General features: G+C 71.3%; 55 protein-coding genes and 2 tRNA genes (1 of these 57 only partly in view). 41 read left to right on the top strand and 16 right to left on the bottom strand.

The window, feature by feature from the left end:
* Nucleotides 1–538, top strand: partial view of a molecular chaperone DnaJ gene (gene dnaJ, locus ACYVJ3_RS15140; RefSeq protein ID WP_460853892.1) — the 3' end only. 632 nt of this gene lie to the left of the window's left edge; the window shows 538 of its 1170 coding nt (coding positions 633–1170); the start codon falls outside the window, past its left edge; the stop codon is at nucleotides 536–538.
* A 10-nt stretch (nucleotides 539–548) separates the two neighbouring features.
* Nucleotides 549–1289 (top strand): 16S rRNA (uracil(1498)-N(3))-methyltransferase, encoded by a 741-nt coding sequence (locus ACYVJ3_RS15135; protein ID WP_460853891.1) that lies wholly within the window; start codon nucleotides 549–551, stop codon nucleotides 1287–1289.
* Between the two features lie 99 nt (nucleotides 1290–1388).
* Here ACYVJ3_RS15135 and ACYVJ3_RS15130 read toward each other — a convergent pair whose 3' ends face one another.
* Nucleotides 1389–2306, bottom strand: coding sequence for a Gmad2 immunoglobulin-like domain-containing protein (locus tag ACYVJ3_RS15130; RefSeq protein WP_460853890.1), 918 nt, complete (start codon nucleotides 2304–2306; stop codon nucleotides 1389–1391).
* A 28-nt stretch (nucleotides 2307–2334) separates the two neighbouring features.
* A complete protein-coding gene (locus ACYVJ3_RS15125; protein WP_460853889.1) occupies nucleotides 2335–3201 on the bottom strand; it encodes a hypothetical protein in 867 nt (288 codons plus the stop codon).
* A 76-nt stretch (nucleotides 3202–3277) separates the two neighbouring features.
* Between ACYVJ3_RS15125 and ACYVJ3_RS15120 the strand changes: the two genes are divergently transcribed.
* The 3 genes from ACYVJ3_RS15120 (at nucleotide 3278) to ACYVJ3_RS15110 (ending at nucleotide 5404) form a co-directional block, all read left to right on the top strand.
* Nucleotides 3278–3622, top strand: coding sequence for a histidine triad nucleotide-binding protein (locus ACYVJ3_RS15120; RefSeq protein ID WP_460853888.1), 345 nt, complete (start codon nucleotides 3278–3280; stop codon nucleotides 3620–3622).
* Between the two features lie 67 nt (nucleotides 3623–3689).
* Nucleotides 3690–4790 (top strand): S-(hydroxymethyl)mycothiol dehydrogenase, encoded by a 1101-nt coding sequence (locus tag ACYVJ3_RS15115; RefSeq protein ID WP_460853887.1) that lies wholly within the window; start codon nucleotides 3690–3692, stop codon nucleotides 4788–4790.
* On the top strand, nucleotides 4787–5404 hold the full coding sequence (locus ACYVJ3_RS15110) for an MBL fold metallo-hydrolase (protein WP_460853886.1): 618 nt from the start codon (nucleotides 4787–4789) through the stop codon (nucleotides 5402–5404). The genes ACYVJ3_RS15115 and ACYVJ3_RS15110 overlap by 4 nt, the downstream gene beginning before the upstream one ends.
* A 139-nt stretch (nucleotides 5405–5543) precedes the next feature.
* Here ACYVJ3_RS15110 and ACYVJ3_RS15105 read toward each other — a convergent pair whose 3' ends face one another.
* Together ACYVJ3_RS15105 and ACYVJ3_RS15100 are read right to left on the bottom strand one after the other, a co-directional pair.
* Nucleotides 5544–6587 (bottom strand): carboxypeptidase-like regulatory domain-containing protein, encoded by a 1044-nt coding sequence (locus tag ACYVJ3_RS15105; RefSeq protein ID WP_460853885.1) that lies wholly within the window; start codon nucleotides 6585–6587, stop codon nucleotides 5544–5546.
* Complete coding sequence (locus tag ACYVJ3_RS15100) at nucleotides 6584–7087, bottom strand: SigE family RNA polymerase sigma factor (protein WP_460853884.1); 504 nt, start codon at nucleotides 7085–7087, stop codon at nucleotides 6584–6586. Before ACYVJ3_RS15100 ends, ACYVJ3_RS15105 begins: the two co-directional genes overlap by 4 nt.
* Nucleotides 7088–7200: 113 nt before the next feature.
* Here ACYVJ3_RS15100 and ACYVJ3_RS15095 point away from each other — a divergent pair, with 113 nt between their 5' ends.
* From ACYVJ3_RS15095 to ACYVJ3_RS15050, 10 genes are all read left to right on the top strand, one after another.
* Complete coding sequence (locus tag ACYVJ3_RS15095) at nucleotides 7201–8241, top strand: PhoH family protein (protein ID WP_460853883.1); 1041 nt, start codon at nucleotides 7201–7203, stop codon at nucleotides 8239–8241.
* A 12-nt stretch (nucleotides 8242–8253) separates the two neighbouring features.
* Nucleotides 8254–8706: an rRNA maturation RNase YbeY gene (ybeY, locus tag ACYVJ3_RS15090; protein WP_460853882.1), complete on the top strand. Its 453-nt coding sequence runs from the start codon at nucleotides 8254–8256 to the stop codon at nucleotides 8704–8706.
* Entirely contained in the window at nucleotides 8706–9998 is a 1293-nt protein-coding gene (locus ACYVJ3_RS15085; protein ID WP_460853881.1) for a hemolysin family protein, read from the top strand. The genes ybeY and ACYVJ3_RS15085 overlap by 1 nt, the downstream gene beginning before the upstream one ends.
* A 3-nt stretch (nucleotides 9999–10001) precedes the next feature.
* Complete coding sequence (locus ACYVJ3_RS15080) at nucleotides 10002–10346, top strand: cytidine deaminase (RefSeq protein ID WP_460853880.1); 345 nt, start codon at nucleotides 10002–10004, stop codon at nucleotides 10344–10346.
* A gap of 177 nt (nucleotides 10347–10523) precedes the next feature.
* Complete coding sequence (locus ACYVJ3_RS15075) at nucleotides 10524–11450, top strand: ABC transporter ATP-binding protein (protein WP_460853879.1); 927 nt, start codon at nucleotides 10524–10526, stop codon at nucleotides 11448–11450.
* Complete coding sequence (locus ACYVJ3_RS15070; protein ID WP_460853878.1) at nucleotides 11447–12226, top strand: ABC transporter permease; 780 nt, start codon at nucleotides 11447–11449, stop codon at nucleotides 12224–12226. The genes ACYVJ3_RS15075 and ACYVJ3_RS15070 overlap by 4 nt, the downstream gene beginning before the upstream one ends.
* Before the next feature lie 11 nt (nucleotides 12227–12237).
* Nucleotides 12238–13341: a sensor histidine kinase gene (locus ACYVJ3_RS15065; RefSeq protein WP_460853877.1), complete on the top strand. Its 1104-nt coding sequence runs from the start codon at nucleotides 12238–12240 to the stop codon at nucleotides 13339–13341.
* Nucleotides 13338–13946 (top strand): response regulator, encoded by a 609-nt coding sequence (locus ACYVJ3_RS15060; RefSeq protein WP_460853876.1) that lies wholly within the window; start codon nucleotides 13338–13340, stop codon nucleotides 13944–13946. Before ACYVJ3_RS15065 ends, ACYVJ3_RS15060 begins: the two co-directional genes overlap by 4 nt.
* A gap of 43 nt (nucleotides 13947–13989) precedes the next feature.
* On the top strand, nucleotides 13990–15366 hold the full coding sequence (locus ACYVJ3_RS15055; protein ID WP_460853875.1) for an FAD-binding oxidoreductase: 1377 nt from the start codon (nucleotides 13990–13992) through the stop codon (nucleotides 15364–15366).
* Nucleotides 15363–16658: a class I SAM-dependent methyltransferase gene (locus ACYVJ3_RS15050; protein ID WP_460853873.1), complete on the top strand. Its 1296-nt coding sequence runs from the start codon at nucleotides 15363–15365 to the stop codon at nucleotides 16656–16658. The genes ACYVJ3_RS15055 and ACYVJ3_RS15050 overlap by 4 nt, the downstream gene beginning before the upstream one ends.
* Before the next feature lie 76 nt (nucleotides 16659–16734).
* Here the strand turns inward: ACYVJ3_RS15050 and ACYVJ3_RS15045 are convergent, their stop codons facing one another.
* A complete protein-coding gene (locus tag ACYVJ3_RS15045) occupies nucleotides 16735–17352 on the bottom strand; it encodes a DUF4333 domain-containing protein (RefSeq protein ID WP_460853872.1) in 618 nt (205 codons plus the stop codon).
* 22 nt (nucleotides 17353–17374) lie between these two features.
* Between ACYVJ3_RS15045 and ACYVJ3_RS15040 the strand changes: the two genes are divergently transcribed.
* Together ACYVJ3_RS15040 and era are read left to right on the top strand one after the other, a co-directional pair.
* Nucleotides 17375–18157 carry a siderophore-interacting protein gene (locus tag ACYVJ3_RS15040; RefSeq protein WP_460853871.1) on the top strand — a complete coding sequence of 261 codons (783 nt, stop codon included), beginning with the start codon at nucleotides 17375–17377 and terminating at the stop codon, nucleotides 18155–18157.
* Nucleotides 18154–19185 (top strand): GTPase Era, encoded by a 1032-nt coding sequence (gene era, locus ACYVJ3_RS15035; RefSeq protein WP_460853870.1) that lies wholly within the window; start codon nucleotides 18154–18156, stop codon nucleotides 19183–19185. The genes ACYVJ3_RS15040 and era overlap by 4 nt, the downstream gene beginning before the upstream one ends.
* Before the next feature lie 121 nt (nucleotides 19186–19306).
* Here era and ACYVJ3_RS15030 read toward each other — a convergent pair whose 3' ends face one another.
* The 3 genes from ACYVJ3_RS15030 to ACYVJ3_RS15020 are packed head-to-tail and all read right to left on the bottom strand — an operon-like array spanning nucleotide 19307 to nucleotide 21421.
* Nucleotides 19307–20119 carry a septum formation family protein gene (locus ACYVJ3_RS15030; protein WP_460853869.1) on the bottom strand — a complete coding sequence of 271 codons (813 nt, stop codon included), beginning with the start codon at nucleotides 20117–20119 and terminating at the stop codon, nucleotides 19307–19309.
* The gene (locus ACYVJ3_RS15025; RefSeq protein WP_460853868.1) at nucleotides 20112–20915 is read right to left on the bottom strand and encodes a septum formation family protein; all 804 of its coding nucleotides are present in this window, start codon (nucleotides 20913–20915) and stop codon (nucleotides 20112–20114) included. Before ACYVJ3_RS15025 ends, ACYVJ3_RS15030 begins: the two co-directional genes overlap by 8 nt.
* An 11-nt stretch (nucleotides 20916–20926) precedes the next feature.
* On the bottom strand, nucleotides 20927–21421 hold the full coding sequence (locus ACYVJ3_RS15020) for a flavodoxin family protein (RefSeq protein WP_460853867.1): 495 nt from the start codon (nucleotides 21419–21421) through the stop codon (nucleotides 20927–20929).
* Nucleotides 21422–21450: 29 nt separating this feature from the next.
* Here ACYVJ3_RS15020 and ACYVJ3_RS15015 point away from each other — a divergent pair, with 29 nt between their 5' ends.
* Together ACYVJ3_RS15015 and leuA are read left to right on the top strand one after the other, a co-directional pair.
* Nucleotides 21451–21873, top strand: coding sequence for a DUF1003 domain-containing protein (locus tag ACYVJ3_RS15015; RefSeq protein ID WP_460853866.1), 423 nt, complete (start codon nucleotides 21451–21453; stop codon nucleotides 21871–21873).
* A gap of 139 nt (nucleotides 21874–22012) precedes the next feature.
* Nucleotides 22013–23761, top strand: a complete 1749-nt coding sequence (gene leuA, locus ACYVJ3_RS15010; RefSeq protein WP_460853865.1) for a 2-isopropylmalate synthase — start codon at nucleotides 22013–22015, stop codon at nucleotides 23759–23761.
* A gap of 17 nt (nucleotides 23762–23778) precedes the next feature.
* Here leuA and ACYVJ3_RS15005 read toward each other — a convergent pair whose 3' ends face one another.
* Both ACYVJ3_RS15005 and ACYVJ3_RS15000 read right to left on the bottom strand, forming a co-directional pair.
* The gene (locus ACYVJ3_RS15005) at nucleotides 23779–24813 is read right to left on the bottom strand and encodes a lipase family alpha/beta hydrolase (RefSeq protein WP_460853864.1); all 1035 of its coding nucleotides are present in this window, start codon (nucleotides 24811–24813) and stop codon (nucleotides 23779–23781) included.
* Nucleotides 24814–24843: 30 nt separating this feature from the next.
* The gene (locus tag ACYVJ3_RS15000) at nucleotides 24844–25587 is read right to left on the bottom strand and encodes a hypothetical protein (protein ID WP_460853863.1); all 744 of its coding nucleotides are present in this window, start codon (nucleotides 25585–25587) and stop codon (nucleotides 24844–24846) included.
* An 18-nt stretch (nucleotides 25588–25605) separates the two neighbouring features.
* On the opposite strand from ACYVJ3_RS15000, the gene recO reads away from it, so the two are divergent.
* Nucleotides 25606–26358 carry a DNA repair protein RecO gene (gene recO, locus ACYVJ3_RS14995; RefSeq protein ID WP_460853862.1) on the top strand — a complete coding sequence of 251 codons (753 nt, stop codon included), beginning with the start codon at nucleotides 25606–25608 and terminating at the stop codon, nucleotides 26356–26358.
* A gap of 132 nt (nucleotides 26359–26490) precedes the next feature.
* On the opposite strand, the gene ACYVJ3_RS14990 is transcribed toward recO, so the two are convergent.
* Entirely contained in the window at nucleotides 26491–27432 is a 942-nt protein-coding gene (locus ACYVJ3_RS14990; RefSeq protein ID WP_460853861.1) for a type IV toxin-antitoxin system AbiEi family antitoxin domain-containing protein, read from the bottom strand.
* Between the two features lie 263 nt (nucleotides 27433–27695).
* Between ACYVJ3_RS14990 and ACYVJ3_RS14985 the strand changes: the two genes are divergently transcribed.
* On the top strand, nucleotides 27696–28481 hold the full coding sequence (locus tag ACYVJ3_RS14985) for an isoprenyl transferase (protein WP_460853860.1): 786 nt from the start codon (nucleotides 27696–27698) through the stop codon (nucleotides 28479–28481).
* On the opposite strand, the gene ACYVJ3_RS14980 is transcribed toward ACYVJ3_RS14985, so the two are convergent.
* On the bottom strand, nucleotides 28482–28760 hold the full coding sequence (locus ACYVJ3_RS14980; RefSeq protein WP_460853859.1) for a hypothetical protein: 279 nt from the start codon (nucleotides 28758–28760) through the stop codon (nucleotides 28482–28484). It lies immediately after the preceding gene.
* Here ACYVJ3_RS14980 and ACYVJ3_RS14975 point away from each other — a divergent pair.
* The 6 genes from ACYVJ3_RS14975 to ACYVJ3_RS14950 all read left to right on the top strand — a co-directional run bounded on the left by ACYVJ3_RS14975 (nucleotide 28759) and on the right by ACYVJ3_RS14950 (nucleotide 34962).
* Nucleotides 28759–29145 (top strand): antibiotic biosynthesis monooxygenase family protein, encoded by a 387-nt coding sequence (locus ACYVJ3_RS14975; protein WP_460853858.1) that lies wholly within the window; start codon nucleotides 28759–28761, stop codon nucleotides 29143–29145. The two genes, ACYVJ3_RS14980 and ACYVJ3_RS14975, sit on opposite strands and share 2 nt — an antisense overlap.
* Before the next feature lie 60 nt (nucleotides 29146–29205).
* Complete coding sequence (locus ACYVJ3_RS14970; protein WP_460853857.1) at nucleotides 29206–30615, top strand: glycine--tRNA ligase; 1410 nt, start codon at nucleotides 29206–29208, stop codon at nucleotides 30613–30615.
* Nucleotides 30616–30619: 4 nt separating this feature from the next.
* Nucleotides 30620–31339: a hypothetical protein gene (locus ACYVJ3_RS14965; protein WP_460853856.1), complete on the top strand. Its 720-nt coding sequence runs from the start codon at nucleotides 30620–30622 to the stop codon at nucleotides 31337–31339.
* Nucleotides 31336–32460, top strand: a complete 1125-nt coding sequence (dusB, locus tag ACYVJ3_RS14960; RefSeq protein ID WP_460853855.1) for a tRNA dihydrouridine synthase DusB — start codon at nucleotides 31336–31338, stop codon at nucleotides 32458–32460. The genes ACYVJ3_RS14965 and dusB overlap by 4 nt, the downstream gene beginning before the upstream one ends.
* A gap of 187 nt (nucleotides 32461–32647) precedes the next feature.
* A complete protein-coding gene (locus ACYVJ3_RS14955; protein ID WP_460853854.1) occupies nucleotides 32648–33460 on the top strand; it encodes a hypothetical protein in 813 nt (270 codons plus the stop codon).
* 281 nt (nucleotides 33461–33741) lie between these two features.
* Nucleotides 33742–34962: a deoxyguanosinetriphosphate triphosphohydrolase gene (locus ACYVJ3_RS14950; RefSeq protein ID WP_460853853.1), complete on the top strand. Its 1221-nt coding sequence runs from the start codon at nucleotides 33742–33744 to the stop codon at nucleotides 34960–34962.
* Nucleotides 34963–35038: 76 nt separating this feature from the next.
* Here ACYVJ3_RS14950 and ACYVJ3_RS14945 read toward each other — a convergent pair whose 3' ends face one another.
* Together ACYVJ3_RS14945 and ACYVJ3_RS14940 are read right to left on the bottom strand one after the other, a co-directional pair.
* Nucleotides 35039–35959 carry a choice-of-anchor P family protein gene (locus ACYVJ3_RS14945; RefSeq protein ID WP_460853852.1) on the bottom strand — a complete coding sequence of 307 codons (921 nt, stop codon included), beginning with the start codon at nucleotides 35957–35959 and terminating at the stop codon, nucleotides 35039–35041.
* 88 nt (nucleotides 35960–36047) lie between these two features.
* The gene (locus ACYVJ3_RS14940) at nucleotides 36048–36845 is read right to left on the bottom strand and encodes a L,D-transpeptidase (protein ID WP_460853851.1); all 798 of its coding nucleotides are present in this window, start codon (nucleotides 36843–36845) and stop codon (nucleotides 36048–36050) included.
* Between the two features lie 184 nt (nucleotides 36846–37029).
* Here ACYVJ3_RS14940 and dnaG point away from each other — a divergent pair, with 184 nt between their 5' ends.
* Both dnaG and ACYVJ3_RS14930 read left to right on the top strand, forming a co-directional pair.
* The gene (gene dnaG, locus ACYVJ3_RS14935) at nucleotides 37030–38928 is read left to right on the top strand and encodes a DNA primase (protein ID WP_460853850.1); all 1899 of its coding nucleotides are present in this window, start codon (nucleotides 37030–37032) and stop codon (nucleotides 38926–38928) included.
* An 83-nt stretch (nucleotides 38929–39011) separates the two neighbouring features.
* A tRNA-Asn gene (locus ACYVJ3_RS14930) sits at nucleotides 39012–39087 on the top strand.
* A 42-nt stretch (nucleotides 39088–39129) separates the two neighbouring features.
* On the opposite strand, the gene ACYVJ3_RS14925 is transcribed toward ACYVJ3_RS14930, so the two are convergent.
* A complete protein-coding gene (locus tag ACYVJ3_RS14925; RefSeq protein WP_460853849.1) occupies nucleotides 39130–39465 on the bottom strand; it encodes a hypothetical protein in 336 nt (111 codons plus the stop codon).
* Between the two features lie 120 nt (nucleotides 39466–39585).
* On the opposite strand from ACYVJ3_RS14925, the gene ACYVJ3_RS14920 reads away from it, so the two are divergent.
* The 10 genes from ACYVJ3_RS14920 (at nucleotide 39586) to ACYVJ3_RS14875 (ending at nucleotide 51600) form a co-directional block, all read left to right on the top strand.
* Nucleotides 39586–40296 (top strand): response regulator transcription factor, encoded by a 711-nt coding sequence (locus ACYVJ3_RS14920; protein ID WP_460853848.1) that lies wholly within the window; start codon nucleotides 39586–39588, stop codon nucleotides 40294–40296.
* The gene (locus tag ACYVJ3_RS14915; RefSeq protein ID WP_460853847.1) at nucleotides 40293–41720 is read left to right on the top strand and encodes a sensor histidine kinase; all 1428 of its coding nucleotides are present in this window, start codon (nucleotides 40293–40295) and stop codon (nucleotides 41718–41720) included. Before ACYVJ3_RS14920 ends, ACYVJ3_RS14915 begins: the two co-directional genes overlap by 4 nt.
* 48 nt (nucleotides 41721–41768) lie before the next feature.
* Nucleotides 41769–42932 carry an efflux RND transporter periplasmic adaptor subunit gene (locus ACYVJ3_RS14910; RefSeq protein WP_460853846.1) on the top strand — a complete coding sequence of 388 codons (1164 nt, stop codon included), beginning with the start codon at nucleotides 41769–41771 and terminating at the stop codon, nucleotides 42930–42932.
* A complete protein-coding gene (locus tag ACYVJ3_RS14905) occupies nucleotides 42929–43624 on the top strand; it encodes an ABC transporter ATP-binding protein (RefSeq protein ID WP_460853845.1) in 696 nt (231 codons plus the stop codon). Before ACYVJ3_RS14910 ends, ACYVJ3_RS14905 begins: the two co-directional genes overlap by 4 nt.
* Nucleotides 43621–44844 carry an ABC transporter permease gene (locus tag ACYVJ3_RS14900; protein ID WP_460853844.1) on the top strand — a complete coding sequence of 408 codons (1224 nt, stop codon included), beginning with the start codon at nucleotides 43621–43623 and terminating at the stop codon, nucleotides 44842–44844. Before ACYVJ3_RS14905 ends, ACYVJ3_RS14900 begins: the two co-directional genes overlap by 4 nt.
* A 46-nt stretch (nucleotides 44845–44890) precedes the next feature.
* Nucleotides 44891–45700 (top strand): hypothetical protein, encoded by an 810-nt coding sequence (locus tag ACYVJ3_RS14895; RefSeq protein WP_460853843.1) that lies wholly within the window; start codon nucleotides 44891–44893, stop codon nucleotides 45698–45700.
* Nucleotides 45697–47328, top strand: coding sequence for an efflux RND transporter periplasmic adaptor subunit (locus ACYVJ3_RS14890; RefSeq protein ID WP_460853842.1), 1632 nt, complete (start codon nucleotides 45697–45699; stop codon nucleotides 47326–47328). Before ACYVJ3_RS14895 ends, ACYVJ3_RS14890 begins: the two co-directional genes overlap by 4 nt.
* 48 nt (nucleotides 47329–47376) lie before the next feature.
* Nucleotides 47377–49005 carry an LCP family protein gene (locus ACYVJ3_RS14885; protein WP_460853841.1) on the top strand — a complete coding sequence of 543 codons (1629 nt, stop codon included), beginning with the start codon at nucleotides 47377–47379 and terminating at the stop codon, nucleotides 49003–49005.
* A 34-nt stretch (nucleotides 49006–49039) separates the two neighbouring features.
* Nucleotides 49040–49113: transfer RNA gene (locus tag ACYVJ3_RS14880), tRNA-Ile, on the top strand.
* 90 nt (nucleotides 49114–49203) lie between these two features.
* Nucleotides 49204–51600: a hypothetical protein gene (locus tag ACYVJ3_RS14875; protein WP_460853840.1), complete on the top strand. Its 2397-nt coding sequence runs from the start codon at nucleotides 49204–49206 to the stop codon at nucleotides 51598–51600.
* A 6-nt stretch (nucleotides 51601–51606) separates the two neighbouring features.
* On the opposite strand, the gene ACYVJ3_RS14870 is transcribed toward ACYVJ3_RS14875, so the two are convergent.
* On the bottom strand, nucleotides 51607–52599 hold the full coding sequence (locus tag ACYVJ3_RS14870; protein WP_460853838.1) for a protein kinase domain-containing protein: 993 nt from the start codon (nucleotides 52597–52599) through the stop codon (nucleotides 51607–51609).
* Between the two features lie 80 nt (nucleotides 52600–52679).
* Here ACYVJ3_RS14870 and tyrS point away from each other — a divergent pair, with 80 nt between their 5' ends.
* Nucleotides 52680–53945: a tyrosine--tRNA ligase gene (gene tyrS, locus ACYVJ3_RS14865; protein WP_460853837.1), complete on the top strand. Its 1266-nt coding sequence runs from the start codon at nucleotides 52680–52682 to the stop codon at nucleotides 53943–53945.
* Nucleotides 53945–54982, top strand: coding sequence for an alpha-hydroxy acid oxidase (locus tag ACYVJ3_RS14860; RefSeq protein WP_460853835.1), 1038 nt, complete (start codon nucleotides 53945–53947; stop codon nucleotides 54980–54982). The genes tyrS and ACYVJ3_RS14860 overlap by 1 nt, the downstream gene beginning before the upstream one ends.
* The last annotated feature ends 395 nt before the right edge of the window (nucleotides 54983–55377 follow it).

Below are 55377 nucleotides of genomic sequence, written 5' to 3'. Positions count from 1 at the left end.
CCGCTCGCGTCGTACCCTCACCGTCAAGATCCCGGCCGGCGTCGACACCGGCACCCGCGTCCAGCTGGCCGAGCAGGGCGAGGTCGGTCCCGGCGGCGGCCCCGCCGGTGACCTGTACGTCGAGATCCAGGTCGCGCCCCACAAGACCTTCACCCGCCACGGCGGCGACCTGCACTGCACGGTCGCGCTGCCGATGACGGCTGCGGCGCTCGGCACCCAGGTCCGCCTGCCCACGCTCGAGGCCGACCTCGGCGACGAGGCGAGCGAGACCTCCTTCGAGCTCGCGGTGCCGGCCGGCACGCAGTCCGGCTGGGACACGCTGGTCAAGGGCCGCGGCGTGCCCGGTCTGCGCGGCGGTCGCGGCGACCTGGTCGTCACCGTCGTCGTGGAGACCCCGACCAAGCTCGACGCCCGCCAGGAGGAGCTGCTCCGTGCGCTCGCCACGGCGCGCAACGAGGAGCAGCCGACGGGCGACGTACGCCCTGCCCACAAGGGCATGTTCGGCCGCCTCCGCGACGCCTTCGGCCAGCAGCACTGAGCCCGGCCCGATGACGCTGCCCCAGCACCTCGTGCCGACCCTCGACGGGGTCGGCCCGGGGTCGACGGTGGTCGTCGAGGGCGACGAGGCCCACCACGCCGTCGTCGTACGTCGCCTCCGCGTGGGGGAGGACCTCCTGCTCGGCGATGGCGCGGGGCGGCTCGCGACGGGCACCGTCGCTGCCACCTCGAAGCGATCGTTCGACGTCACGGTGAGGTCCGTCGAGGACGTCCCCGAGCCGTGGCCGCGGGTGAGCGTCGTGCAGGCGCTGCCCAAGGGCGAGCGCGGCGAGCTCGCCGTCGAGGTGCTCACCGAGATCGGCGTGGCCCGGATCGTCCCGTGGGCGGCGACGCGCAGCGTCGCGGTCTGGAAGGGTGAGCGCGCCGCCAAGTCGCACGCCAAGTGGGCGGCCACCGCGCGCGAGGCCGCCAAGCAGTCGCGCCGTGCCTGGCATCCCGAGGTCCTCGAGCTGGCGTCCACGAAGGACGTCGCCGACATGGTCGCGCGCGCGGACCTCGCGGTCGTGCTGCACGAGGCTGCCAGCGAACCGATGGCCGACCTGGCCGTCCCCGATGCGGGCGAGATCCTGCTCGTCGTCGGCCCCGAGGGCGGGCTCACCGAGGACGAGGTCGCCCTGTTCGTGCGTGCGGGCGCCGTCTCGAGTCGCCTGGGTGCCGAGGTGCTGCGCACCTCCACCGCAGGCGTCGTCGCCGTCGCCGCGCTGCTCGCGCGCACCCCGCGCTGGGCGTGAGGCCCTACCCCGACGTTTGCGTCGGGTGTCTTCCGGACACTGACTCCCAGCGACGGTCGGCGAGGTGGGGCCCGCCGACCGTCGTGCGGAGCGCTTCGCTCAGCTGATCGTGAAGGTCTTGTCGTCCTTGAACGGGCCGCCGCCCTCGCCGCCCGACGGGTCGTCGGTCATCGCCACGAACGTGTAGCTGCCGGGTGCGAGCTTGCTGAGGTCGAGCGTGGCCTTCCACGGGTAGAGCTTGTCCATCCAGCCGTCGGACTGCGAGCTGCCCCTCAGGACGACCTTGTCGGAGGAGTCGCGGACCTCCCAGGCGACGGTGCCCTCGAACGAGCTGCCGACGCCGCTGAACACCGTGCGACCCGACAGCGTGGAGCCGTCGGCCGGTGAGAGCACGCTCATCATCGACAGGACGCGCAGCTGCGGCGCGGCCTTGGCGCGGGTGGGCTGGCCGAGGTACGTCGAGTCCTGGCCGCCGAGCGTGAAGTGCACCGGCAGCGGCTTGTCGGCCGTGCCGTTCGCCGAGTTCAGGGAGTAGATGAGCTGCTGGATCGCGAGCTTGTTGCCGCCGGGGGCGGTGTCCTCGGACGCGTCGGCGTACGCCGGGTTGGCGACCTCGAGGGTGATCTCCTTGCCGGGCACGACGCTCGCCGAGGTGAGCGAGTCCTTCGGGACCAGTGCGGCGTAGTCGGGGTCGGTGGGGTCGCCAGCGAGCAGCGCCTGAAGGGCGCCCTGGACCGGTTCGCCGCTGACGGCGGTGCTCTCGCCGGCGAGGCGCAGGTTCATCGGGGTGTCCACGCCCCAGTAGAGGGTCACGTCCGTCGAGCCGGCGGCCGTGCTGCTCTCGGTGGCCGCGGCGCTCGAGGTCTGCGTGGTCGTCGACGCGCTCGTGGGTGTGCCGGTGGTGCTCGGGTCGGTGGCTTCCTTCTCGTTCGACCCACACCCGGCCAGCAGGCCGAGGGAGAGCAGGGCGGCGACCGCCGCAGGAGCGGTACGTCGGATCGTGGTCGAGCTGGTCATGCGGGAACCTCCGGGGAAGGGTTGCGTCTTACGACACTTGGACGTTGCGGGAGTCGGAATAGTTGCGGGACGCTCCGGACGTCTGGCCGGTCGCTCGTCCTCGGACGGTCAGGACGTAGGTGCCGGCCGGCAGGCCCTTGAGGTCGGCCTCGAGGGTGAACGAGCCGCCCATGATCTTGGCGCTGCCGTGGCGGACCGGCTGGTGGCGGTGGTCCGACAGCGTCCACCTGATGCGGTGGACGTCCTGGGTGAGCGTGCCGCCCGTCGTCAGGGTGCCGCTCACGCGCGCGCCGTCGGCCAGGTGGGACAGGTTGACCGGCGCGAACAGCCCGAGCGACTGGTCGCGGACGATCGGGCCGGTCGAGATGCCGAGAGGGGAGCTCGTCGTGGAGCCGGGCGAGACGATCTCGACCGGGAGGTTGGTGTCGGACGCCGCGTCCGCGGTGAAGGCGAGCTGCTGCAGGCCGATGGTCGCCTCCGCCGCCGTCACCCCGCGCGGTCGCTTCGTCGCCTTCGCGGTCAGTCCGATCACGATCCGGTCCTTCTCGACCGAGGCCGCGGAGAACGAGTGAGCCGGCCAGACGGTGCGGTAGTCGGGGTCGTCGGGTCCGTGCCGGGCGGTCAGCGCACGCACCGCCGCCAGCACCCTGTCGTCGCCGGTTCCCGCGACATCGTGCGGCTCGGCGTACAGCCTGACCCCGGTGGGGCTCGCGGCCTGGAAGTAGACCTGGACCGGGCTGGTCGGGCCGCTCGGCCGGTGTCGGTGATGGTGACGTGGGCCGTCGCCGAGCAGCGCGGAGATGATCAGCGCAAGGGCGATCACGCCGACACACGCGACCGCTCCGGCCACCCACACGCCGCGCGGTGTCAGCTTGGTGGGGGCGGTCTGGCTCACCTCCACCACGCTAGTGGGCCGTACGTCGAACCCGGGGGCTTGACGTCGGCGTGCCGGGACCTGCAAGGCTCGACCTGTGACCGACGAGTGCCTCTTCTGCAAGATCGTCGCCGGGGACATCCCCGCCGAGATCGTCCACGAGTCCCCGACCACGATCGCGTTCCGCGACCTCCACCCGCAGGCGCCCACGCACGTGCTGGTGATCCCGCGCAGCCACTACCCGAACGCGGCCGCGCTCGCCGAGGGGGAGCCGGCGACGTCGGCGCACCTCTTCGACGCCGCCCGCGAGATCGCGGCGAAGGAGGGACTGGAGGGCGGGTACCGCCTGGTGCTCAACACCGGCGCGGACGCGCACCAGACCGTCTTCCACGTGCACATGCACCTGCTCGGCGGCCGCGCGATGACCTGGCCCCCGGGCTGAGTCGGCCTCGCCGTTCGGCCTCCTCCGGCCCCTTACGGCGTGGTGGGGTCCTCACTAGGTTGAGGACATGACGCAGCAGGTGAAGGCGGTGGTGGCGCGCTCGAAGGGCGCGCCGGTCGAGCTGGTGACGATCAACGTGCCCGATCCCGGGCCCGGTGAGGCGGTCGTGCGGGTGCAGGCCTGCGGGGTCTGCCACACCGACCTGCACTACCGCGAGGGCGGGATCAACGACGACTTCCCGTTCCTGCTCGGGCACGAGGCGTCGGGTGTCGTGGAATCGGTGGGGCCCGGCGTGACCGACGTGGCGCCCGGCGACTTCGTGATCCTCAACTGGCGCGCGGTCTGTGGCCAGTGCCGCGCCTGCCGGCGTGGTGAGCCGCACTACTGCTTCGCCACGCACAACGCGACGCAGCGGATGACGCTCGAGGACGGCACCGAGCTGTCACCGGCCCTCGGGATCGGCGCGTTCGCCGAGAAGACCCTGGTCGCCGCCGGCCAGTGCACCAAGGTCGACCCGTCGGCCCGGCCGGCCGCCGTCGGGCTGCTCGGCTGCGGCGTGATGGCGGGGATCGGGGCCGCGATCAACACCGGTGGCGTCACGCGTGGGCGCTCGGTCGCCGTGATCGGCTGCGGGGGAGTCGGGGTGGCAGCCGTCGCCGGCTCGGCGCTGGCGGGTGCGAACCCGATCATCGCCGTCGACATCGACGCCAAGAAGCTGGCCCGGGCCGAGGCGCTCGGCGCCACTCACACCATCGACTCCTCGTCCGGCGACCCGGTCGCCGCCATCCAGGAGCTCACCGGCGGGAACGGCGCGGACGTCGTGATCGACGCGGTCGGCCGCCCCGAGACCTGGAAGCAGGCGTTCTACGCCCGTGACCTCGCGGGAACGGTCGTCCTCGTCGGCGTACCGACCCCGGACATGAAGGTCCCCGACATCCCGCTCATCGACGTCTTCGGCCGCGGCGGTTCGCTCAAGTCCAGCTGGTACGGCGACTGCCTCCCGAGCCGTGACTTCCCGATGCTGGTCGACCTCTACCAGCAGGGCCGGCTCGACCTGGACGCGTTCGTGTCCGAGGAGATCGGCATCGGCGACGTCGAAGCGGCGTTCGACCGCATGCACCGCGCCACCGATGGGCAGAGTGTCCTGCGCTCGGTGGTGATCCTGTGACCGGTCGCGTCGACCACGCCGTCACGTCCGGCACGTTCACGCTGGACGGCGAGACGTTCGAGGTCGACAACAACGTCTGGGTGGTCGGTGACGACACCGAGTGCGTCGTCATCGACGCCCCGCACTCCGTCGACGCGATCCTCGCGGTCGTCGGCGAGCGCCGGGTCAAGGCGATCATCTGCACCCACGCGCACGACGACCACGTCCGCGTCGCGCCGGCCCTTCGCGAGAAGGTCGTGGCGCCGATCCTGCTGCACCCCGACGACCGGCCGCTGTGGGAGCTGACCCACACCGACCACCTCTGGGACGTCGACCTCTCCGACGGGCAGGTGGTCACCGTCGCCGGCACGACCCTCCGGGTGCTGCACACGCCCGGCCACGCGCCCGGCGCGGTCTGCCTGTACGCCGAGGACCTCGGCTGTGTCTTCACCGGCGACACGCTCTTCCACGGCGGCCTCGGCGCGACCGGACGGTCCTACTCCGACCGGTCGACCCTCGAGGCCTCGATCCGTGCCGAGCTCTTCGAGCTGCCACCCGAGACGGTGGTCCACACCGGTCATGGCGAGGACACCACGATCGGCGCCGAGCGCGCGCTGCTCGACGCCGACGGATGACCGCGGTCCCGGCGTTCAGGTACGCGGTCGCGCGCACCTGCCCAGGCCGGGGATCGAGGGACGGAGCAGCCTCGCGGGCTGTTCCGCCGGTGGCTAGGGACTATGGGCCAGTTGGCCCATAGTCCCTAGCACTCGATGGCTACCTGAGCTGGCAGTAGACGTCGACGGACCGGGCGCGGTGCGCGGCGGCCGTGACCGGGCCAGTCGCCGTGCAGGCGTCCGGCTCCCCGTGCGCGCTGAGGTAGCCGGGCGAGGTGGCCATGACGCGATAGGTGCCGGGCGGCAGGTCGATGCGCCAGCGTCCGTCCGCACCGGCGGCCACCGTCTGGCCGACCGAGTCGTCGTCGTTGACGACGTGGACGACGCCCGCGTGCGGTCGCGCGGTCCCGGGCGCGGGGCCGCCGACCCAGAGCAGCCGGCCGGTGAGCGTCGCCGTCGAGGCGATCGCACCATGGTCGTTGACGATGACCGTGCTGCCGGCCCGGGCGGGCGTGCCGATCTCGGGCGTGGTGGTGACCGGCAGCCAACGGCCGAGCGAGGGCGCCGTCCGGCGCTCGACCCGGAAGCCGGCGGCGGTGAGCGCCTCGATCTCGCTGGACACCGAGGGGAGGCCCACGCCGCCGGCGACCTCGCCGAACGGAACGGCGAGCCAGCCCCGAGGAAGCGTGCGACGTACCTCCGCGTGGCCGCCGCGCGGCAGCACTCCGTCCGAGCGCGAGTCGTGCACCTCCAGCAGCCCCGAGGGGGCAGCCTCGATGTCGATGCTGTCCACCGGACGGGGCGGGGTCCGGATCGGCTCGCAGGCCACGGCGACGCGCCACTCGGTGATCGTCACGAAGGAGTGGGTCGGCTCGGTGCAGTAGATCCCCGGGACGACCGGCCAATCGCGGGGCACCGCGATGACCTGTCGACCGACGCCGACCCACTTCGTGCCCGCCGGAGCGGGCGCCAGGTCCGTCACCGGTGCCGTGACGGTCGGTTCGCCCGGGCCGGTCACCGTCCGGGCGACGGCGATCCCGCCCACCACAACCAGGCAGGCGACGGCCGCGCCGAGCACCGCCGTACGACGGCGCCGCCGGCGGACCTGCCGACCACGCTGGAGCAGCGCGGCGACGGGCGGGCTCGCGTCGGGTACGTCGGCGACGGCCCGGTGCAACAGGTCGTCGAGCGTCTCGTCGGTCATCGGTGTCCTTCCCGGAGCACAGCGAGGTTCGGGTCGGCGGCCAGCGTCGCGAGGGCTCGGGAGAGGCGACTCTTGACGGTGCCGGAGGCGACGCCGGTCGCGGCCGCGATCTGCTGCTCGGTGAGGTGGAGGTAGTGGCGCAGCACGACCGTCTGGCGCTGGCACTCCGGGAGACGGGCCATCGCCCGGGTGAGGGCATCGGCGTCGTCGACCGTGACGGTCGCGTCGCCCCCACCATGCTCGGGGAGCTCGGCGGTCGCCCGCTCTCCCCACCAGCGCCGCCGCCGGCTCTGGCGCAGCAGGTTGAGCTGCAGCTTGGCGACGTAGGCGTCGCGGTCGTCGGCACCCTGGACCGCGCCCCACTTGAGGTAGCAGCGGAGCAGGGTCTGCTGCGCCAGGTCCTCCGCCTCCCCGACGTCGCAGCCGAGCAGCACGCCGGCGCGCACGAGGCGACGCCAGCGCGCGGCGGCGTACTCGCTGAAGGCGGTGTCGGCGTCCATCACTCCTTCAGATGATCGGGCAACCCGGATCGGTTCCCGTGGGAATCGCCGTGGTCGGCGCGGTCGCCGCTCCCGTAGTCTGGGAGCCACCGTCGTACGACCAGAAAGCGCGCATGCCAGACCTTCCCCCCACCGCCGCGGCGACCCGCCACGTGGTGGTCATCCCGAACAGCATCGACCTGGTCAGCCTGCTCGGCCCCGCCGATGAGTACCTCGGCCGCATCGAGCGGACCTTCGGCGTCGAGGTGCACGTCCGCGGCAACCGGATCACGCTCGTCGGCCAGGCCGAGGAGGTGGCGCTGGCCGAGAAGCTGCTCGACGAGATGGTCGCGATCCTGCGCACCGGCCAGGGCATCACCGTCGAGACCGTCGAGCGCGTCTCCGGGATGCTGCGGGCCAGCGTCGACGAGCAGGGCGAGCGCCCGGCCGACGTGCTCAGCGTCAACATCCTCAGCAGCCGCGGTCGCAGCATCCGCCCGAAGACGCTCAACCAGAAGCGGTACGTCGAGACGATCGAGAACCACACGATCACCTTCGGCATCGGTCCCGCCGGCACCGGCAAGACCTACCTCGCGATGGCCATGGCCGTGCAGGCGCTGAACAACAAGCAGGTCAACCGGATCATCCTCTCGCGCCCGGCCGTCGAGGCGGGGGAGAAGCTCGGCTTCCTGCCCGGCACCCTCAGCGAGAAGATCGATCCCTACCTCCGGCCGCTGTACGACGCGCTGCACGACATGCTCGACCCCGACACGATCCCCAAGCTGCTGGCTGCCGGCACGATCGAGGTGGCCCCGCTGGCGTACCTGCGCGGCCGCTCGCTCAACGACTCGTTCATCGTGCTCGACGAGGCGCAGAACACCACGCCCGAGCAGATGAAGATGTTCCTGACCCGGCTCGGCTTCGGCTCCAAGATCGTGGTCACCGGCGACGTCACCCAGGTCGACCTGCCCGCGGGCACCAAGTCCGGCCTGCGGATCGTCGAGGAGATCCTGGACGGTGTCGACGACCTCGCGTTCGTGCGGCTCACCGCGCAGGACGTCGTCCGCCACCAGCTCGTGGGTCGCATCGTGGCGGCGTACGACGAGCACGACGCGCAGCAGCAGGCCCGCAACGACCGTCGGCGTACGCCGGTCAAGAACCCCGCCGCCAAGTAGAAGGACGCCTGAGTGAGCATCGAGATCATCGACGAGTCCGGCACCGGCCTCGACGCCCGCCACTTCGAGCGGCTGGCCCGGTTCGTGATGGACGCGATGCGCGTCCACCCGCAGGCCGAGCTGTGCATCAAGGCCGTCGACGAGGCGACCATCGCCCAGCTGAACGAGCAGTGGATGGAGAAGGAGGGCCCGACCGATGTGCTGGCCTTCCCGATGGACGAGCTGCGGCCGGGCCTGGTCAACGAGGAGCCCGAGGAGGGTGTCCTCGGCGACCTGATCCTGTGTCCCACCATCGCCGAGCGCCAGGGTGCGGAGGCGGGGCACGGCACGCTCGCCGAGCTCGAGCTGCTCACCACCCACGGCATCCTGCACCTGCTCGGCTACGACCACGCCGAGCCGGAGGAGCACAAGGAGATGTTCGGGCTGCAGGACAAGCTGCTCGGCGAGTGGCGAGCCCAGGCCTGATGATCCCTGGTGATCTCTGGCGGCTCGGTGCCGCGGCCGTCCTGGTCGTGCTCGCCGGGCTGCTGACCGCTGCGGGCGCCGCCGTCGGGTCGTTCTCCCGTGCTCGTGCCCACGAGCTGGTGGCCGAGCGCCGCGCGGGCTCACGCCGGCTGCTCGGCGTGCTCGAGGACGCCCCGCGCCACCTCAACACCGCGCTCCTGCTGGAGCTGCTGTGCGAGATCACCGCGACCGTGCTGGTCACCGTCGTCGTCGTCGGGCGGCACCGGCCCGCGACCACCCTCGACATCCTGATCACGGTCGGCGCGATGCTGGTCGTCTGCTTCGTCATCATCGGGGTGGGCCCGCGCACGGTCGGTCGCCAGCACGCCGAGACGGTCGCGCTCTGGAGCGCCTGGCCGCTGGCCGCGACGACCACGGTCCTCGGACCGATCCCGAAGCTGCTGATCCTGGTCGGCAACGCGATCACGCCCGGCAAGGGCTTCCGTGAAGGCCCGTTCTCGACCGAGACCGAGCTGCGCGAGATGGTCGACATGGCCGAGGCGACCGACGTCATCGAGGCCGACGAGCGCAAGATGATCCACTCGGTCTTCGAGCTCGGCGACACCTCGGTGCGTGAGGTGATGGTGCCGCGCGGCGACGTCGTCTACATCGAGGCCCACAAGAATCTGCGCCAGACCATGTCGCTCTTCCTGCGCTCGGGCTTCTCGCGGGTGCCCGTGGTCGGGGAGAACCTCGACGAGGTGCTCGGCATCGCCTACCTCAAGGACGTCGTACGCCGCGACTTCGAGGCGCCCGACGTCGAGTTCACCCAGCGGGTCGAGGAGATCATGCGGCCCGTGCACTGGGTGCCGGAGTCCAAGCCGGTCGATGACCTGATGCGCGAGATGCAGGCGCACCACAGCCACCTGGCGATGGTCGTCGACGAGTACGGCGGCACCGCCGGCCTGATCACCATCGAGGACCTCCTCGAGGAGATCGTCGGCGAGATCACCGACGAGTACGACGAGGCCGAGGCCGAGCCGGAGGAGCTGCCCGACGGCGTCTACCGGGTGTCCTCGCGCTTCCCGGTCGACGACCTCCAGGAGCTCGTCGGGGTCGACGTCGAGGAGGAGGACGTCGACTCGGTCGGCGGTCTGCTCACCAAGCACCTGGGCCGGGTGCCGATCTCGGGCGCCGCCGTCGAGGCCCACGGGCTGCGCTTCGAGGCCGAGCAGGTCTACGGCCGGCGCAACCGGGTCGGCACCGTCCTCATCACCCGGCTCGGCGAGCCCGGCGCCGATGGCGATAATTGACCCATGACGGACCTGACCGCCGAGGACAAGAAGCTCGTCACCCTCGCTCGCGCCACCCGCGCCCGCATCCAGGCGGCCGAGGGCGCCGCTGTGCGCGACACCGACGGACGGACGTACGCCGCCGCCACGATCGCGCTCGAGTCGCTCCAGCTGAGCGCGGTCCAGGCCGTCGTCGCGATGGCCGTCGCGTCCGGCTCGACCGGCGTGGACGCCTGCGTCCTGCTCGGCGAGGCCGGGGAGCCGACGGCGGTCGATCGCGCCGTCCTGACCGAGTTCGCCGGGTCCTCCGGCGTACTCCTCCACACCGGGGACGCCCGCGGGGCGATCGTCGCCAGCACGTCACTCTGATCACTCCCGTCACCGGATTGCACCGGTTCCTTCACTTCCACCCCGTTGCAACGGGGTGGAAGTGAAGGAATCACCGGTGGACAGGTGATTCCGACGCCCGAGCCGCTGACAAATGTCAGGGGAGGTTCGTGACGGCTTCTCCAGGCGAACCGGTCGCAGAACCGGCAGGCTGACGGCATGAGCAGCAACCTGCCCGTCGCCGCGATCCGGCTCGACGGCGTGACCAAGACCTTCGGCAGCGTCCATGCCGTCAAGGGCATCGACCTGGAGATCCGACCCGGCGAGGTGGTCGCGTTCCTCGGCCCCAACGGCGCGGGCAAGACCACCACCATCGACATGGTCCTCGGCCTGTCCCAGCCGACGAGCGGCACGGCACAGGTTCTCGGCCTCAAGCCCCGCGACGCGGTCGCCCGCGGCCTGGTCTCGGCCGTCATGCAGACCGGTGGCCTGCTCAAGGACCTCACGGTCCGCGAGACCGTCGCCTACACCGCCTCCCTCTTCGCCGAGACCCGCCAGGTCGACGAGGTACTCGCCACCGCGGGCATCACCGGTATCGCCGACCGCAGGGTCGGCAAGTGCTCGGGTGGTGAGCAGCAGCGGTTGCGCTTCGCGATGGCGTTGCTGCCCGACCCCGCCCTGCTGCTGCTCGACGAGCCGACGACGGGCATGGACGTCGAGGGCCGGCGTACGTTCTGGTCCGCGATCCGCGCCGACGCCGAGCAGGGCCGCACGGTCCTGTTCGCCACGCACTACCTCGAGGAGGCCGACCAGTACGCCGACCGCATCGTCCTGATCAGCGACGGCCTCGTCGTCGCCGACGGCACCGGCAGCGAGATCAAGGCGCTCGCCTCGGGTCGCACGGTCCGCGCGACGCTGCCCGACCCCGACGGCACCCTCGACCGCCTCCGCGCGCTGACCGGCGTCGACAGCGTCGAGGCCCGGGGCGAGAGCGTCATCGTGCACACCAGGGACAGCGACGCCGTCGCGCGCTTCCTGCTCACCGAGACCCCCGCCCGCGACCTCGAGGTCGCCGCGAAGGGCCTCGAGGAGGCCTTCTTGACCCTCACCGGACCGTCGACCAGCTCAGGAACCGAGGAGAGATGAGCACCTACGACCCCACGCTGCGGCGTACCCCCAAGCTCGGCGGCTTCAGCCTGACCCTGCTCGGCATCGAGCTCAAGCGGGTCCTGCGCAACCGCCGTACCGTCATCTTCACCCTGGTCCTGCCGGTGCTGCTGCTCCTGAGCGTCGGCAACCAGAAGGGCTGGCAGGACTCGGTCGGCCACGGCAACCTCGCCGCCTACCTGATGGTCTCGATGGGCCTGTACGGCGCAGCGCTGACCGCCGCGTCCGGCGGAGCCGCCGTGGCCGCGGAGCGGGCGGTGGGCTGGAGCCGGCAGCTGCGGCTCACCCCGCTCAACCCGGTCGCCTACATCCTCACCAAGGCGATCGTCGCGCTGACGATGGGTGCGACGGTCATCGCGATGGTCAACCTGGTCGGCAAGCTGCAGGGCCACGCCGCGATGCCGCTCGGCATCTGGATCGCCTGCATGGTCACCACGTTGTTCTGCACCCTCACCTTCGCGGCGCTGGGCGTGTTCGTGGGCTACCTCGTCCCGTCCGAGAACGTGATGCAGATCCTCGGCCCCGGCCTTGCCCTGCTGTCGTTCCTTGGCGGCATCTTCCTGCCGCTGACGCAGTTCCCCCACGCGGTACGCGTGGTCGCCTACTTCGACCCGATGTACGGCGTCTCCGAGGTCGCTCGCTCGCCGTTGACCCACGAGCTGCCGTGGTACTCGGTCGTCAACGCGGTGGCGTGGTGCGCGATCTTCGTCGCCGGCGCGGCGTGGCGGATGAGCAAGGACACGGCGCGGGTCTGAGGATGACCGTCATGTCCGAGTCGCCGACCGTGAGCGAGGACCGCCGCATCGGCCGGGCCGGTCCGTTGATCGCGGCGCTGTGGCTGGTCTTCCTGGTCAACCCGTTCGTCGAGGGCCTCCACCGCCGCAGCGAGGTCGACGGCGTCGCCGCGATGGTGCTGACGGTCGTGTTCGCGATCGTCTACGTCCAGGTGTTCATGACGGCCCGGCGGGCGATGCGCGGGCTCGGCCCCGACGTACCCGTGGTCGCCGCCCTCACCTTCGTCGCCTCCCTGGCACTGATGTCCGCCCTGATCGTGGCGTTCGTGGGGGAGAGCGGCTTCGCGACGGCGCCGTTCGTCGCGGTGACCGCGGTGATGCTGCTGCCGCTGCGGTACGGCGGTCCCGCCGCCCTCGCGGTCGTCGCCGGTGTCCTGGCCTACGGCCTGACCCACCACTCGCAGAGCGTCTGGGGCAGCGCGTTCGGCGTCGTCGCCGGATCGCTGGCCGTCTTCGGCTTCAAGACCGTGCTGCGTCGCAACCGCGACCTGATCGTGGCCGAGCAGGACAACGCCAAGCTGCTCGTCGACAACGAGCGCAACCGGTTCGCCCGCGACCTGCACGACATCCTCGGTCACTCGCTGACCGTGATCACGGTGAAGGCCGAGCTGGCCAACCGGCTCTTCGACGCCGACCCGGCGCGAGCCCGCGGCGAGATCATGGATCTGGAGCGGCTCGCCCGGGACGCGCTCGCCGACGTACGCCGTGCGGTGGAGGGGTACCGCGACCTGACCCTGCCGGGCGAGATCTCCCGGGCCCGGACGGCGCTCGAGGCGGCAGAGATCACCGCGGTCCTGCCGAACTCGACCGACGAGGTACCGACCGACCTGCGCGAGCTGTTCGCCTGGACCGTCCGAGAAGGAGTCACCAACGTGATCCGTCACAGTGCCGCGTCGACCTGCACCGTCCGGCTCGGCCCGACCAGCGCCGAGGTCGTGGACGACGGCCGCGGAACGGGCGCCGGACCGGCCGGGCACGGCCTGGTCGGCCTGCGTGAGCGTGCCGATGCCGTCGGTGCGACCGTCACCGCCGGCCCGTCCGGGAACGGCTTCAGCCTCAAGGTGGAGCGGGCATGAGCATCCGGATCCTGCTGGCCGACGACCAGGCGCTGGTGCGCGGCGCGCTCTCCGCGCTGCTCCAGCTCGAGTCGGACCTCGAGGTCGTCGCCGAGGTCGGCTCGGGTCACGAGGCGGTCGCCAAGGCGGCCGAGCTCACCCCTGACGTCGCCCTGCTCGACGTCGAGATGCCCGGGCTGGACGGGATCGCGGCGACCTCCGAGGTCATCAGGGTCTCGCCCGGGACCAGGGTCCTGATCGTGACCACCTTCGGGCGGCCCGGCTACCTCCAGCGCGCGATCCGCGCCGGCGCCTCGGGCTTCGTCGTCAAGGACACCCCGGCCGCGCAGCTCGCCGACGCCGTACGCCGGGTCCATCAGGGACTGCGCGTGGTCGACCCCGGGCTCGCCACCGACTCGCTGATCACCGGTCAGTCGCCGTTGACCGACCGCGAGACCGAGGTGCTGCAGGCGGCCCGGGGCGGCGCGAGTGTCGCCTCGATCGCGAAGGCGCTCTTCCTGTCCGAGGGCACCGTGCGCAACCACCTCTCGGCCGCCATCGGCAAGACGGGGGCGGCGAACCGCACCGAGGCGGTCACGATTGCCGAAGGCAACGGTTGGCTCTAAAAACCTCTGGAACCCCCGACTTCCGGCCGGTAGTGTCGGAGGCGTGCCGATTCTCGAGGTCGGCCGGCAGGAACACGTGCGTGCGGTCGAGCAGCTGCTCGCCTCGTACGCCGCGATTCCTGTGGGGGAGCAGGTGCGGCTGGCCAAGAGCACCACGAACCTCTTCCGCCAGCGATCCGCGCCGACCGCGCCGGGCCTCGACGTCTCCGGCCTGACCGGCGTCCTGGACGTCGACCCGGAGGCCCGGACCGCCGAGGTGCAGGGCATGTGCACCTACGAGCGGATCGTCGACGCGACGCTGGCCCACGGCCTGATCCCGTACGTCGTCCCGCAGCTGCGCACCATCACGCTGGGCGGCGCGGTCACGGGGCTCGGGGTCGAGTCGACCAGCTTCCGCAACGGCCTTCCGCACGAGTCGGTGCTGGAGATGGACGTGCTGACCGGCAGCGGCGAGATCGTCACCGTCCGCCCCGGCGACGAGCTGTTCGACGCGTTCCCCAACTCCTACGGCACCCTCGGCTACGCCACCCGCCTGCGGATCGCGCTCGAGCCCGTCGCCGAGCACGTCGGGCTGCGGCACGTCCGCTTCATCGACCCCGCCGCGATGGCGCGCACCATCGCGGAGATCACCGAGACCAAGGAGTACGCCGGCCGCCGGGTCGACGGCATGGACGGCGTCGTCTTCGCGCCCGACGAGTGCTACCTGACGCTCGCGCATTGGACCAGTGCGGGCGGCGTGACCTCGGACTACACCGGGTCGGACATCTACTTCCGGTCGGTCCGGGAGCGGGCCACCGACCTGCTCTCGACGTACGACTATCTCTGGCGGTGGGACACCGACTGGTTCTGGTGCTCGGGCGCGTTCGGCGCGCAGAACCCGGTGGTCCGCAAGCTCTGGCCGCGGCGGCTGCGTCGCTCGGACGTCTACATGCGGCTGCTGCACCTCGACCAGCGCCTCGGCGTGGCCGACCGGCTCGACCGGCTCACCCGCAAGCCGCAGCGCGAGCGGGTCGTGCAGGACGTCGAGGTCCCCGTCGGGCGGCTGGCCGAGTTCCTTGCGTGGTTCGACGCCGAGATCGGGATGCGGCCGGTGTGGGTCTGCCCGCTGGTCTCGACGGGCTCGGCCACGGGCGGCCGGTGGCCGCTGTACCCCCTGACGCCGGGGGAGACCTACGTCAACGTCGGCTTCTGGGGCACGGTCGCGGTCGGCCCGGCGGCCGAGGAGTCCCCGCGCAACCGGGCGATCGAGGCCAAGGTCCACGAGCTCGGCGGCCACAAGTCGCTCTACTCCGAGTCCTTCTACGACGCCGAGACCTTCCGGCAGCTCTACAACACCGACCACCTCGACGCGGTGCGTGCGCGCCACGACCCCGACGGCCGGCTGACCAACCTCTACGACAAGGCGGTGGCACGCAGATGACGACCCTGGCACCGCCGGCCATCGCGCCGGCGATCGAGAGCCTCTTCACCGGGGGCCTGCCCCTGCGGTTCACGGCGTACGACGGAAGCTCGGCCGGTCCGCGCGACGCGGCGTACGGCATCGAGCTGGTGAGCCCGCGTGGGCTCGCCTACCTGCTCACCGCTCCCGGCGACCTCGGCCTGGCCCGGGCGTACGTCGCCGGCGACCTCGTCCTGCACGGCGCCCACCCGGGCAATCCCTATGGCCCGTTCAGCGTGCTCAAGAGCCACACCGACTTCGGGATGCCGTCGCCGGCGAAGCTCGCCGCGCTGGTGCGGGCACTGGGCTGGCGCAACATCGCGCCGCCGCCCCCGCCGCCGCAGGAGCACCTGCCCGCCTGGCGCTACCGCCTCGAGGGGCTGCGGGCCTGGGGCCGCCACACCCAGGAGCGGGACGCCGACGCGATCCACCACCACTACGACGTCTCGAACACCTTCTACGAGCACGTCCTCGGGCCGTCGATGACCTACACCTGCGCGGTGTTCCCCTCCGAGGACGCCACGTTGGAGGAGGCACAGGCGTACAAGTACGACCTGATCTGCCGCAAGCTCGACCTCCGGCCGGGGCAGCGCCTGCTCGACGTCGGCTGTGGTTGGGGTGGGATGGTCCGGCACGCCGCCCGCCACTACGGCGTGAAGGCGCTGGGCGTGACGCTGTCGCGCGAGCAGGCCACCTGGGCGGCGCAGGCGATCAAGGAGGAGCGGCTCGACGACCTCGCCGAGGTCCGGTACGCCGACTACCGCGAGGTCGCCGAGGGCGACTTCGACGCGATCAGCTCGATCGGTCTCACCGAGCACATCGGCGTGGCCAACTACCCGGCGTACTTCGGTCTCCTGCGCGACAAGCTGCGCCCCCAGGGGCGGCTGCTCAACCACTGCATCACGCGCCACGACAACCGCTCGGCGGGCAAGGCCGGTGCGTTCATCGACCGCTACGTGTTCCCCGACGGCGAGCTCGCCGGCTCGGGGACGATCCTCAGCGCCGTCGAGGACGCCGGGCTGGAGGTCCAGCACCACGAGAACTTCCGGTTGCACTACGCGCGCACGCTCCAGGGCTGGTCGGAGAACCTCGAGGCCAACTGGGACGCCTGCGTCGCCGAGACCGACGAGGGCACCGCCCGTGTCTGGGGCCTGTACATGGTCGGCTCCCGGATCGCCTTCGAGCGCGACGAGATCCAGCTCCACCACGTCCTGGCCACCCGCTCCGACGGAGGCGTCAGCGGCTACCCGCTGCGGCACACGTTCGGCGCGTGACCGCGTCGTACCTGATGTTCTGGCCCTGATCTCGGCGAAAAAGGGGCCGGAACATCAGGTACGCCGACTCCTCAGCTCACTTGCTGCCGGGGGCGGCGGACTTCGCGTCCCAGTGGTAGCCGACGGTCGTGCCGTCCGGCTTCATGCCGGTCGAGGTGACCGTGACGTCCCAGGCGCGGTCGTTGGCGTTCATCGAGCAGGAGATCGTCGAGCCGGCCGCTGCCAGCAGGTCGTCGGTGCAGGTGAGGCTCGCGACCGTGAGGCCCTTCTTCGTGGCCTCGGCGGAGACCGACCTCTCGATGGCGTCCTTGGAGAGACCGGTCGGGGTCCACTCCGCGTGCAGCTCGCTGCCCGACTTGCCGGTGTACGTCGCGGTGACGGCGTACACGGTGTCCTCCGCGGTCATGTCGCACTTCACCTCGGCGTCGGTCTTGGCCGGGAGCGCGTCGGCGCAGCTGACCTCGACGGTGCTGGCGTCGACGCTCTTCTGCTTCGCGTACGCCTGGGCGATGGTGCTCGCCACCTTGCTCGCCGAGATCTCGTCGGAGCTGGTCGAGCCGACGGAGACGCTGGCCTTGCAGCCCGCGAGGGCCATCACGGCGGCCGCGGCGGTGATGGACGTGGCGATGATCTTCATGCTGCTCCCGAGAACGTGGCGCCGTGCCTGTACGCGGCCCCCCTGCCGCCGGATCATGCCACTACCCTTCTGTCTTGAGATGAGCAGACGGGCCGAGGAGTACGCCGCGCGGGTGCTGCGCCGCGAGCAGCTGAGCGACCACTTCGTCCGGTTGACGCTGGGAGGCGAGGGCCTGTCGGGCTTCACCTCGACGTCGATCGCCGACGAGTGGGTCGGCCTGGTCGTCCCCGGCCAGTTCCAGTCGCGCTACTACACCGTCCGCTCGTGGGCCAACGGCGAGATGGTGCTCGACGTCGTCGTCCACGAGGTCGGCCTGGTCACCGAGTGGGCGCTCGGCCGTGCCGGCGACCCGGTCGGGCAGACCATCACGATCACCGAGCCCAAGGGCTCGTTCGCGTTGCCCGAGGACGCGCAGTGGCTGCAGCTGGTGGGTGACCTCACGGGGCTTCCCGCGATGGCCCGCATCGCCGAGACGTACGCCGACCGCCTCCCGGTCCGCATCCACGCCGAGGTCCCGGACCACCTGCCGGCGTACCTCCCCGAGAGCGCCGAGATCACCTGGGCGCAGGGCCACGGTGACGGCCTGGCGAGCGCCGTCGAGGGCCTCACGCTGCCCGAGGGACCGGGCTACTTCTGGATGGCGGGGGAGTCCGCGCAGATGCGGGCGATCCGCAAGCACCTGATGCGCGAGGTCAGGATGCCGAGCTCCCGCTACGACGTGATGGGCTACTGGCGTGCCGTCAAGGAGCGCCAGCTCCGCGCGATCGACTCCGGCCCGATCTGGCGGGCCGGCAAGGCTGCGGGCAAGTCCGACGACGAGATCTGGGCGGCCTACGACGCCGCCCGCGAGGAGCAGCAGTGAACCGAGAGTTCGACCACGAGAGCGATGATCTCGACGACGACTTCGACGAGGACCTCGCCGGCCTGCCGGCGCCCGCACCCGCAGCGCCCATCTTCGGGTCGGGCGAGGTCAAGGAGGGCCACCGCAGCGGGTTCGCCTGCTTCGTCGGCCGGCCCAACGTCGGCAAGTCGACCCTGACCAACGCGATCGTCGGCCAGAAGATCGTCATCACCTCCGACAAGCCCCAGACCACCCGCACGGTCGTGCGCGGCATCGTGCACCGCGAGGACGGCCAGCTGATCCTGGTCGACACCCCCGGCCTGCACCGCCCGCGCAACCTGCTCGGCGAGCGCCTCAACGACCTGGTCAAGGCGACCTGGTCCGAGGTCGACGTGGTCGCGGTCTGCTTCCCGTCCGACCAGAAGATCGGGCCGGGCGACCGGTTCCTGGTCGAGGAGCTCGGCAAGGTCCGGCGTACGGTCAAGATCGCGGTCGCCACCAAGACCGACCTCGTCGACAACGAGCGCCTCGGCGAGCACCTGCTCGACATCGCCCAGCTGGGCGCCGAGACCGGCACGGAGTGGGCCGAGGTCGTCCCCGTCTCGTCGGTCTCGGGCCACCAGATCGAGCTGCTCGGCAACCTTCTCGTCGGCCTGATGCCGGAGGGTCCGCCGCTCTACCCGGACGGCGACCTGACGGACGCCCCGGAGGAGATCCTGGCGGCCGAGCTGATCCGCGAGGCCGCCCTGGACGGCGTACGCGACGAGCTCCCGCACTCGATCGCCGTCGTCGTCGAGGAGATGGGCCTGCGCGAGGGCCGCGACGCCGACCGGCCGCTGCTCGACATCCACGCCAACCTGTACGTCGAGCGCGACTCGCAGAAGGGCATCGTGATCGGCCACCGGGGCTCGCGCCTCAAGGAGGTCGGCACCAACGCCCGCAAGCAGATCGAGGCCCTCCTCGGCACCCCGGTCTACCTCGACCTGCACGTCAAGATCGCCAAGGACTGGCAGAAGGACCCGCGGCAGCTGCGCAAGCTCGGCTTCTGAGGCTCCGCCGGTCGTGCAGGTTTCCCAAGGGATGCAGGGAAACCTGCACTCCCCAGTGGTTGTACTGCCTGGGAAGTGCAGGTTCGGCTGCATCCCTTGGGAAACCTGCAGGCGGCGCGGGTCAGTCCTTGGCCCAGCAGATCCCGTAGGTCTGGCCGTTGGCCCAGTCGGCGGCAGTGGGGAACTCGTAGCCGTAGTCGAACTGCAGCGGGTTGCTCGCCCCGGCCGCGGCGGCCTCCTCACAGCGGGATCCGTCGGCGGCACGCGCCTTCTTCACGCCGGGATACGCGCCCTGGCGCATCGGCACGATCGAGACCGCGCGCCACGAGTGGCGGGCCGAGCAGAGCACCCGGTGGAAGTTCCTGGCCGTGGGCGCGGCGGTCCCGCACATCCCGACGTCGCTGCGTCCGTGAACGCCCCGCAGCACGCCCTTGAGGCTGCCGGTGCGCGCCGCGAGGGACCTGGTCGAGGCGACCACGACGACGTCGCAGCGGAACCAGTCGGCGCCCTTGTCCGACTGCGCGACGGTCGGGGTGAACCACACCGGCCGCACCATGCTCAGCCGGGCCCGGTCCGGCGTACCTCCGAGGAAGCGGTCGAGGCCCTTGCGGCAGGCGGCCGGCACCTGCTGCTGCACACGGGCGGAGTCGACGCCGAGCAGGTGGCCGTCCACGACGGTGTCGAGGGTGCCGACGTCATAGGTCTCGGTGGTGTGCTTCGCGGAGCAGGCCTGCGCCTTCGCCCCGCTGGTCCAGCCCAGGGTCTGCTTGAGCGTCATGTCGTAGCAGCGACCGGTGCTCGGTGCCGCGGGCGGCGGGGGAGCGGCGGCCGGCTTCGTCGGTTCCGGCGGCGGCGCCGTCGGCGAGCTGCCGCACCCGGCGAGCAGGAGTACGCCGGCGAGGCCGGCCAGCAGCACGCGGAGCCGGTCAGCCATGCGTGTGGGCCCAGCAGACCGATCGGCGGTTCCCCATCTCCCACTCGGCCTCGTGGAAGAAGGTGTATCCCCACGCGTAGGTGGCGGGGTAGTTCAGCCAGGCCTTGACCGAGCTGGAGCAGAACGAGTTGCTGCGCGACTCCGCGACGGCGTCGCCCGGGTAGGGGTCGCCGGGCTCGCCGAGCTTGATCGTGGTGACGGCGCGCCAGTCGTGGGGCTGGCTGCAGGCAACCTTGGCCGAGCTGGGGAACTCCGCACCGGCGGCGCAGGCCAGCCAGTGGTCGTCGGGCCGCCCGCTGAGCATCCCCTTCGCCTTGGTCGGCAGCCGGCGGTAGGTCGTGCTGTCGTCGTTGCCGCCCACCACGTCGCAGCGGTACCAGCGCGCGCCCTTGTCCCAGGCCTCCTTCGAGGGCCGGAACCAGACCCAGCTGATGGTGGTGCGGAGCACCAGGCTCTCGTCGGCGCCGACGTACGTCGAGAACTTCGAGGAGCAGGTCCGGTAGGCCCAGCTGTCCAGCTCGGGGTCGTCGTAGGACGCGCTCTTGAAGGTCGCCGGGAGCTCACCGACGGCGTACGTCTGCGCCGTGTGCTTGGCCGAGCAGTCCACGGTCCGCGTGGCGTTGACGTGCAACCGGGCGTCGGCGACGGTCAGCAGCCGGCAGGCACCGTCCGCGGGGGCCGCGACGGAGTCGACCTGGTCGGGATCGCTGTTGGAGCCCTGGTCCTCCGAGCCGCAGCCGGTCAGGAGCGGTGCGAGCAGCAGGGTGAGGCACGCGACGGTGCTGCGCAGCCGCAACGCTGCCCCCTTCAATCGATCGTCAGCAGTGCCGCGATGGTAGCGCCCAGCTCGTACGCCGCCTCCTGCGCGGCGTCGTCGACCTCGCCAAGCACCCCGAGGACGTCGTACCCCTGCCTCCACCCGAGGGCGCCCACGATCGACTGCACCGACCGCGTCGCCCCGGTCAGGTCGTAGCGCCCGTGCAGCCACAGCCCGTAGGGCCGTCCCGCGGTCGCTCCCGCCTCCTCCGCGGGAGCGCCGGTCGGGTCGAGCGCACCACCCACCGCGAGGAACGTGGAGTCGAAGAAGTGCTTGAGCGCCCCGCTCATGTAGCCGAAGTTCGCGGTGGTGCCGAGGACGTACCCGTCGGCCTCCAGCACGTCGGACGCCGTGGCCTCCAGGGCAGGACGTACGACGACCTCCACGCCGTCGATCGCCTCGTCACCCGCGCCCGCGACGATCCGGTCGAGCAGCGCCCGCATCGACCGCGAGGGGGAGTGGTGGACGACGAGAAGCCGGGCCATGCCGTTGAATCTAGTGCCAGCATGTCGCCATGAGCACCGACCCCAGCACCCCGCAGCGTCGTACGTCGCACCACCCCGCCGTCGCGGCCTACCTCGACAAACGGGCGGCGAGCTTCCAGACCCGGCTGGCGGACGCGATCACCGCGTTCGCGGGCTCGATGGCCTTCGTCTACGTCCACGTGGTCGTCTTCGCGATCTGGATGCTGCTGGTCGAGGGCAGCCCGTGGCCGACGCTGACTCTTGTCGTGTCGCTGGAGGCGATCTTCCTCTCGACGTTCGTGATGATCGGGCAGAACCGGCAGGCCGACGTCGCGCGCGCCAAGGCCGACCACGACTTCGTGGAGCAGGAGCTGGAGCTCAAGACCAACACCGAGCTCACCCGCGCGATCCACCAGCTGACCACCGAGCTGCACCGCCGGATGGTCGAGGAGCGCGGAGGGGCGGCCGGCTGACGCGAGCCTGATATCGTGGAGGAGTCATGACGCGTCTGCTTCTTCTTAGTGGCCGCAGCGAGGCCTGAACAGTCGGCTTCCTCGCTGCGGAGAGCGTGCTGCGCGCCGGCGCTACTCATTCCACACCAAGGCGAATTCCATGACGAACCTGAGCAACACCAGCAACCAGCAGAAGCCCTCGGCGATGCCCGTCGGCCGCTACCGCGCCTTCGAGCCGGTCACCGTGCCCGACCGCACGTGGCCCGACGCGAAGATCACCCACGCGCCGCGGTGGCTCTCCACCGACCTGCGTGACGGCAACCAGGCGCTCATCGACCCGATGACGCCCGCGCGCAAGCTGAAGATGTTCGACCTGCTCGTGAAGATGGGCTACAAGGAGATCGAGGTCGGCTTCCCGAGCGCGAGCCAGACCGACTTCGACTTCGTCCGCCAGCTGATCGAGGGCGACCGGATCCCCGACGACGTCCAGATCTCGGTGCTGACCCAGGCCCGCGAGGACCTGATCGAGCGCACCGTCCAGAGCCTGGTCGGCGCCCCGCGCTCCACCGTCCACCTCTACAACGCGACCGCGCCGCTGTTCCGTCGCGTCGTCTTCGGCGTCACGCCGGAGGAGTGCATCGGCATCGCCACCCGCGGCACCGAGCTGGTGATGAAGTACGCCGAGAGCCTGCTCGGCGACATCGTCGGCTCGCAGGACTTCGGCTACCAGTACAGCCCGGAGATCTTCACCCAGACGCCGACCGACTTCGCCCTCGAGGTCTGCGAGGCCGTCTCCGACGTGTGGCAGCCGGAGGCGGGTCGCGAGATCATCCTCAACCTGCCGGCGACCGTCGAGATGTCGACGCCCAACACCTACGCCGACCAGATCGAGTACTTCGGCCGCCAGCTGACCCGCCGCGACGTCAGCGCGATCTCCCTCCACCCGCACAACGACCGCGGCACCGCCGTCGCCGCGACGGAGCTGGCCCTGATGGCCGGCGCCGACCGCGTCGAGGGCTGCCTGTTCGGCCACGGCGAGCGCACCGGCAACGTCGACTTGGTGACGCTGGCGATGAACCTGTTCAGCCAGGGCATCGACCCGCAGGTGGACCTCTCCGACATCGACGAGGTACGCCGCACCGTCGAGTACTGCACCCAGCTGCCGGTCCACCCGCGTCACCCGTACGCCGGCGACCTCGTCTACACCGCGTTCTCCGGCTCCCACCAGGACGCCATCAAGAAGGGCCTGGAGGACCTCGACCGGATCGCCGCGGAGCAGGGGGTCGACGTACGCGAGATCCCGTGGGAGGCGCCGTACCTCCCGATCGACCCCAAGGACGTCGGCCGCACCTACGAGGCCGTGATCCGGGTCAACAGCCAGTCCGGCAAGGGTGGCGTCGCCTACGTCCTCAAGGCCGAGCACAGCCTGGACCTGCCGCGCCGCGCGCAGATCGAGTTCTCCCGCGTCATCCAGCAGCACACCGACGCTCAGGGCGGCGAGGTCACGCCGGAGGCGATTTGGGACATCTTCCGCACGGAGTACCTCGAGCGCGAGGAGCCCTACCGCCTGGAGTCGTTCACCTCGGTGACCAGCGAGGACGGCGACGACACCCAAGAGGTCAAGCTCGTCGTCCGCGGCGAGGAGCGCACCTTCAACGGTCTGGGCAACGGACCGGTCGCGGCGTTCGTCGACGGCATGCGCCAGGCGGGTGCGGAGATCCGGGTCCTCGACTACGCCGAGCACGCGCTGTCAGCCGGCGGCGACGCCGTCGCGGCGGCGTACGTCGAGTGCGAGGTCGCCGGTGAGATCGTGTGGGGCATCGGCATCCACCACAACATCGTCACCGCGTCCCTGCGGGCCGTGGTCTGTGCCGCCAACCGCGCGCAGGCCGTCACGATCCCGCAGTAGGGATCGACCGCCGTCGGTCAGCGGAAGACGTAGGACCGCAGCTTCGGCTCGGCCTTGAGCGACGGCGAGCCGAAGGTGTTCACGAACGGCAGCTCCGCGGAGCCGAGACCAGGCAAGATCTCGAGGACCTCGAGCCACAGCGAGAGGTCCGCGGGGTCGACGTACGGCTGGTAGAGGTGGCTGCACACGGACCGGTCGATCCGCGCCGGGTCGGCCGGTCCGCGGTGGTTGAGCGCGTCCATCGCCAGGGCATAGGCGACGGCGTCGCTGGTGCCGAGCGTGACGTGCTCGCTGATGTTCGCGGGGCAGACGTCCTGGGTGGCGACGTCGGCGATGTGGCCGTGGCCGGTCCGCAGCGCCGACGTCGCCGTCGCGGCGGGTCCGGCCGGGGTGACGACCTCGTCGGTGTGGGTCCAGATCTCCGTGTAGTCGATGCCGCGGAAGGTCTCGGTGCGGCTGTTGAGCGCCTTGATGAAGGCGGATCCGGCGCGCTGCTGCCACATCGCGGGCGGGCACGTGGTCACGCCGGTCAGGCACTGCTGCCCGAACGCGGTGCTGCCGTGGTTGGTGCCGGCGAAGCCGACCACGTCGTCGACCATCGCGCGGGTGTCGGGCCAGAACCGCAGCGCCCACCGCAGGCTCATGCCGCCCTGGCTGTGCCCGAGGATGTCGACCCGCTTGTCCGTACGGCGGTGCATCACCCGGATCGCGTGCACGATGTACTCGGCCGCCACCTGGATGTCGCCGGTGGTGTGGAACGGCACGGTCACCGCGCACCAGTAGCGGTGCTGGGCGGTGAACGCCTTCTCGTAGTTCCAGGAGTAGTTCTGGTCCGGCGTCACCGTGGTCGCCGGATTGAGCAGGACGCCCTGCTGGCGGCCCGCGGGGTTGCCCTGGCAGGTCAGGGAGGCGTTCAGCCGCGACGCGGAGACGGAGAGCTTCGGGCCCGGCCGGTCGAGGGGTGCGTACGCCGGCGTCGCCCGCGCGACCTGGGGGGCGAGCGCGAGCACCACGGCTGCGGCGGTCAGGGTGGCGAGGCGGCGTACGACCATGATGGCTTCAACTCCTGCGAGCGAGGACGGTCACGCCTGGTGCGGCTGGCGTACGGCGACCCGCAGCTGGTCGGCCGAGGTGGCGATGACGTCGGAGATCAGCTCGGTGGTGCGGGGGTCGTCGAGCGCGCCGTTGACGATGCGCAGCACGGTGTCACTGATCATCGTGACCAGGTCGTCGTGGAACGGCAGGTACCTCAGCTTGCCGGTGGCCTTGTCCTGGCGCACCAGGTCGACCACCATCGCCTCGATCTGCTCGCGGTTCTCGTCGAGCGCGGAGCGGACGTTCTCGGCGTACGTCCCGGTGCGGATGACCGCGACGACCTCGTCGAGGACGGCGATGGTGATCGGGCGCTTGATGGCGTTGACGATCGGGTCGGAGAAGTGGCGTACGACGTCGTCGGTGATCCGGTCGCCGAGCACGTTGTCGGTGCGGTCGACCATCCGCACCAGGCGAGCGACGAGGACCGCCAGCAGCACGGCCTTCCACCCGCCGACCGTCGGCACGATGAACGGGAAGATCGCCACGACCTCCCACCACTGCTTGCGCAGCAGGCGGCGGCCGGTGCGGAAGCGCAGCCAGCGCAGCAGGGTCAGGCCGAGCAGGACGCAGATGGCCAGGTCGGCGACCTTGATCCCGTGGGCGAAGTGGTGGTCCCGCGGCGGGAAGAACAGCAGCCAGGCGTTGGTGAAGACCGCGGCCCAGGACAGGACGACGACCGTCCACTCCCGGAACGATCCTCTCGGTGCGCCGCGACGGCCGGTGTCGGTCATGACCGACACAATAGGAGAGTGCCTCTCTACCGCGACGAGGCGATCGTGCTTCGCACCCACAAGCTGGGGGAGGCCGACCGCATCATCACCCTGCTCACCCGCCAGCACGGTCGCGTGCGTGCGGTGGCTCGGGGCGTGCGTCGTACGACCTCGCGGTGGGGCTCCCGGCTCGAGCCGTTCACCCATGTGGACCTCCAGCTCGCCGACGGCCGCAACCTCGACACGATCACCCAGGCCGAGACCCGGGGCGCCTTCGCGCCCGAGATCGGCTTCGACTACGACCGCTACACCGCCGGCACCGTGATGCTGGAGACCGCCGACCGCCTGGTCGCCGAGGAGCGGGAGCCCGCCGTGCAGCAGTTCCAGCTGTTGCTCGGGGCGTTGCGCGCGATGTCGTCCGGTGAGCGCGCGGCCGGGCACGTCCTCGACTCCTACCTCCTGCGGGCGCTCGCGATCGCTGGCTACGCGCCGTCCTTCGTCGACTGCGCCCACTGTGGCCGCCCGCCGGTGCTCTCCACCGGCGAGCTGGTGACGCACCGCTGGTTCAACCCGTCGATGGGCGGAGTCCTGTGCTCCACCTGCCGCATCCCCGGCTCCGCGACCCCGGCGTCCGAGACCGTCATCCTCATGGGCGGCCTGCTCGCCGGTGACTGGGCCATCGTCGAGGCCGCCGATCCCCGCCACATCCGCGAGGCCAACGGGCTGGTCGCCGCGTTCGTCCAGTGGCAGCTCGAGCGTGGCCTGCGGTCGTTGGAGTACGTCGAGCGCTGAGCCCGGGATCCGGCTGACGCTGCAGGTTTCCCAAGGGATGCAGGGAAACCTGCGCTCCCCAATGGTTGTAGAGCCTGGGGAGTACAGGTTCGGCTGCATCCCTTGGGAAACCTGCACCGGTCACGACGCCGATCAACCCGTACGGCGAGCCAAGCGGTCGAACCTGGCGCGGATCTGTGCCGGGTCCGCGTAATCCGCCCACGTGAGCCTGAGACCCGTGGCGTTCGTCGCCTCCCGGATGCGGTCCTCGCGCCGCTTCTCCTCGAACACGACCTCGCCAGGGTCCTGGCCAGGCTTGAGCAGGCGCCCGTACTTGATCTTGCCGTCGAACTCACCGAACATCCCGAACTGTTGCCACCACCAGTCGGTGATGCCGATCAGCGAGCCGTCGAGGTCGAGGACATCGTGTTGGAGGTCCGGCGCGGGTATGCCCACCCGGCTGAACCACCAGCGGCCGCGCGACTCGCCGATCGAGGCGGCACGGCCATCAGCCATCCGAACGGGGACGTGCAGATGTTGCGCGTACGGCCAGTGCTGCATCAGTCCGAACTGTCGGCCGAGCTCGTCAGCCGTGAAGGCGCCCGCCCGCAGGCCGGAGTCCATCAAGCAGAGCGCCGCCTCGTTGCGCACGCGTGACGCCGCCTCCACCACGCAGCGCTCGGGGATCAGCACTTGATGTCCGCCTGCTTCGACTACCTCTGCGTCGAGGACGAACCCCTCGTGGTGGACGACGTCGCCGTCGATCCGGCCGGGACCACCGTCGAGTCGGGTCACATGGACGCGATCGAGGTTCACTCCCCACGTGTCGATGCCGTGGGCGAGGACGCCGGAGACATGGCTCAGCGCGACCCGGCCGTGGTGCGAACGCATCACGGCGTTGGCGCGCACGCAATGCCGACCGGCATCGCCAAGGGACATCCATTCGTCCCGAAACGCATAGGCTCCGCGCCGGAACCTGAACCAGTGACCTTGGCGCGCCATCTTGGCGATGCTTCGATCGCCGTATCCGGCGCTCTTTGCTTCTTGCGTCGTGAAGAATCCGCTCTCGGCGGTGAGTACTCGAAGTGGGTCCATGCAGCGACGTTCAGCGTTGGCGCCGACATTTCACGGGTGCGGGATCGGCCGTTGTGGATGATGCGCGCGCAGTGAGGCGCTGTGGACAGGAATCGGCCGGTTGTGTGGCGCGTGGGACTGGCGTCGTGCTGCAGGTTTCCCAAGGGATGCAGGGAAGCCTGCGCTTCCCAATGGTTGTAGAGCCTGGGAGGTGCAGGTTCGGCTGCATCCCTTGGGAAACCTGCAGCACGACCACCGGCCGACCCCGCCACTAGGCTCACCCCGTGTCCCGACGTACGCCGGTCCGCCCGCCGACCCCGCACCCGAGCGGCGCCCGACCGCCGGCGATCCCCAAGGAGCTGGTGCCGCACCACGTGGCGATCGTGATGGACGGCAACGGCCGGTGGGCCAAGGAGCGGGGCCTGCCGCGCACCAAGGGCCACGAGCAGGGGGAGTCGAGCCTGTTCGACGTGGTCGAGGGTGCGATCGAGATCGGCGTGAAGGCGATCTCGGCGTACGCCTTCTCGACCGAGAACTGGAGCCGCAGCCCCGACGAGGTGAAGTTCCTGATGGGCTTCAACCGCGACGTCATCCGCCGCCGACGCGACGAGATGCACGAGCTGGGCGTCCGTGTGCGCTGGGCCGGCCGTGCCCCGCGGTTGTGGAAGTCGGTGATCAAGGAGCTCCAGGTCGCCGAGGAGCTCACCAAGGACAACAAGGTCTGCACGCTGACGATGTGCGTCAACTACGGCGGTCGCTCCGAGCTCGGCGACGCCGCCAGGCGCCTGGCCCAGGACGTCGCGAGCGGCCGGCTCAACCCGGACAAGGTCGACGACCGCACCCTGGGCCGCTACCTGTACGTCCCCGAGCTGCCCGACGCCGACCTGATCTGGCGGACCAGCGGCGAGCAGCGGCTGAGCAACTTCATGCTCTACCAGGCGGCGTACAGCGAGTTCGTCTTCTCCGACGTGCTGTGGCCCGACGTCGATCGCCGCCACCTGTGGCAGGCGATCGACGAGTACGCCCGCCGTGACCGTCGCTACGGCGGCGCGCAGCCCAACCAGGTCTGACTACTCGTTCGGCTCGCACTCCGGGGCCGGCACGTCGATGCCGTCCCGGTGGATGTGGTCCCCGTGGTGGACGATGCCGTGCTCCTCGTCGAGCTCGCGGTGCGCCCGCTCGAGCTTGGCGTTGAAGTAGCGGCGGACGGCCGGCCAGGCGAGGCCCAGCAGGATGCCGTCGAGCAGGATCATCAGGGTCACCTCGACCGCGACGTGCGCCGGGTCGGTCAGGATCGACCAGTACTCCTTGAGGAACCCTTGACCGGTGACTTCTTCCATGATGTACATGAGAATCATTCTCAAACATCGGATCGCGGGAGTCAAGCCGACGGCTAGGGTCAGCCCCGTGCTGGTGGTCAACAGGTTCCGGGTCCCGACGAGCGCGACCGACGGGGGAGACGCGCTCCGCGGCGAGCTCGAGAGCGTGCATGCCCTGCTCGCCGAGAAGCAGGGGTACGTCGACGGTGCGCTCGGTCGCAACCTCGACGAGCCGGACCTCTGGGTGCTCACGACACGCTGGGAGAACGTCGGGGCATATCGGCGGGCGCTGTCGTCGTACGACCTCAAGATGTACGGCGTGCCCGTGCTCAGCCGCGCCATCGACGAACCGGGCGCCTACGAGGTGGTCGAGCCCGGCACGGTGCTGAATGTCGCGGACAGCCGGATAACCTAGGTCGCGAACACGACACGACCTCCCGGCAGCCGGCCGCGGAGGCCAACCGAAGGATTCTCCGTGGCCAAGCCCCCGCCGTCCACCGTCGACAACGTCGTCTCCCTGGCCAAGCGCCGCGGATTCGTCTACCCCTGTGGCGAGATCTACGGCGGCACCCGCTCCGCCTGGGACTACGGCCCGCTCGGCGTGGAGCTCAAGGAGAACATCAAGCGCCAGTGGTGGCGCTCGATGGTGCAGAGCCGCGACGACGTCGTCGGCCTCGACTCCTCCATCATCCTGCCGCGCCAGACGTGGGAGGCCTCCGGCCACGTCGCGACGTTCAACGACCCGCTGACCGAGTGCCAGTCCTGCCACAAGCGCTACCGCGCCGACCACCTGCAGGAGGCGTACGCCGAGAAGAAGTCGACCCGCGACACGACGATCGACCCCGACTCCGTCCCGCTCAGCGACATCGCCTGCGCCAACTGCGGCGCCCGCGGCTCCTGGACCGAGCCCAAGCAGTTCTCCGGCATGCTCAAGACCCACCTCGGCGTCACCGAGGACGAGTCGGGCCTGCACTACCTGCGCCCCGAGACCGCGCAGGGCATCTTCCTCAACTTCGCCAACGTGGTCACCAGCCAGCGGATGAAGCCCCCGTTCGGCATCGCCCAGATGGGCAAGAGCTTCCGCAACGAGATCACCCCCGGCAACTTCATCTTCCGCACCCGCGAGTTCGAGCAGATGGAGATGGAGTTCTTCGTCAAGCCGGGTGAGGACGAGGAGTGGCACCAGTACTGGATCGACACCCGCTTCCAGTGGTACGTCGACCTCGGCATTGACCCGGAGAACCTCCGGCTCTACGAGCACGCCAAGGAGAAGCTGAGCCACTACTCCAAGCGCACCGTCGACATCGAGTACCGCTTCAACTTCGCCGGCTCCGAGTGGGGCGAGCTCGAGGGCGTGGCCAACCGCACCGACTTCGACCTCTCCACCCACGCCGAGCACTCCGGCCAGGACCTGCGCTACTTCGACCAGGCCAACAACGAGCGCTACACGCCGTACGTCATCGAGCCGGCAGCCGGCCTCTCGCGAAGCCTGATGACGTTCCTGGTCGACGCCTACGTCGAGGACGAGGCGCCCAACACCAAGGGTGGCGTCGACAAGCGGACCGTGCTGCGTCTCGACCCCCGCCTGGCGCCGGTCAAGGTCGCGGTGCTGCCGCTGAGCCGCAACGCCGACCTCTCGCCCAAGGCCAAGGACCTGGCCGCCGAGCTGCGCAGGAGCTGGAACGTCGACTTCGACGACTCCGGCGCGATCGGCCGCCGCTACCGCCGCCAGGACGAGATCGGTACGCCGTACTGCGTGACCGTCGACTTCGACACCCTCGAGGACGACGCCGTCACCGTCCGCGAGCGCGACTCGATGAGCCAGGAGCGCGTGGCGCTCGACAAGATCTCGGCCTACTTCGCCGAGCGATTCCTGGGGTGCTGACGCCATGAGCCGTCGTCCCGTCTCCCGCATCGTCGCCGCCCTCGTCGTCGCCGTGCTGGCGACGGGCGCGGCCGGCTGCGGCTCCGGACCGAGCCACAAGAAGCCCGCCGCGAGTGCCTCGCCGACGGTGCCGCCGTACCTCCCCGTCCCCGATGGGGTGGCGCTCACCGCGCCCGGCACGGCCCTCCGGGTCGGGCAGCACGCGGTGGTCGCCTGGCGGCCGCGCCAGAACTCGGTCGCCGTCCTGGACCTGCGCGTACGCCGCATCGAGCGCACCACCTACGACAGGTCCTTCCAGGGCTGGGCGGTGGGCAAGGACATGGCGGCCACCACGCCGTACTTCGCCCGGGTGACGGTCAAGAACGTCTCCGACACCGACCTCGGCGGCCTGCCGGTTCCGCTCTACGGCCAGGACGACGGCGGGCGCTTCACCTCCGCCCAGCCGTTCGCCCAGCGGACCTTCGTGCCGTGCCACCCGAGCGTGCTGCCCAAGCCGTTCGCCCCGGGCGCGATCGCCGAGCTGTGCTTCGTCTACGCGATCTCGCCCGGCCACGACCTCGCCTCGATCGCCTTCAACCTGCAGCAGGACAACACCCCGCTCAAGCCGGTGACGTGGACAGGCAAGCCGAGCGACAAGATCATCCCGCCCAAGCCGAAGCCGACCGCCAAGGCGGGCAAGAAGGCCGGCAAGAAGACCACCCAGAAGTCCGGGAAGAAGCAGTGACGCTGCGCCTCGGCTCGCTCGAGGTCGCCACGCCGGTCGTCCTCGCGCCGATGGCGGGCGTGACCAACGCGGCGTTCCGGCGGCTCTGCGCCGAGCACGGTGCGGGTCTCTACGTCTGCGAGATGATCACCTCGCGCGGGCTGGTCGAGGGCGACGAGACCACCAAGCGGATGCTCGTCTTCGACGAGCTCGAGTCGGTGCGCAGCGTGCAGCTCTACGGCACGGATCCGACGTACGTCGCCAAGGCGGTCACCATCCTCTGCGAGGAGTACGACGTCCGCCACGTCGACCTCAACTTCGGCTGCCCGGTCCCCAAGGTCACCCGCAAGGGCGGCGGCGGCGCTCTGCCGTGGAAGCGCGGCCTGCTCGGCCGGATCCTGGAGCAGGCGGTCGCCGCGGCGGCGCCGTACGACGTCCCCGTCACGATGAAGACCCGCAAGGGCATCGACGACGACCACCTGACCTACCTCGACGCCGGCCGGCTCGCGCAGGAGGCCGGTTGCGCCGCGATCGCGCTGCACGGCCGCACGGTGTCGCAGGCCTACTCCGGCAACGCCGACTGGGAGGCGATCGCCGAGCTCAAGGCGTCGGTCGACATCCCGGTGCTCGGCAACGGCGACATCTGGGAGGCCGCTGACGCGCTGCGGATGGTCGAGGAGACCGGCGTGGACGGCGTGGTCATCGGCCGCGGCTGCCTGGGGCGTCCGTGGCTGTTCGCCGACCTCGCGGCCGCCTTCAACGGCGAGCCGCAGACCGCGCTCCCGAACCTCGGCGAGGTCGCCGTGATGATGCGCCGCCACGCCGAGTTGCTCAGCGAGCACATGGGGGAGGAGCGGGGCTGCAAGGAGTTCCGCAAGCACGTCGCCTGGTACCTCAAGGGCTTCCCCGCGGGCGGCGACATGCGCCGCACCCTCGGCCTGATCGACTCGCTGGCGACCCTCGACGACCTGCTCGACAGCCTCGACCACAGCGCGCCGTTCCCGGTCTCCGAGCTCGGCGCCCCGCGCGGCCGGCAGGGCGCACCGCGCTCGAAGGTCGTGCTCCCGGAGGGCTGGCTCGACGACGCCGACGGGTCGCAGATCCACCTCACCGAGGACGTCTCCGAGACCACCGGAGGCTGAGCGGGTGAGCAGCGCCACGAGCTGAGAGCCGTGTCGCGATTCGGACACACCGCGATCGTGTGTCAATCTCGTTGATCAGTTCGGTGGGCTGACCGCCTCCCGGACGAGAAGTTCCCGGCCCGGGCGGGCCTATCCCCACCGTCCGGTCCACCGAGACAGCATCCGCGAAAGCAAAGGAATCGGCGCCGTGGCCAACAGCCACAAGCGAGACACCACGCGACGCAGGCCCCGGGCAGCGTTCATCGCAGGCCCCCTCGCAGTCCTGGCGACCGGCGTCGCCGTCGCCTTCGGAGTCCTCGGTTCGGGTGCCGGCGAGAACATCGTCGCCGTCGACCACAGCGCCGCCGACCTGAGCGCCGCCACCCGCCCGCAGACGATCTCGCGCAGTGCGCAGCGCCCCGTGGCGCGCCCGGCGCTCCGTCCGCTCGAGCAGAAGTGGACGACCGACTCCCTCAACCTGTGGACCCGCCCCCGCGGTGGCTCCAAGGTCGGCGAGATCGACGCCCGCAAGAAGATCCAGACCAGCGGCGCGATCGACGGCGACCGGATCCAGATCCTCGTCGGCGGCAACCTCGTCTGGGTCACCAAGGGCTACCTCGCCGACAAGTTGCCGGCAGCCGACCCGGCCACCATGGGCCTGGACTTCTCCCCGTGCGGCGACATGGGCGTCACCCGCGGCCTGGTGCCGGACATGATCCGTGCCTACGAGGCCGTCTGCAACGCCTTCCCCGGCCAGGTCTCGACGTACGGCGGCCTCGGCCCCCGCGAGGAGCACAACACCGGTCACGCCGTCGACGCGATGGTCTACACCGACGCGGCCCTCGGCCAGCGCATCGCCGACTTCCTGCAGGCCCACGCCGCCGAGCTCAACCTCTACGACATCATCTGGGAGCAGCACATCTGGACCCCGGTCCGTGCCTCCGAGGGCTGGCGGCTGATGCCCAACCGCGGCGGCGCCACCGCGAACCACATGGACCACGTGCACTTTGCCGTGAACTGAGCGCGAGCGCGTCGCGGCTTTGGGCGCCTTGCCTCACTTGGGTGACTCGCTCGCTCCGGGCGCTCGTTCCTCGCTTCCTCCGCTCCCTCGTCGCCCAAGCTCGGCAACCGGCGCCCGCCGCGCCGCGCTGCCGCGCCAGTTCACCGCGGTTGGCCGCCGCGGTGGTCGAGGTTCGCTGGCGGCTGGCGGCTGGCGGCCGACAGGCCGTCCGGTGGTTGAGTAGCTGCCGAGCGCTAGCGAGGCGGCGCATCGAAACCACCGCTGGCGATAGGGTCGCCGACGTGGATCCCGTGGAGCGGCTGTACGACGAGCATGCGCGCGAGCGCATCGTGCCGGAGCCGCCGAAGCGGGTCGACGCGCCGGAGCGGCTGGCCTTCGAGCGTGATCGCGCGCGGGTGGTGCACGCGGCCTCGTTCCGGCGGCTCGCGGCCAAGACCCAGGTGCTCGGGCCCGAGAGCGACGACTTCGTCCGCAACCGGCTGACGCACAGCCTCGAGGTCGCCCAGATCGCGCGCGACCTGTCGCGGGCGCTCGGCACCCACCCCGACATCGCCGAGACCGCCGCGCTCGCGCACGACCTCGGGCACCCGCCGTTCGGCCACAACGGGGAGCGCGCGCTGAACAACCTCGCCGCCGGCATCGGCGGGTTCGAGGGCAACGCCCAGACGCTGCGGCTGCTGACCCGGCTGGAGTCCAAGACTCCCTCGGCCGGTCTCAACCTCACGCGCGCGACCCTCGACGCCTGCACCAAGTACCCCTGGGCGCGCGGCGAGGGTCCGGACGCCGGCAGCTCCAAGTTCGGCGTCTACGCCGACGACCTGCCCGCCTTCACCTGGGCGCGTGAGGGTGCCCCGGTGCACGAGCAGTGCGTCGAGGCACAGGTGATGGACCTGGCCGACGACGTGGCCTACTCCGTCCACGACGTCGAGGACGGGATCGTGGCCGGCAAGATCGACCTGCTCGCGCTCGACGAGGACGCGGTGCTCGAGACCGCGATCTCCTGGTACGCCGCCGATGCCGAGGCCATGCGTGAGGCACTGGACCGGCTGCGGGGTGTCGGCAGCTGGCCTGCGTCGGCGTACGACGGCGCCCGGAGCAGCCTGGCAGCGCTCAAGAACCTCACCAGCGACCTGATCGGGCGCTTCTGCGGCGCGGTGCAGCAGGCGACGTGGGCCGAGAGCGATGGTCCGTTCGTCCGCTACGGCGCGGGCCTCGTCGTCCCTGAGCAGACCTGGGCCGAGATCACCCTGCTCAAGGGCATCGCCGCCCACTACGTCATGCAGGACCAGGCGCGGGTGACGCTGCAGGACCACCAACGCGAGCTGCTCACCGAGCTGGTCTCGACGCTCCAGGAGCGGGGGAGCGATGCCCTGGACCAGGCGTACGCCGCCGACTGGATCGCGGCTCCCGACGACGGTGGCCGGCTCCGGGTCGTGATCGACCAGGTGGCCGGGCTCACCGATGCCAGTGCGGTCAGCTGGTACCGGCGCCTCTGCCGTTGAGGCGGCCCTGGCATGCGAACGGCCGCCGACTCCCGAGGGAGTCGGCGGCCGTTCGGCGTACCGTGCGGTGGCTGCGTCAGCCGGTGACCGGGGCCCGGGTGTGGACCGGCGTCGGGGACGGAGCGTTGGTGGTCGGCGTCACGCGCTGCGTGATGTGACCGCAGGTGGCGGAGGTCAGGGTGATCTCCACCTGGCCGAGCAGGTTGATGACCAGGCCGTCGACGGTGAACGAGCCGTTCGGGTTCGAGGTCTCGCGGCGGACCGTGATGGTCGCGACGCCGGGAACCTCGACCTTGGAGTTCGGCTTGCTGGTGTCGATGTTGATCGGGAGACCGAGGACGGTCGGGTCGGCGACGCTGAGCGAGCCGGTGTAGTTGCCGTTCGTGCCGTGGCACTCGGTCGTCACCGCACCGACGTGCAGCAGGCCGGTCTTGCCGGAGAGCGCGTCGCACAGGCCGGACAGGTCGGCCGGCAGCAGGTTGCTCAGGTCGATGGCAGTGACGGCGCTGAGGTCGATGCCGGTGCCGCCGCTGACCTGGTTGAGCAGGGTGCCCAGCGCGCCGGTGTCGATCAGGCCGCCGACCTGGTTGACCGCGCCCTGGAGCTGTGTGAGGGAGACCTGCTTGAGCGCGCTGCACACGGGCGCGAGCTGGGTGCTGAGGCCGGGGATCTGGCTGAGCAGGCCGCCGCCGACGTCGAGGCTCGCGACGTCCGCCTCGGCGCTGTCGTTCTGCGCCTGGACGTTGATCACGCCGCCGCTGAGAAGCGGGTTGCTCGGAAGGCTGACCAGGGAGTCGGTGACGAGCTTGCCGTCGGTCGAGGTGACCGTGGGCGTCTTGTCGATCGGGATGAGCCCCGTCGACTGGAGGCCGAATGCCGAGGACGGGACCTCGGCCGCGCTGCTGGTGGACATGCCACCGATCAGCGCGACAGACGTGCCACCGGCGACGAGCGCGAGCGCTCCGCCGACAGCCGCGAGCTGACGCTTCAACTTCATGGGGTTCCCCTTTTCCTTCACGAGGTGCACGGTACGTGGTGTTACAGGCTTTTGCTGCGGAACTCGGGCACAATCTCGTGCCCGAAAATTAGGTGTTGGTGATGAGGACCGCTGTTCCCAGCGGTACGCCGCGCAGGCGGTCCAGCGCGTCCGCGGGCACGCGGACGCAGCCGTGGGAGACGGCCTGGCCGAAGACGGAGGGATCGGTCCACCCGTGGATCGCCACCGTGCCGGGCCCGCCACCGAAGGTGTCGAGGGTCTGGCTGTGGGCCCCGAGCGGCAGGATGACCGGCGAGTAGGACTGCGCGTCGTCGACGATCTGGCCGAGCAGGAAGGTCCGGCCGGTCGGGGTCGGGGTGGCAGGCGCGCCCACGGCGACCGACCAGGCACCGACCTGGGCACCGTTGTCGAACAGGATCAGCTGGCGGCTCGCGAGGTGCACCTGGATCTGGTATTTCGTGGTCGCGTGGTCGACCATCCCGGCCTGGACCCAGCCGGTCGAGCCGTTGGGTCGCGACGGCAGCAGCACCTGGAGCCAGCGGCCGGCGTGCGCCACGACGGGCAGCCAGGTGTCGCCACCGAACTGCTTCGGCTCGATCTTGGCGAACGCCCTGCCGCGCGGTGCAGTGAAGAGCGGGATCGGCTCCGTCGGGTGGACCACGGAGCCGTTCGGCGCCATCGACTGGTCCTTGTCGCGCGGCGCGTGCCGCAGCCGGGTGTCGGTGGTGCTCTTCGGCAGCTTGGCCAGGTTGTACGACGCCGCGACGGGCCGCTTGTCGTCGTGGGCGTGCAGCGAGCGCAGGCCGACGACCACACCCGCGCAGGCGAGCAGGGCGACGACGAGGGCGACGGGCCAGGAGGAACGACGAGGCGACAGCTCAGCCATGGTCGTGCTCCCTTCCCCCCCGGATCCAGCGGCGCAACCCTCGCGCGTCACTGTGGACAACGACGCGATGTGCGCGCCGTCACGCGCGGAGAATATCGGAATCAAGGGGTGGCACCTGCTTCCGGGCCGAAGCCGCGGATGGGCACCGCTCGCCCGCGGCGGGACCCCGCCATAGGATCGCCGCGTGGCAGGCCGAATTCGGGACGAGGACATCGCGACCGTCCGCGAGCAGGCCCGGATCGACGAGGTCGTCTCGGCGTACGTCACGCTCCGCAACGCCGGCGGCGGTTCCCAGAAGGGGCTGTGCCCCTTCCACGACGAGAAGTCGCCGTCGTTCCACATCAACACGTCCCGGAACTTCTACCACTGCTTCGGCTGCGGTGAGGGCGGCGACGTCATCAGCTTCGTGATGAAGATCGACGGGCTCTCCTTCACCGAGGCGGTCGAGCGGCTCGCCGACAAGGCGGGCATCGAGCTGCGCCGCGAGGAGGGCGACTTCAACAGCGACCGGCCGAAGGGGCCGCCGCGGCGCCGGCTGATCGAGGCGCACGCCGCCGCTCAGGAGTTCTACGCCGCCCAGCTCCGTACGCCGGACGCGATCGTCGCGCGCCGGTTCCTCGACGAGCGCGGGTTCGACCAGGCCGCGGCGCAGCTGTTCGGGATCGGCTTCGCGCCCCGTGACGGCCGCGCCCTCAACAACCACCTCCGCAGCAAGGGCTTCACCGTGGAGGAGATGACGGTCGGCGGGTTGATCGGCAACTCGGGCTACGACAAGTTCCGCTCGCGGCTGCTGTGGCCGATCCGCGAGGCGTCGGGCGAGACGATCGGCTTCGGCGCGCGCCGGCTCTTCGACGACGACCGGATCGAGGCCAAGTACCTCAACACCGCCGAGACGCCGATCTACAAGAAGAGCCACGTCCTCTACGGCATCGACCTGGCCCGCCGCGAGATGGCGCGCACCTCCCAGGTCGTGGTGGTCGAGGGCTACACCGACGTGATGGCCTGTCACCTGTCCGGCGTCGGGACGGCCGTGGCCACCTGCGGCACCGCGTTCGGCGACGACCACGCTCGCATCGTGCGGCGCTTCATCGACGACCACGACAACTCACGGGGCGAGGTCGTGTTCACCTTCGACGGCGACTCGGCCGGTCAGAAGGCCGCGCTCAAGGCGTTCCAGGGCGACCAGCGCTTCGTGGCCCAGACCTACATCGCGGTGGCCCCGGACGGCCAGGACCCCTGCGAGCTGCGGATCAAGGACGGTGACGAGGCCGTCCGCCAGCTCATCGCGGGTCGCACCCCGCTCTACCGCTTCGCGCTCGAGACCGAGATCAAGAAGTTCGACCTCGACCGCGCTGACGGTCGCATCGACGCCCTGCGCGCCGGCGCGCGGCTGGTGGCCAGCGTGCGCGACAACGCGAAGGTCGAGGCGTTCGCACGCGAGCTCGCCGCCCTCGTCGGGGTCGACCCCGACCAGGCCCGAGGCGAGGTACGCAGGGCCGCCGCTCGGGGCAAGGCAGGCGACGATCGTGGTCCAGCTCGGCAGGAGCGACGTACGCCCTCAGCGCCGGAGGCGACCGACACGCCGCCCGCCCCCAGGACCCTGCCGATGCCCGACCCGCGCGACCCGCGGCTCTCGGTCGAGCGCGAGACGCTCAAGGTGGTGCTGCAGCACCCGCTGGCGATCGGCCGCACCACCGCCCAGATCGCCCCCGAGGACTTCACCCACCCGACCTACCGCGCCGTCTGGCAGCTGGTGATGGCCGCCGGCGGTCCCGCCGCCGGCGACGGCGACCCCGGCTGGGGCGGCCGGATCCGTGAGCAGGCGACCGATCCCGTGCTCGCCGCCACCATCAGCGCGCTGGGCGTCGAGCCGCTCCCGGCGCGCGAGGCGGACTCGGCGTACGTCGCCTCCAACGTGTTCCGGCTGCTCGAGCTGAGTGCCCTGCGGCGCATCGCGGACGCCAAGTCGCGGCTCCAGCGCACCGACCCCAACAGCCCCGAGCTGATGGGGATCCTGGCGGAGGTCTCGGCCCTCGAGCAGGGCCGCCGGACCCTGCGCAACCGCATCACCGGCCTGGCCTGACCGAGCGCGCGGCCCGATTTCGGCCGCCCGGATCGGTGTTGCTAATCTTTGCGGGCACTCGACCGCGAGGTCGAGGAGCACCTTCCTCCATAGCTCAATTGGCAGAGCAGCCGACTGTTAATCGGCAGGTTATTGGTTCGAGTCCAATTGGAGGAGCCACCCGAGGCCCGGATCTCTCACGAGGTCCGGGCCTCGTGCATGTCAGCCGGACTGGCCCGATCCCTGCTGGCCCGATCCCTGCTGGCCCGACATCCCCGGGCCGGCCGGGAAGCCCCCAGGCGGCATGCCGGGGCCGAAGCGCGCGCGATCGAAGCGGGCCTGGTCGTGGTGGTCGGAGAGGAGCGCGGTCACGCCGCCGCCGGCCGATCCACCGATGATCAGGCCGGCGGCGCCGACGGCCAGGATCGAGCGGAAGCGGTAGGCACGGTCGCGCCACGTGAGCCGCGGTGCCTCCGGCGGCGCAGGTGCAGGGGCCGGTGCCGGCACCTCGTCGGCGACGGGTGCGGCGATCGGGTCCGGAGTGTTGTCATCGGTCATGCGACCGAGACTGCGCCGACCGGCTGTGCCGGCGCTGCGGCGTACCTGTGCGTCGCCTTTGAGGCTGATTCCCAGCGCATTCACAGGAACCGCACAGCAAACGACGACAGGATCTGGCACGTGAGCGACACCGGCCCGGACGGGCGTCCCCTGCGCGCGCTCGTCGTCGACGACGAGGTGAACATCGCCGAGCTGCTGGCGATGGCGCTGCGCTACGAGCGCTGGGACGTCGACACCGCCCACACCGGCGCGGCCGCCGTACGCGCCGCCAAGGCGCAGCAGCCCGACGTCGTCGTGCTCGACATGATGCTGCCCGACTTCGACGGCCTCGAGGTGCTGCGCCGGGTGCGCGCCTTCGCCCCGCACCTCCCCGTCCTCTTCCTCACCGCGCGCGATGCCGTCGAGGACCGCATCGCGGGGCTCACGGCGGGCGGCGACGACTACGTCGTCAAGCCGTTCTCGCTCGAGGAGGTCGTGGCGCGTCTGCGCGGTCTCGTACGCCGGGCAGGGCTGGCCGCCGAGGCGGCCGGTGACGTGCTCGCCGTCGGCGACCTGGTCATGGAGGAGGACAGCCGGGAGGTGACGCGAGCCGGCGACCCGATCAGCCTCACGGCAACGGAGTTCGAGCTGCTGCGCTTCCTGATGCGCAACCCCCGTCGCGTGCTGAGCAAGGCGCAGATCCTCGACCGCGTCTGGGCCTACGACTTCGGCGGCCAGGGCAACGTGGTCGAGCTCTACATCTCCTACCTGCGCAAGAAGATCGACGCCGGCCGTGAGCCGATGATCCACACCAGGCGCGGCGCCGGCTACGTCCTCAAGCCGGCTCCATGAGGCGCTTCTTCTCCACGCTGACCTCGCGCCTGGTGCTCACGGCAGTGGCCCTCGTCGCGCTGGTGTCGATCCTGATCGGCACCGTCACGACGGTCGCCATCGACCACCAGCTCAGCAACCAGCTCGACAGCGACGTGCGTGACCTGACCCACGGGCCGACGGGCGGCCCGGACACGTTCGGTCCCGGGACGCTGATCGTCTTCAAGGGCACCGCATCCGCCACCGGGGACCGTGCTGTCGTCGAGGGGCGCTACCCGGGCGACCAGGAGACCCTCGGCACGGATGCCGTTGCCGGGATCGACGCCGTACCGGACGACGGGCAGCTGCACACGGTCGACGTGCCCGACCACGGCAGCTACCGCGTCGCCGCGCAGCCGGCGACCATCCCGGACCAGACGACCGGCGGCTACCGCGCCGGCGTGATCGTGGTAGGCCTGCCGACCGCGGACGTCGACTCCACCGTCGAGAACCTGGTCTGGTGGGAGCTCGCGCTCACCCTGCTCGGCGTGGTCGCCGCAGGTCTGGTCGGCACCGCCGTCGTACGCCGCCAGCTCCGGCCCCTCCGCGAGGTCGCGAGCACCGCGCACGCGGTGGCCGAGCTGCCCCTGTCAGCGGGCGAGATCGCGATCACGGAACGGGTGCCGGGCCACCTCACCGACCCGCGCACGGAGGCGGGGCAGGTCGGCGCCGCGCTCAACACGCTGCTCGAGCACGTCGAGTCGTCCCTCGACGCCCGCCACCGCAGCGAGCAGCAGGTGCGCCAGTTCGTGGCGGACGCCTCGCACGAGCTGCGCACCCCGCTGACCACGATCGCGGGCTACACCGAGCTGGCCCGCAAGCACCCCGAGGCGGTCGACGTCGCGCTGAGCAAGGTCGACGAGGAGTCGCGGCGGATGACCGGCCTGGTCGAGGACCTGCTGCTGCTGGCCCGCCTCGACGCCGGCCGGCCGCTCGAGCAGGGCCGGGTGGATCTCGCACGGCTGGTGACCGACGCGGTCGACGACGCCCGTGTCGTCGGCCCCGGCCACCAGTGGAGCGTCGAGCTGCCCGACCAGCCGGCCCTCGTCAACGGCGATGCCGGGCGCCTCCACCAGGTCGTCACCAACCTGCTCACCAACGCCCGCAAGCACACGCCACCGGGCACGTCGGTCGTCGCCCGCGTGACCCCTTCCGGGTTCGAGGTGCGGGACCACGGCCCGGGCCTCCCGCCGGAGCTGGCCGCGGTCGCCTTCCAGCGCTTCAGCCGCGCCGACGTGGGCCGCCAACGCACCGGTGGTGCCGGGCTCGGCCTTGCGCTCGTCGACGCCATCGTGCGCGCCCACGGCGGCACCGTCCGCCTGGCCAGCGTGCCGGGCGACACCCGCTTCGAGGTCGCGCTGCCGCCGGCCGCGCCCACGGGCAGCGACACGGTCACAGCCGGCTGACAGGTCGGTCCGGGTGGTCGCACAGGCCGACCCGCGAGCGTCGTCCTCGTGCGAATCCCCGTTCCTCCCCGCCTGCTCCGCCGCCTGCGCCGGCGTACCGTCCTCATCGGTCTCGTCCTCGTCGTCGCCGTGGCAGCCACCGCCACCTGGCTGCTGGTGCGCTCGCCCGAGCAGGCCGCCGCGGCGACGTCCACCGCCACTGTCTCCCGCGGAACCGTCAAGCAGACCGTCGCCGCCAGCGGCACGGTCGCCGCGGCACGCAGCGCCGACGAGGACTTCGCGGTGGCCGGCACCCTCACCCACGTGTACGTCGACGAGGGCGACCGCGTCCGCAAGGGGCAGCGGCTCGCTGCGGTCGACGACACCTCCCTGCAGGCCACTCGCGCAGCGGCCGCGAGCCAGCTCGAGGCCGCCGAGACCCAGCTCGACGAGGACCGGGACGACGACGCCGACGACGTGCAGATCGCGTCCGACGAGGCGAGCGTCGCCTCGGCGCGCGCAGCCCTGACCGAGGCCGACGACGACCTCGACGACGCCGTGCTGCGCGCGAGCATCGGCGGCACGATCACCTCGGTCGGAATCGCCGTCGGCGATGCCGTCGGCGGCTCCTCGGGTGCTGGCGGTGACAGCGCGACCAGCACCGCGATCAGCATCGTGGCGGGTGGCAGCTACGTCGTCGACGCCGAGCTGTCGGCCTCCGACGTCGGTCGGGTCAAGGCCGGCATGCAGGCCACGATCAGCGTCACCGGTGTCGATGACACCGTCTACGGCACGGTCGAGGAGGTCTCGCGCGTCGCCGAGGCCAACGACTCCGGCGCCGCGGTCTTCCCCGTGACGATCGCGGTGACCGGCATCCGCAAGGACCTCTTCGCCGGCGCGTCCGCCGACGCCACGATCACCATCCGGGTCCGCGAGGACGTGCTGACCGTCGACACGCGCGCCGTGCGCAGCGACGCGGACGGCAGCTACGTCGAGCGGATGGTCGACGGCAAGGCCGTGCGGACGGCCGTCACCATCGGCCAGACCTACGGCCTCCAGACGGAGGTGAGGTCCGGGCTGAAGGTGGGCGACGAGGTCCAGGTCGTCTCCTTCCGAGCCCCCTCAGGCGGTACGCCGGACCTCTCCGACCTCCAGCAGCTGCGCCAGCAGATGGGCAGCGGGGGCGTCCCTGCCGGCGGAGTGCAGAGCTTCCAGATGGGCCCCGCCCAGTGAGCCCCGTCGTCCAGCTCGCCGCCGTGCGCAAGACCTACCGCTCGGGCCCGATCGAGTTCGAGGCTCTGCGCGGGATCGACATGGAGATCGCGCAGGGGGAGTACGTCGCCGTCATCGGCCCGTCCGGCTCCGGCAAGTCCACGCTGATGAACCTGGTCGGCTGCCTCGACGTCCCCACCGAGGGCCACTACTTCCTCGCCGGCGAGGACACCTCGGAGATGACCGAGACCGAGCTGGCGCGGGTGCGCAACCAGCGGATCGGCTTCGTGTTCCAGCAGTTCCACCTGCTCAGCTCGATGCCCGCGTGGCGCAACGTCGAGCTGCCGCTGGTGTACGCCGGCACGCCCCGCGCCGAGCGGCGTGATCGCGCCGTTGCCGCGCTCGAACGGGTCGGCCTCGGTGACCGGATCGAGAACCGCCCGGGTGAGCTCTCGGGCGGTCAGCAGCAGCGGGTCGCGATCGCGCGGGCCCTCGTCACCGAGCCGTCGATCGTGCTCGCGGACGAGCCGACCGGCAACCTCGACTCGGCCTCGACGCGTGAGGTGTTGGCGCTGCTGGACGAGCTGCACACCAGCGGTCGCACCATCGTGCTGATCACGCACGAGCCCGACGTCGCCGCTCGCGCGGCCCGCAACCTGGTCATCGCCGACGGCCAGATCACCTCCGACGTCCTCGTGGGGGCCGGTCGATGAGCTGGCTCGAGACGTTCCGGACCGGCGCGGCCGCGATCCGGGCCCACCGCATGCGGTCGCTGCTCACCATGCTGGGCATCGTCATCGGCATCTCGTCGGTGATCCTCACCGTGGGCCTCGGCCAGGGGGCGCAGCGCGAGGTCTCCGACCAGATCGACGCACTCGGCTCGAACCTGCTCATCGTCTCTCCCGGCAGCAGCACCTCCGGTGGCATCCGTGGCGGCTTCGGCTCGGCCTCGACGCTGACGCTCAGCGACGTGAGCGCCCTGGCGTCACGCGACGCGGCGCCGGACGTCGCAGCGGTCGCGCCCACCACGAGCGCCAACGCCACCCTGGTCAACGGCGCGACGAACTGGACGACCTCCGTCGTCGGTACGACGACCGACTGGCTCGGCGTCCGCACCCGCACGCTGTCGGCCGGGCGCTTCTTCACCGAGCGCGAGGTCACCAGCGGAGCGGCCGTCACGGTGCTCGGACCGGACACGGCCTCGGAGCTCTTCGGCAGGCAGAGCCCGGTCGGGCAGACGGTGGTGGCCGACGGCACCCCGCTCACGGTCATCGGCGTCCTCGACTCCTCCGGCGCCTCGTCGACCGGCGAGTCCGAGGACGACCAGGCCGTCGTACCGATCGCGACCGCCAAGCGCATGCAGGGCTCCGCCAGCCTGTCGGTGTCGACGATCTACGTCGAGGGCGCGAGCGCCGACCGGCTGTCCGCGGCGTACCAGGAGACGCAGAGCGTGCTCAGCAACCGCCACGGCGTCACCAGCGCCGACGCGGACTTCAGCATCTCCACCCAGCAGTCCCTCGTCGAGACGGCCAATGCGACCAACAAGACGATGACCGCGCTGCTCGCCGGCGTCGCGGCGATCTCGCTGCTCGTCGGCGGGATCGGGGTCATGAACATCATGCTGGTCTCGGTCACCGAGCGCGTCCGCGAGATCGGCCTGCGCAAGGCGCTGGGCGCGGCACCTGCGGTCATCCGCCGGCAGTTCCTGGTCGAGGCGTCGCTGATCGGTCTGCTCGGCGGCGTGGTCGGCGTGCTGGTCGGGGTCGTCGGCGCGCAGGTCCTGCCGGGCCTCATCGACCAGCCGGTCGCGCTGTCCGCGGTGGCCACCGCGGCCGCCCTGGCGACGGCGCTCGTCCTCGGCATCGGCTTCGGCGTCTACCCGGCGTCCCGAGCCGCGCGACTGACCCCGATCGACGCCCTGCGCAGCGACTGATGCGCTTCCCGACCTCCTCCGCAGCCCCCTCACGAAAGGCACCACCATGCTCCGTCCCCGTCTCCTGACCGTCCCCGCTGTGCTCGCGGCCGTCGCCGCACTCGCCACCGGATGCGGATCCGGTACGCCGTCGCCGAAGGGCACCTCGGACGTCGGGGCCGCCACGCTGGCCACCGGCGGCGGCGCACAGCTGCCCGGCGCGTCCGGCACCATCGCCGCGGTGTCCGGGAAGGTCGCCCAGGTCCAGAGCGCGATGTCCGGCCAGGTCGCGGTCACCTTCACCTCGTCCACGAAGATCACCGCCCAGGTCACCGCCCGGCGCAGCGACGTCGAGATCGGCTCGTGCGTGCTCGTCCGGTCGGCGAGCAGCGGTACGTCGGCCCCGACCCAGCCGCCGAGCAAGGTCACCGCGACCTCCGTGTCCATCACCGCTGCCTCCGGTACGTCCTGCGGTCGCGGTGCACGGGGCGGCACCGGTGCGCCGCAGGGGAGGCCGACCGGGATGCCCACCGACCTGCCGTCCGACCTGCCGAGCAACCTGCAGCGCGGCGCGCGTCCGGTCGGGCTCGGCGTGATGGGCGAGGTGACCGCGGTCAACGCCCACGGCTTCACGGTCGCCTCGACCGGCCCCGGATCGAGCACGACGGACGTCGCGGTGACGACCACCGGCGCCACGACGTACACCCAGCAGGAGTCCGCGGGTCTCTCGGCGGTCACCACCGGCCGCTGCCTGACGGCGATGGGCCACACCGACAGCACGGGCGGCGTCACCGCCACCACCGCGTCCGTCAGCGACCCGGTCGACGGCGAGTGCACGATGGGCTTCGGCGGCGCGCGTGCCGAGGATGCCTCGTGACGCGACAGGCGACGCGGCGCTGGCGCCGCCGGGCGGTGGTCGGTGCGACGGTCCTCGCGGTGAGTGGCGGGGGATGGGCGGCGTACGCCGAGGTGACCGGCACCCACCACCACTACCGGCTCGCGTCCGCCACGACCGGCGACGTGTCGGAGACCCTCGACTTGACCGGCACCGTCTCGGCCGCGGGCCGGGCCGACCTGGTCGCCGGCACGTCGGGCCGCGTGGTCGAGGTCCCCGTGAAGGTCGGTCAGCGAGTACGCCGCGGCGCGGTCATCGCCCGCCTCGACCAGACCGGCCTCCGGGCCGACGTCGTCGCCGCCCGGGCGGCGCTGGCCAAGGCCCGTGCCCAGCTCGGGACCGACGAGGCGGCTCAGGCCTCGGCGGTCGAGAACGCGGTCAGCAACAGCTCGAGCACCTCCCGCGCGACCACCCGTTCCGCGGTCGCGCTCACCACGCCCACCGCGACGTCGACCAGCTCCTCAACGCTCCCGGCGACGATCAAGAAGGACCAGGCGGCCGTCACGCAGGCCCAGACCACGGTGTCGTCGGCGCTGGCCGACGCGAAGCAGGCGCTGAAGGACGAGACCGCGGTGTGCGCCGACACCGGCAGTGCCCCGACCGCGACCCCGACCGACAGCGCGTCGCCGACCGCCACGAGCTCGACCGGTGGCAGCGACGCGTGCCAGAGCGCCCTCGGCACCGTCGAGGCCGCGCAGGACGCGGTCGCGACGGCCCAGGAAGCCCTCCAGTCCGCGCTGACCACGCTCACAGCGGACCTGCAGCAGGCCTTGACCGCCGCCTCAGCACCGAGCACTACCCCGTCCGCCCCCTCCGGAGGCACCGCGCAGCCGCCGAGCGCCCCCACCGGCGGCGGCGCCACGCCCGACAGCAGCACGGGATCCGGTACGTCGATCACCGCCGCCACCCTGGCTCGCGACCAGGCCGCCATCGACCAGGCGAAGGCCCAGCTCGCCTCGGCGATCGCCGCACGCGATGCCGCGGTGGTCCGCGCCCCCGCCGCGGGGCAGGTCCGCGACCTCTCGGTCGCCCGCGGCGACGAGGTCACCGGAGGCGACGCGGTCGCGGTGCTGGTCGGCGACGGGCTGACCACGGTGGAGATCGCCGCCAGCCAGACCCAGGCGCAGCAGCTGGAGACCGGCGCGGTGGCGCGGGTGACCCCCGCCGGCTCCGCGCGAGTGCTCCGCGGCAGGGTCACCCGGATCGCCCACGTCCCGACGTCGAGCTCGGACTCGACGTACGCCGTCGTGGTGACCCTCTCGGGCGACGCCGCGGGCCAGCCGATGATCGGCATGCCCGTCGGGGTCTCGGTGGTGACCGGCACGGCCCACGACGCCGTGACGGTGCCCGCGTCGGCCGTGTCCGACGGCTCCGTGGAGGTGCTCAGCGACGGCGTGGCGACCCGGACGAGCGTGACGGTGGGCGTCGTCGGCGCCCGCCGCATCCAGGTCGTCGACGGCCTCCGGGCCGGGGAGCAGGTGGTGCTCGCGGACCTCGACGAGGACCTGCCGAGCTCCGGTTCGTCGGGGCGCGACGGCGGCTTCGGCGGCCGTGGGGGGATGACGTCGGTCGGCGGCGGACCGCCGGTGGGCTTCGGCGGTGCCGGATAGCGGGCACTTGGCCGCTAATCTGTGGCGACTCATCAGCCGGAGGTACCGATGTCGCAGGCCGACGACCGCCCACGGTCCGGGGGAGCGCGCCGCGCCACCCGGTCGGTGCGTCGCTCGCGCGCCGAGCGCCGTGAGCTGCGCAGGGGCAGCGCATCGGTCGCGGGCCGTCGCGCGCTGCGGCCCGGTGATCCGGCGCCGACGCGGTCGGCCGACGTTCCGCGGGGCGGCGCCCGGCGGGCCGCCGTACGCCGCCGTCGCGCCGACACGCTCGGCAAGACGCTCGGCATCACCTTCCTCGGCGCGGTCGTCCCCGGCTCCGGTTACCTGTACGCCGGCCGCAAGGCCCTCGGCTGGCTCGTCCTCGGCGGCTGGCTCGCGGTCATCGGAGCGCTCTTCTGGCGCTACGGCACCGACTGGCACCGCGCGCTCGACCTGGTGTTCAACCCGCGGGCGCTGAAGATCGCCGCGGCGGTGGTCTCCGTCCTCCTGCTGATCTGGGTGGGCGTCGTCTGGACCTCCTACCGGATGGTCCGCCCGCGCCGACGTACGCAACGACAGACGGTGCTCGGCAACATCGCGGTCGTCGTGATCTGCCTCGTCGTCGCGGCCCCGGTGCTGCGGGCCGCCCAGTACGCCCTGGCCACGGCGGGCCTGGTGACCAAGGTGTTCGACAACAACAGGACGACCACCGCGCCGAACCTCGACGCCCACGACCCGTGGGCACACAAGGACCGGGTCAACCTGCTGCTCCTGGGTGGCGACGGCGACATAGGCCGCGAAGGCGTGCGGACCGACAGCATGATCCTGCTGAGCATCGACACCAAGACCGGGAAGATGGTCACCTTCAGCCTGCCGCGCAACCTGGCCGGCGCGCAGTTCCCGGCGGACAGCCCGTTGCACGCCCTCTACCCGAACGGCTTCACCGACGGCGACCCGGCGGACGGCAACTACATGCTCAACGCGGTCTACCGCGACGTCCCCATGTATCACCCCGGCGTGCTGGGCAAGAGCTCCAACGAGGGCGCCGACGCGATCAAGCAGGCGATCTCGGGAACGCTCGGCATCCCGGTCGACTACTACCTCCTGGTCAACCTCTCCGGCTTCCGCGAGATCGTCAACGCGATCGGCGGGGTGACGGTCAACGTCAACGAGCCGATCGCGATCCAGGGCGACACCAGCGACCACATCCCGCCGATCGGCTACATCGCGCCCGGACCGAACGAGCATCTCGACGGCTACCACGCGCTCTGGTTCGCCCGCGGCCGCTGGGGTGCCGACGACTACCAGCGGATGGACCGCCAGCGCTGCATGATCAACGCGATCATCGACGCCGCCAACCCGGGCAACCTCCTGATCCGCTACCTCGACCTGATCAAGGCCGGCAAGCAGATCGTGCTGACCGACATCCCGAAGGAGCTCGGTCCCGCGTTCGTCGACCTGGCGCTCAAGGTCAAGGACGGCAAGGCGAAGTCGGTGGTCTTCAAGACCTCGGCGAGCTTCAACTCGGCCGATCCCGACTTCGACTACATCCACGCCACGGTCCAGGCCGCGCTCCACCCGGCGAAGAAGCACCACCCTTCGGCCAACCCGCCCGAGGACCCGGTCGACGTCTGCGCCTACCACCCCACCGGCAGGACCGTCGCCGACGCCGAGGCGTACGACGCCCAGTTCAAGTGACGCGGCGGCCCCACTAGCCTGATCCCCACCACCAGGGGCGGTAGCTCAGTCGGTCAGAGCAGAGGACTCATAATCCTTGGGTCGTGGGTTCGAGCCCCACCCGCCCCACCCAGCCTCGAGCAGCGATGCCGGAGTCAGGGACGCCGGAGTCAGGGCAAAGCCCGGACACGGCGTCCGTCCCCTCGTAGCGTGGGCGCCATGAGGGAGCACCCGGCGCTGCGCAGCGCTGCCGTGAAGGTCGCCGCGCTGGGCACGGCGCTGGCAGCGGGCCTGGCGGTCGCCACGGTCGCCGGACCGCCGACGTCGGCGGCGACCAGTGCGCCGAGCAGCCTCGCGCAGGCCCAGCTGGTGATCGGTCCGGCTGAGCTGATGGCCGGCCCGACGTCGTACGCCGACTCCAACTTCGCCTCGCTGCCGGCGGTGAACGGCACGATGCGTGGCTACATCGCCAACATCAACACCTACCCCTTGCAGGGCCCCGACATGGCTCACCTCACCGCGGACTTCGCCAACCCCGTCCTGCGCTACGACCCGACCGCCAGCGCGTTCGACCACTGCGGTGCCTGGCTCCAGGGCCTGTGGCGCGATCCGGCCGACTCACAGCACGTCGTCGGCTGGTACCACGCCGAGACCGACTGCGCGAAGGACCCCGCGCAGCAGACGTCGGCGTACCCCGCGGGCACCGTGCTGCGCAGCATCGGCCAGGTCGTCTCGCACGACGGCGGGAAGACCTTCACGAAGCAGGGGCGGGTGCTGTCCTCCGCGGCGACGCCCGCGGACGGGCAGACGATCGGTGAGGGCAACCCGACCGCCGTGGTCAAGGACGACCAGCTCTACCTGCCCTTCACCGAGAAGACCACCCGGAGCCAGCTCGTCAGCATGGCGCGGGCGACGCCGGGCAACGGATCGCCCGGCACGTTCGGGAAGTACGACGGCTCCGGCTGGACGACGGCAGCCCAGGGCGGGACGGGCACCTCCGTCCGCAACATCGGTGGCGGCACCGCCTCGGGCCTCTACCAGCCGGGTGACGAGATGACGATGCTGTCCTTCGAGGCCACCGGCGGTGGCATCCGCCTGCGCTACGGCACCGACCCGACGGCGCCCACGGCGTTCAGCGCCCCGCTCATCCCGGCCGTCAGCACCGACGTACGCCCCTGGACCGACCTCCAGAACACCACCCAGCAGATGTTCGCCTATCCCTCGGTCGCGGCACCGACGGGCGGCAACACCTTCGGCTCGAGCTTCGACCTCGTCTACATGTACCTCCAGCCTGGCGGCGTGATGAAGAGCGACCGCTACCTGGTGCGCCGCGAGGTGTCGGTCCTGCCGCTCGCCCAGGGCGACCCCGCCGTCCTTCTCGCGCTGACGCGCTACCGCTCGTCGGGCGATGTCACCGCCACCGCCTCCCTCCCGACCAGCGCGTACGCCGAGGGCGAGCGACTCGGCTACGTCCTGACCCAGCCCGCTGCCGGCACCGCGCCGCTCCTGGACTGCATCGACGGCTCCGACAAGTACGTCGCCGCGACCAGCTGCCCCGTCGGCAGCGCACAGCGCACCACCGGCTACGTCTGGACCGATGACGCCGCGGGCCGCGCGCCGCTCTACTCCTGCCTGCGCGACACCGACCGCTTCCCGTCCACCGACTCCGGCTGCGAGGGCGCCGCTCAGGAGGGGATCGTCGGCTACGTCCAGGCGGGCGGTGCGCCGGCACCGCGGGTCTCGGTGAGCGGTGAGGTCCACGACACCACCACGACTCCGGACCTGGCTACGGCGCCGCCGCGATCGGGCGTCCAGGTGAGCCTGCTCGGCCCCGACGGCACCGCGGCGCGTGACGCCGCCGGCGACCTCGTCGCGCCGGTGACCACCGCGGCCGATGGCCTCTACTCCTTCACCGGGCTGCCGGTGCTGTCCCCGACCCAGCACTACACCGCGGTCATCGACGGGTTGTCGAGCGGCGAGGCGGCGGCTCCGGGCGCCCGGCAGGCGACCACGAGGCTGCTGACCGCCGATGGCGACACCCAGACCGCGCTGGACTTCGGTGTCGGCCCGGCCGCCGCGCCCATCAAGCCCACCATCGCCTTCTCCAGCCCGGCCCGTTACGGCACCGCGGTGACCATCACGGTCGGCGTGCCGGGTGCGACCGACGGCGACACCGTCTCGCTCCAGGTCGGCTCCTCGACGCCCGTCACCCGCCCGGTCAGCGCGGGCGCCGCATCGCTGGTGCTGCAGGCCAAGCAGGCGCCGGGCAGCTACCCGGTCACCGCGACGTACGGCTCGGCGACGACGTCGGCCACGCTCGTGATCGCCAAGGTCCTGCCCACGATCACCGAGACGTTCCCGGCCCGCACCCAGGTCGGCGGCCGCGCGTCCGGCGTCGTCACCCTGAGCATCCCCGGCACCACGATCCAGCCGCCGGGTCGCGTCGAGATCAAGCTAGGCAAGAAGGTGATCGTCACCTGGCGGTCGCTCACCTCGGGCCGTGTCTCGATCCGGCTGCCACGGCTGCCGATCGGCAAGCACACCCTCGCGATCAGGTACGCCGGCACGACGGCCATCTACGCGCGCACGCTGAAGTGCCTGATCACCCAGCGGTGATGCGGGTCAGCTCGCCCCCGCGATGCGCAGCCTCCCGCCCTGCTGGACCAGGCGCAGGACGACGGTCTCGGTACGCGTCTTGCGCCCGTGCCCGGCGGGCAGGGTGTAGCGGTAGGTGTACGTCGCGGTCATCCGCGCGGCGTCGCCGCTCACGCTGATGATCCGCGGGTCGCTCACCGACGCCCAGAACCTCAGGTAGTCCGGGCTGCGCCGCTGGTACGCCGGTGTCAGGAACCGGAAGCCGGCCTGCGGGTCGCGGCTCGCGGTCATCACGTAGGTCCGCGCGAACGCCACCAGCGTCGCGCTCGTCGGCCGGGTCGGTGTCGCCGTCGGGTGCGGCGTCGCCGTGGTGGCGGGAGTGGACGGTGCGCTCGACGTCGCTTCCGGCGGCGCCGTGGTCGGCGCAGCCTCCGGTGCCCCTCCGCCGTGGGCTCCGGCGACGAGCAGCAGCGCGACGACCGCCAGCACCAGGACGGTCGCGCCGAGAGCGATCGCCAGGATGCGGGTGCGTCGCTGCCGGTCGGCCGCGTCCGGCACGACCGCTCGCGGCACCACGGGCTCCGGCGGGGGAGTCGGGAGGGGGAGAGTCGGCTCGGGCTCGGCGGCCGGGTTCCCACTGCGGAGGTACGCCGCCAGCTCCGCCATGCTCGGTCGCGCGGCAGGGTCCTCGGCGAGCGCCATCTCGACCATCGGGCCGAGCCATCCCGCACGCCGCAGCCGGGCCGGGGTCTCCGGCGAGTGCTGGTAGGGGCGATGGCCCGCCATCGCGTGGAACAGCAACGCCCCGACCGACCACACATCGGTGGCCGCGGTCGGCGGACGACCGGCGACGACCTCCGGGGCGACGTACGCCGAGGAGATCTCCCCACGCACCGCTCCCCGCTGGTGGTCGAGCGCGATCTCCTGGGCGAGCGGCAGCACGGCACGTGCCGCCTCGTTCGGTCCGAGGAGTGCACCCGCCTGGAGCGAAGCCACGAGATTCGCTGCGTACCCGGTCACCTCTGCGACCCTAATCGAGGTTCCGCCCGTCCATGCGGCAGGCTTGGACCGCTCAAGCAACGCATCAGAGAGGCAACACCGTGTCGGTCGACCCCACGCTCCTCGACGACCTGGAGTGGCGAGGACTCATCGCCAGCTCCACGGATCGCGACGCCCTGCGCACCGCGCTGAGCGAGGGCAGCGTGAAGTTCTACGTCGGCTTCGACCCCACCGCGCCGAGCCTGCACATGGGCAACCTGGTCCAGCTGGCCACCGCCAAGCGCCTCCAGGACGCCGGCCACACGCCCTACCTCCTCGTGGGTGGCGCCACCGGCATGATCGGAGACCCGCGTGACTCGGGGGAGCGCACGCTCAACACCCTCGAGACCGTGCAGGAGTGGAGCGACAAGGTCCGCGCCCAGGTGTCCGCGCTCGTCTCGTTCGAGGGTGACAACGCCGCGACGGTCGTCAACAACTACGACTGGACCTCCGGCCTCTCCACGATCGACTTCCTGCGCGACATCGGCAAGCACTTCCCGGTCAACCGGATGCTGGCGCGCGAGACCGTCAAGCGTCGGCTCGAGTCGGGCATCAGCTACACCGAGTTCTCCTACGTCCTGCTCCAGTCGATGGACTTCCTCGAGCTGTTCCGCCGCCATGGCGTGACGCTCCAGTTCGGCGGCTCCGACCAGTGGGGCAACCTCACCGGCGGCGTCGAGCTGATCCGACGTGCCGACGGCGGCAACGCCCATGCCTTCTCCACGCCGCTCATCACCAAGTCCGACGGCACCAAGTACGGCAAGACCGAGGGCGGCGCCCTCTGGCTCGACCCGACGATGATGTCGCCGTACGCCTTCCACCAGTTCTGGCTCAACGTCGAGGACGAGAAGGTCGGCGAGCTCCTGCGCATCTTCACCTTCCTCGGCCGCGACGAGATCGAGGCGCTCGAGGCGCGGCACGCTGAGGCGCCGTTCCGGCGCGAGGCACAGAAGGTCCTCGCCGACGAGGTGACGACGCTGGTCCACGGGAGCGAGGAGACCGAGCAGGCCAAGGCCGCCGCGTTGGCGCTCTTCGGCACCGGCGACATCACCGCGCTCTCGGCCGACACCCTCGGTGCCGCGCTCGGGGAGGCCGGATCGACCGAGGTCACCGGAGACCTGCCGACCGTCGTGGCCCTGCTCGTCCTCTCCGGCCTGTGCGCCTCCAAGGGCGAGGCCCGTCGCACCATCGGTGAGGGCGGCGCCTACCTCAACAACGTCCGCGTCGAGGACGCCGAGCACGTCCCGGTCGCCGACGACCTGATCGGCGGCACCTGGCTGGTGCTGCGTCGCGGCAAGAAGCGGTTCGCCGGGGTCAAGGTCGGCTGATGTCCTGCGGGTGGGCAGCCGAGCTTCGTCGTACGGCGGAGCAGCGACTGCCCGCCGTCGTCGCTCGCTACTACGCAGCGGGCAGCGGCGAGGAGATCACGGCGAGCGAGGCGACCGCCGCGTGGCGCTCGATCCGGCTGGTGCCGCGCGTCCTGCGGGGCGACGTGGTCGTCGACACGACCACCTCCCTCCTCGCCCGGACCTACCGCACCTCCTTCGGGATCGCCCCCACCGCGCTCCAGCGCTGCGCCCACCCGCGCGGTGAGCTCGCGATGGCGGAGGCCGCGGGTCAGGCCGGCATGCCCCACGTCGTGTCCAGCAACGCCGGCCACACCTTCGCCGAGATCGGCGCGGTGGGAGCGCCGTGGTGGCTGCAGGCCTACCTGACGGCGGACCGCGCCGCCTCGCTCCCGATGCTCGACGCGGCCTGCATGGCGGGAGCGGAGGCCGTCGTGCTCACCGTGGACACTCCGGTTCCCGGCACCAAGGACCGCGTCGGCGACCAGGACTTCGCCGGCGTCGACCTCTCCTGGCACCGCGCCAACTACGTCGCAGGTGTCGCCACCGGGCAGCGCGGCCGCTGGGCCACCGACCTGTCCGCCGACGACGTCGCGTGGCTGGGGGAGCGGACGGGGCTCCCGGTGGTGGTCAAGGGTGTGCTGCACCCCGACGACGCCCGGTCCGCCCTCGAGGCGGGCGCCGCGGCGATCTGGGTCTCCAACCACGGCGGTCGCCAGCTGGACCGCGCTGTCAGCACGGCGGCCGCGCTCCCGCTGGTCAGGGAGGCGGTGGGCACCGCTACTCAGGTGTACGTCGACGGCGGTGTCCGCGGGGGAGCAGACGTACTCAGTGCCCACGCGCTGGGTGCGGACGCGGTGTTCCTGGGCCGTCTGCCGCTGTGGGGACTCGCCACCGACGGCGTCAATGGCGTGCTGACCTGCGCAAACACCGTCCAGAGCGAGCTGGTCGAGGGCCTGCTCCTGGCCGGTGTGGGGATCTCTGGCAGGGCGCGAGAGGCCCTCCGGGACCGGGTGTGACCGCCGACACCCACCCCCGATTTGTACTCAGTCACAGGGGTCTGTAATGTTCTCTTTGTCGCCAGGGAGCGGCGGGAAACAAGGCGCGGATCACCGCGAAGGGTTTCCGGCCCCGGGTGGAAGTCGATCAGTCAAGACCAGCGCTTTCGCGCCGCGGCCAAACTGAACGGCCATCAGTGTGGAGAAGATCTCGCAAGAGCGAACTCCGCTGCGTCTGATGTTTGAGAACTCAACAGTGTGTCATGCATTTTGATTGTTGTGAAATGTTTGTGCGGCAACCGAGTGGTTGTCGGAGTATTTTCGGCAATTGATGAATTCTAGACAACGTGATGTTGTCGGGGTTTGTCTTTGTTGGGTTTGAATTTTCTTATGGAGAGTTTGATCCTGGCTCAGGA

It is taken from the genome of Nocardioides montaniterrae (assembly GCF_054782655.1).
This window is presented reverse-complemented; position numbering and strand designations above follow the sequence as displayed.

What these genes read in the sequence shown, in the direction of transcription:
- ACYVJ3_RS15135 (WP_460853891.1), top strand. Translation starts at nt 549, where the DNA reads ATGACGCTGCCCCAGCACCTCGTGCCGACCCTCGACGGGGTCGGCCCG.
- ACYVJ3_RS15130 (WP_460853890.1), bottom strand. Translation starts at nt 2,306, where the DNA reads ATGACCAGCTCGACCACGATCCGACGTACCGCTCCTGCGGCGGTCGCC.
- ACYVJ3_RS15115 (WP_460853887.1), top strand. Translation starts at nt 3,690, where the DNA reads ATGACGCAGCAGGTGAAGGCGGTGGTGGCGCGCTCGAAGGGCGCGCCG.
- ACYVJ3_RS15105 (WP_460853885.1), bottom strand. Translation starts at nt 6,587, where the DNA reads ATGACCGACGAGACGCTCGACGACCTGTTGCACCGGGCCGTCGCCGAC.
- ACYVJ3_RS15100 (WP_460853884.1), bottom strand. Translation starts at nt 7,087, where the DNA reads ATGGACGCCGACACCGCCTTCAGCGAGTACGCCGCCGCGCGCTGGCGT.
- ACYVJ3_RS15095 (WP_460853883.1), top strand. Translation starts at nt 7,201, where the DNA reads ATGCCAGACCTTCCCCCCACCGCCGCGGCGACCCGCCACGTGGTGGTC.
- ACYVJ3_RS15085 (WP_460853881.1), top strand. Translation starts at nt 8,706, where the DNA reads ATGATCCCTGGTGATCTCTGGCGGCTCGGTGCCGCGGCCGTCCTGGTC.
- ACYVJ3_RS15080 (WP_460853880.1), top strand. Translation starts at nt 10,002, where the DNA reads ATGACGGACCTGACCGCCGAGGACAAGAAGCTCGTCACCCTCGCTCGC.
- ACYVJ3_RS15075 (WP_460853879.1), top strand. Translation starts at nt 10,524, where the DNA reads ATGAGCAGCAACCTGCCCGTCGCCGCGATCCGGCTCGACGGCGTGACC.
- ACYVJ3_RS15070 (WP_460853878.1), top strand. Translation starts at nt 11,447, where the DNA reads ATGAGCACCTACGACCCCACGCTGCGGCGTACCCCCAAGCTCGGCGGC.
- ACYVJ3_RS15065 (WP_460853877.1), top strand. Translation starts at nt 12,238, where the DNA reads ATGTCCGAGTCGCCGACCGTGAGCGAGGACCGCCGCATCGGCCGGGCC.
- ACYVJ3_RS15060 (WP_460853876.1), top strand. Translation starts at nt 13,338, where the DNA reads ATGAGCATCCGGATCCTGCTGGCCGACGACCAGGCGCTGGTGCGCGGC.
- ACYVJ3_RS15050 (WP_460853873.1), top strand. Translation starts at nt 15,363, where the DNA reads ATGACGACCCTGGCACCGCCGGCCATCGCGCCGGCGATCGAGAGCCTC.
- ACYVJ3_RS15045 (WP_460853872.1), bottom strand. Translation starts at nt 17,352, where the DNA reads ATGATCCGGCGGCAGGGGGGCCGCGTACAGGCACGGCGCCACGTTCTC.
- ACYVJ3_RS15040 (WP_460853871.1), top strand. Translation starts at nt 17,375, where the DNA reads ATGAGCAGACGGGCCGAGGAGTACGCCGCGCGGGTGCTGCGCCGCGAG.
- ACYVJ3_RS15030 (WP_460853869.1), bottom strand. Translation starts at nt 20,119, where the DNA reads ATGGCTGACCGGCTCCGCGTGCTGCTGGCCGGCCTCGCCGGCGTACTC.
- ACYVJ3_RS15020 (WP_460853867.1), bottom strand. Translation starts at nt 21,421, where the DNA reads ATGGCCCGGCTTCTCGTCGTCCACCACTCCCCCTCGCGGTCGATGCGG.
- ACYVJ3_RS15015 (WP_460853866.1), top strand. Translation starts at nt 21,451, where the DNA reads ATGAGCACCGACCCCAGCACCCCGCAGCGTCGTACGTCGCACCACCCC.
- leuA (WP_460853865.1), top strand. Translation starts at nt 22,013, where the DNA reads ATGACGAACCTGAGCAACACCAGCAACCAGCAGAAGCCCTCGGCGATG.
- ACYVJ3_RS15005 (WP_460853864.1), bottom strand. Translation starts at nt 24,813, where the DNA reads ATGGTCGTACGCCGCCTCGCCACCCTGACCGCCGCAGCCGTGGTGCTC.
- ACYVJ3_RS15000 (WP_460853863.1), bottom strand. Translation starts at nt 25,587, where the DNA reads ATGACCGACACCGGCCGTCGCGGCGCACCGAGAGGATCGTTCCGGGAG.
- ACYVJ3_RS14990 (WP_460853861.1), bottom strand. Translation starts at nt 27,432, where the DNA reads ATGGACCCACTTCGAGTACTCACCGCCGAGAGCGGATTCTTCACGACG.
- ACYVJ3_RS14975 (WP_460853858.1), top strand. Translation starts at nt 28,759, where the DNA reads ATGAGAATCATTCTCAAACATCGGATCGCGGGAGTCAAGCCGACGGCT.
- ACYVJ3_RS14980 (WP_460853859.1), bottom strand. Translation starts at nt 28,760, where the DNA reads ATGTACATCATGGAAGAAGTCACCGGTCAAGGGTTCCTCAAGGAGTAC.
- ACYVJ3_RS14965 (WP_460853856.1), top strand. Translation starts at nt 30,620, where the DNA reads ATGAGCCGTCGTCCCGTCTCCCGCATCGTCGCCGCCCTCGTCGTCGCC.
- ACYVJ3_RS14945 (WP_460853852.1), bottom strand. Translation starts at nt 35,959, where the DNA reads ATGAAGTTGAAGCGTCAGCTCGCGGCTGTCGGCGGAGCGCTCGCGCTC.
- ACYVJ3_RS14940 (WP_460853851.1), bottom strand. Translation starts at nt 36,845, where the DNA reads ATGGCTGAGCTGTCGCCTCGTCGTTCCTCCTGGCCCGTCGCCCTCGTC.
- ACYVJ3_RS14925 (WP_460853849.1), bottom strand. Translation starts at nt 39,465, where the DNA reads ATGACCGATGACAACACTCCGGACCCGATCGCCGCACCCGTCGCCGAC.
- ACYVJ3_RS14915 (WP_460853847.1), top strand. Translation starts at nt 40,293, where the DNA reads ATGAGGCGCTTCTTCTCCACGCTGACCTCGCGCCTGGTGCTCACGGCA.
- ACYVJ3_RS14900 (WP_460853844.1), top strand. Translation starts at nt 43,621, where the DNA reads ATGAGCTGGCTCGAGACGTTCCGGACCGGCGCGGCCGCGATCCGGGCC.
- ACYVJ3_RS14895 (WP_460853843.1), top strand. Translation starts at nt 44,891, where the DNA reads ATGCTCCGTCCCCGTCTCCTGACCGTCCCCGCTGTGCTCGCGGCCGTC.
- ACYVJ3_RS14885 (WP_460853841.1), top strand. Translation starts at nt 47,377, where the DNA reads ATGTCGCAGGCCGACGACCGCCCACGGTCCGGGGGAGCGCGCCGCGCC.
- ACYVJ3_RS14875 (WP_460853840.1), top strand. Translation starts at nt 49,204, where the DNA reads ATGAGGGAGCACCCGGCGCTGCGCAGCGCTGCCGTGAAGGTCGCCGCG.
- ACYVJ3_RS14860 (WP_460853835.1), top strand. Translation starts at nt 53,945, where the DNA reads ATGTCCTGCGGGTGGGCAGCCGAGCTTCGTCGTACGGCGGAGCAGCGA.